Here is a 56,669-nt window from a genome sequence, read left to right as displayed (position 1 = left end):
GGCGCGGCGTCCTTGAGGCCGGTCATCCCCCTCGGTCATCGCCGGCGCCTGGCGCGTCCGGCCGGATCCCTTCGGCTCCGGAATCGGTGGATCTCCCGCGGGATTCCCGGCGGCATCCACAGCAGCCCCGCGAATCCGGGGGAGCGGGGGATGGGACGCACCCCGAGGGGTCCAGGATGAGCGGTACCGGACCGCCCGCGAGCACCGCGGGAGCCGGCACCAGCCCCTCCCGAAAGGACACGGCCATGACCGACCTGATCACCGTCCGCGGCTTCGTCGCCACCAAGCCCGACCCCCGGACCATGCCCGGCAACGGCACCGCCGTCGCCTCCTTCCGCCTGGCCTCCACCCCGCGGTGGTACGACGCCCAAGCCAAGGAGTGGAAGGACGGCCACACCAACTGGTACACCGTCACCGCCTTCCGCGCCCTGGCCGGCACCGTGACCGCCTCCGTGCAGGTGGGCCAGCCGGTGATCGTGCAGGGCAAGCTGCGCGTGAAGACCTGGGAATCCGGCGGCATCAAGCGCTCCACGGTGGAGATCGAGGCCCTCAGCGTGGGCCACGACCTCGCCTTCGGCACCGCCAGCTTCGCCCGCAGCAGCGGCCCCCAGCCCGGGGAGCGCCGCCAGGATCCCCGGGAGTCCGGCAGCGGCTGGGACACCGGTCCCGCCTCCGCCGGGTCTCTGCCCTCCGAGGTGGAGACGGGGACCGGGGAGTGGGTGGATGCCCGGACCGGGCAGATCCTCGAGGACCCGGCGGATCCCGCGGACCCGACCCCCGAGACCGGCCGCACCGCCACCGGAGACGCCGACGAGGACCCCGGCGCGGACAGCGCGGCGGGCCCCGAGCCGACCGGGATGTCCGAGGCCGACGAGGAGGACGGGGCCCTGGCGGCCATGAGCTGAGGCTCCGACCCGAGCGGATCATGCGGCCCATGCGGTCCGAGAGGACCGGGCGGGGCGGGAGGCCTCGGGGCGTGGCACAATGTCCGTGTCCCCGACGCCGCCCGCCCAGGAGCCCCGATGCCCGTCACCCGCCGCAGCGCCGCCGTGCTGACCGTCCTCACCGTGACGGCCCTGACGACGGCGCTGACCGGATGCTCCGACGCCGACACCGGGTCCTCGCAGACTGCGCAGACCCCCGCTCCAGCGGCGTCCTCGGATGACCCGCTCCAGCAGGATGCCCGGCATCTGCAGGAGGTGCTCACCGGTTCGCTGCAGGGCCAGGAGGTCACGGCCGAGCGGGTGCGCTCCGGCATCGCGCAGGCCGGCTGGTCCGGGCAGGACGTCGAGGTCGGACAGGACACCACCCCCACCGGGCTGGACGTGGACAGCGTGGACGCGGCCGTGAAGACCCGGGATCAGTGCCTCGTGGCCGACGTGCGACCGGACGGTGCCGTGAGCGTGAGCACCGGGCCCGCGCTGTCCGACGGCCGGTGCTTCGCCGGTCACCGCGCCGGCTAGGGCACCCGATTCGGCCCGCTGGCGCGCATAGTAGCCTGGACGGCATGGCTGAATTTATCTACACGATGTCCAAGGCCCGCAAGAAGGTGGGCGACAAGGTCATCCTGGACGATGTCACGATGTCCTTCTACCCCGGGGCGAAGATCGGCGTCGTCGGCCCCAACGGCGCCGGCAAGTCCACGATCCTGAAGATCATGGCCGGGCTGGACACCCCCTCCAACGGCGAGGCCCGGCTGAGCCCCGGCTACAGCGTCGGCATCCTCCTGCAGGAGCCCCCGCTGAACGAGGAGAAAACCGTCCTGGGCAACGTCCAGGAGGGCGTGGGCGAGATCAAGGCCAAGCTGGACCGGTACAACGAGATCTCCGAGGAGATGGCGAACCCGGACGCAGACTTCGACGCCCTGATGGAGGAGATGGGCAAGCTCCAGGAGGAGATCGACGCCGCGAACGCCTGGGACCTGGACAGCCAGCTGGAGCAGGCGATGGACGCCCTGCGCTGCCCGCCCGGGGACGCGGATGTGAAGGTCCTCTCCGGGGGCGAGCGACGCCGGGTCGCCCTGTGCAAGCTGCTGCTGCAGAAGCCGGACCTGCTGCTGCTGGATGAGCCCACCAACCACCTGGACGCCGAATCCGTGCTGTGGCTGGAGCAGCACCTGCAGTCCTACCCCGGTGCGGTGCTGGCCGTGACCCACGACCGCTACTTCCTGGACCACGTGGCCGAGTGGATCTGCGAGGTGGAGCGCGGCCGCCTGCACGGCTACGAGGGCAACTACTCCACCTACCTGGACACCAAGCAGAAGCGCCTGGAGGTGCAGGGCAAGAAGGACGCCAAGATGGCCAAGCGCCTGAAGGACGAGCTGGACTGGGTCCGCTCCAACTCCAAGGGGCGCCAGACCAAGTCCAAGGCCCGCCTGAACCGCTACGAGGAGATGGCCGCCGAGGCGGAGAAGACCCGCAAGCTGGACTTCGAGGAGATCCAGATCCCGCCGGGACCGCGCCTGGGCTCGCAGGTCATCGAAGCGGAGAACCTGCAGAAGGGCTTCGGCGAGCGCAGCCTGATCAGCGGCCTGTCCTTCTCCCTGCCGCGCAACGGCATCGTCGGGGTCATCGGCCCCAACGGCGTCGGCAAGTCCACCCTGTTCAAGACCATCGTGGGCCTGGAGCCGCTGGACGGCGGCGAGCTGAAGGTCGGGGAGTCCGTGAAGATCTCCTACGTGGATCAGAACCGGGAGAACATCGACCCGGAGAAGACCCTGTGGGAGGTGGTCTCCGACGGGCTGGACTTCATCAAGGTCGGCCAGGTGGAGATGCCCTCGCGCGCCTACGTCTCCGCGTTCGGCTTCAAGGGCCCGGACCAGCAGAAGAAGGCCGGGGTGCTCTCCGGCGGTGAGCGCAACCGCCTGAACCTGGCCCTGACCCTGAAGCAGGGGGGGAACCTGCTGCTGCTGGATGAGCCCACCAACGACCTGGACGTGGAGACCCTCTCCTCCCTGGAGGATGCGCTGCTGAAGTTCCCGGGCTGCGCCGTGGTCGTCTCCCACGACCGCTGGTTCCTGGACCGGGTCGCCACCCACATCCTCGCCTGGGAGGGCACCGAGGAGCACCCGGACCGGTGGTACTGGTTCGAGGGCAACTTCGAGTCCTACGAGGAGAACAAGGTCGAGCGCCTCGGCGCCGACGCCGCCCGCCCGCACCGGGTCACCCACCGCCGCCTGACCCGCGACTAGCGGCACCTGACCACGCCGATGGCGCCCGTCCCCGAGAACGCGGGGGCAGGCGCCATCGGCGTCTTCGGTGGATAAGGCCAGGCGGGGGCTCACTCCGGCAGTCGGATCATCGCCTCCTGCGTCGTCGTGGCGATCAGGCGCCCGGTGCGGTCGAAGATCCTCCCGCAGGCCAGCCCCCGGGAACCCGAGGCATTCGGGGAATGCTGGGTGTACAGCAGCCACTCATCGGCCCTGGCCTCCCGATGCCACCAGATCGCGTGATCCAGGGTGGCCGCGGCCAGGCCCGGTTCGGTCCAGGACTTCCCGTGCCGGCGCAGGATCGGCTCGATCGGCGTGTAGTCCGAGGCGTAGGCGATCGCGGCCCGGTGGATCACCGGATCATCCGGCAGCCGCCCGAAGGTCCGGAACCACACCGCGGTGGAGGCCTCCCGGGCCCCGGCGGGGGCCAGGAAGATCGGCTCGGAGACGTAGCGCAGGTCGAAGGGACGCCCGAAGGCGATGCGCCGGGCCCGCGGATCGTCGACGTCGGCCAGCAGCTGCCGCGGACTGGGCAGCTGTTCCGGGGCCGGCACGCCCTCGGGCATCCGCTCCTGATGCTCCAGCCCCGGCTGGGGGACCTGGAAGGAGGCCAGGCAGGACAGGATCACCCGCCCCTCCTGGTAGGCGTGGATCCGGCGGGCGGAGAAGGAGCGGCCATCGCGCATCCGCTCCACGCCGAAGGTGATGGGCTGGGTGACATCCCCGGGACGCAGGAAGTACCCGTGCAGGGAGTGGATCGGCCGGTCCTCGGCCACGGTGCGGCTGGCCGCGATCGCGGACTGGGCCAGCACCTGCCCGCCGTAGACCCGCGGGGTCTCCGGTCCCACGGTGCGTCCAACGAAGACGTCCTCCGTGGTGCGCAGCGGCTCCTCCGGAGCCAGGCGGAACATGCTCAGCAGCTTCGCGGTGGCCTCCGAGGGATCGGCGGGGGCACCCGAGTCATCGACTTCGCTCATCCGCCCATCGTAGCCGCGACGCCTCGTCACCCAGCCCCACCGCCCAGCTCCACCCGCGCGGCGGTCCGGACTAGGGTGGGGAGGATGAACGACGACGCCCCCGCCGCTGACCGGCCCACCCCCGAGCAGTCCACGGCCCCCGTCCTGCGGCTGGCCGATCCCCGGCAGGCCAGGGACCTGGCCACTCTGATCTCCCGGGCCCGCGCCCTGGACGAGGGTGCCGCGGTGCGCCTGCAGGCCGTGGGCTCGGTCCTGGCCGTGTGGGTGCCCGTGATGAGCGGGGAGACCCTCTTGGAGCAGGTGCCCACGGTCCTGGGCATGCGGGCCGTGCACCTGTCCGAACCCTCCCGAGCCGATGCCACGGTGCAGGCGGCGGCCGTGCTGGATCGGATGGCCCGCGTGGACCGGGCCGGGGCGGCGCTGGCCCTGCCCCCGATCACCGTGCGGGCCGCCTGGTCCGGGGCGATCCCCGGCACCTCGGGTTGGAAGGAGTGCGGCACGGTCTCTGCTCAGCGGCTCGAGGAGCTCGCCCGGCAGGGCAGCCGGGCCGTGGAGCAGGCCCTGCCGGCCCAGGCGGGGGCGGCGGTGCTGAGCACCGTGCGCTCGCGGATCTGGGGCACCGTGGAGCAGCCCGGCGGCTTCGTGGCCGGTGCGGCCTTCGGGGCCAAGGCGCTGGGCTTCCTCGGCGGCGGCGACGTCGTCGTGCACGCCCAGGGCCCGTGGCGGCGCCTGTCCAACCGGGCGGGGCACCTGCTGGCCCGCCCCGCCGCCTCCCTGTGACCGGCTATCCGGGGGTGTTCGTCATCGCGACGGCGGCCCGCTGGAAGTAGTCCCACATCAGCCCGTCCAGCATCTGCGGCAGCTCGAGGGTGTCCAGGGATTCGCGCATGAATCGCAGCCAGGTCTGCCGGGCCGCGGAGTCGATGCGGAAGGGGGCGTGGCGCATCCGCAGCCGCGGGTGTCCGCGCAGCTGCCCGTAGGTGGTGGGCCCGCCGAAGTACTGCTCCAGGAACATCTCCAGGCGCACCCGGGCCGGCTCCAGGTCCTCCTCCGGGTACATCGCGGCGAACTCCGGGTCCGCGGCCACCCGGGAGTAGAACTCCCGGGTGAGCCGCTGGAAGGCCGCGTGCCCGCCGATCTGCTCATATAGGCTCGGGGCGCTCACGATTCGTCAGCCGATGACGTCCGCGGCCTGCACCCGCAGGGCCCGCTCGATGCCGTCGCGCCCCTCGATCACCTGGCGGCGCAGGGAGTCCCGGCCCTCGCCGAGCTGGCTGAGGAACTGCTCCGAGGCCTCCAGCACGTCCCGGTCCACCACCTGGGGGAACAGCCCGGTGATGATCTGCTGGGAGATCTCGTGGGACAGCTCCTGCCAGACCCGCTCGATCGCGGCGAAGTAGCGGGGGATGAACGGGCGCAGCAGGGAGCTCTTGGTGGTCGCGTTGAACCCCATGATCGCGGAGCGCTGGATGACGTTGGGCAGGTCGTGGTGCTCCACCACCTGCTCCCACACCCGGTTCTTGGCCTCCGCGGTGGGGATCGCGGCCTTCGCCTGGGCGGCCTTCTGGGCGCCGGTGGAGGTGTTGTCCTCGGCCGCGGCGGCGTCGATCTCCGCCTCGTCGGCCCGCCCGGCCGCGGCCAGCGCGATCAGCAGACGCCAGGCCAGGTCCCGGTCGATCTCCAGGCCCTCCAGCCGCTGCTGACCCTCCAGCAGCGCGCGCACGGTGTCCTTCTGCTCCTCCGTGGTGGCGTGGGCGGCGAAGGCCTGCACGAACTGCAGCTGGCGGTCCGACCCGGCCGGGGCGGACTGGGCGATCTCCCACAGCCGCTGTGCGGCCTTCTCCCGGGTGGCCTCCTGGGCATCCGAGCGCACGTACATCTTCAGGGTCGTAGCCAGGTTGCGCAGCTGCGTCATGATCGAGGTGGAGTCCGTCTCCGCGTCGATGTTGTTCAGCACCAGGTCCACGAACTGCCGGGCCGGGATCTGCCCGTCCCGGGTGCCGTCCCAGGCCGCCCCCCACACGACGGCGCGCGGCAGGGACTCCTCGAAGTCGCGCAGGTGCGCCACGGCCGTATCGAAGGAGCGCTCATCCAGCCGGACCTTGGCGTAGGCGAGGTCCTCGTCGTTGAGCAGGATCAGATCCGGGCGGGCCCGCCCGGCGACGCCGGGGATCGCGGTGCGCTCGCCCTCGACGTCGAACTCCACCCGGTGGGTGCGCACCAGCTTCCCGTCCCGCAGGTCGTAGAACCCGGCGGTCATCCGGTGCGGACGCAGGGTCGGGTAGTCGTTCGGGGCGGTCTGGATGACCTCTACGGACTCCAGGGTGCCGTCCTCGGCGGCGGTGATGGAGGGGGTCAGGGTGTTGACCCCGGCCGTCTCCAGCCAGACCTTGGACCAGGAATCCAGCTCGCGCCCGCTGGTGGACTCCAGCTCCGCGAGCAGATCCGCCAGGGTCGCGTTGGACCAGGAGTGCTTCTCGAAGTAGGAGCGCAGCGCCGGCATGAACTCCTCCTGGCCCACCCAGGCCACCAGCTGGCGCAGCACGGAGGCGCCCTTGGCGTAGGTGATGCCGTCGAAGTTGACCTGCACATCCTGCAGGTCGTTGATCGGGGCGACGATCGGGTGGGTCGAGGGCAGCTGGTCCTGGCGGTAGGCCCAGGTCTTCTCCGAGGCGCCGAAGGTGGTCCAGGCGTGGGTGAACCGGGTGTTGGACACGGCCGCCAGGTGGGACATGAACTCGGCGAAGGACTCGTTGAGCCACAGGTCGTTCCACCACTTCATGGTCACCAGGTCCCCGAACCACATGTGCGCCAGCTCGTGCAGGACGGTGATGGTCCGGCGCTCCACCATGGCCTCGGTGGGCTTGGAGCGGAAGATGTAGTCCTCCAGGATGGTCACGCACCCGGCGTTCTCCATCGCCCCGGCGTTGAACTCGGGGACGAACAGCTGGTCGTACTTCTCGAAGGGGTAGGGGACCCCGAACTGCTCCTCGTAGAACGCGAAGCCCTGCTTGGTCAGGGTGAAGATGTCCTCCGCGTCCAGGTGCTCGATTAGGGAGCGCCGGGCGTAGAGGTCCAGGGGGATCTCCCGGCCCTCGGCGTTGGTCAGGGAATCCGAGACCTTGGCGTAGGGCCCGGCCACCAGGGCGGTGATGTAGGAGGAGATCCGGGGGGTGGGGCGGAAGCGCCACACCGCCTGCTCGCCCTGCTCCTCGCGGGAGTCCACCGGCTGGTTGGAGACCACCGTCCAGGCGGCCGGAGCGGTGACGGTGAAGGTGAACTCGGCCTTCAGGTCCGGCTGCTCGAAGACGGCGTACATGCGCCGGGAATCGGGCACCTCGAACTGGGTGTAGAGGTAGACCTCGTCGTCCACCGGGTCCACGAAGCGGTGCAGGCCCTCGCCGGTGTTGGTGTACAAGGCTTGGGCCTCGACGGTCAGCTCGTTGCTCTCGGCCAGCTCCGGCAGCTGGATGCGCACCCCGTCGGAGACCTCCGCGGGATCCAGGTCCCGCCCGTTCAGGCGCACCCGCTGCACCGAGTCGGTGACCGCGTCGATGAACGTGGAGGAACCCGGCACGGCGTCGAACACGACCGTGGTGGTCGAGGCGAAGGCCCGGGAGGACCCGGTCAGGTCCAGGCGGATGTCATAGGAGTGCACGCGGGTGACGACGTCGGCGCGCTCGGCCGCCTCCTGGCGCGTCAGATTCATTCCGGGCATGGGCGCGTGGCCTTTCATCGGGGACAGCGGTTTCAACCTGACTCTCAGGGTATTACACCCCACCGGGTAGTGTGGGCGGGGCCGGGCCCGAACGGCCCGCACCCCTAGCACCGCACAGGCCCCGCCGCTTCGCGGAGGCCGCGACCGAGGAAGCGAGCAGCGACGTTGCGCATCCACATCGCCACCGACCACGCCGGGCTGGAGCTCAGCCGCTACCTGGTGGACAGCCTCACCTCCGACGGCCACGAGCTGATCGACCACGGGCCGCAGACCTATGACCCGCAGGATGACTACCCGGCGTTCTGCATCGACGCCGCCATCGCGGTGCGCCGGGATCTCGACGCCGGGCGCGAGGCCCTCGGGATCGTGCTCGGGGGCTCCGGCAACGGCGAGCAGATGGCCGCGAACAAGGTGCCCGGCATCCGCGCGGCCCTGATCTGGAGCGAGACGACCGCGGCACTGGCCCGGGAGCACAACGACGCGCAGATCGCCGCGGTGGGTGGACGCCAGCACCAGAAGGAGGAGGCCCTGCAGATCATCCGCGTCTTCCTGTCCACCCCGTTCAGCGGCGACGAGCGGCACGTGCGCCGCATCGGCCAGATCGGCGAGTACGAGCGCACCGGGGGGATCGCCGGCAGCGTTCTGGACGCGGATGCCTGAGGGCCACTCGATCCACCGGGTCGCCCGCCGCTTCGCGGAGGGCTTCCTCGGCCAGACCCTGCGGGTCTCCAGCCCCCAGGGGCGCTTCGCCCAGGGAGCCGCCCTGCTGGACGGGGCGCGGGCGATCACCTCCCGGGCCCACGGCAAGCACTTCTTCCTCGGCTTCGACAACGACCTCACCCTCAACGTGCACCTGGGGATGTACGGGGCGTGGACCTTCGGCGGGGATGAGACCTTCGCCGCCGCCTCCTCGATCGGGGCGCCCCGACGGATGGCCGAGCGGGAGACCGCCGGCACCGAGGCAGACGACGCCCCGGCCGCCTACGCCGGGCCGCCGGCCCCGCGACCCACCACCCGGGTGCGCCTGGTGGGGGAGCACGGCTACGCGGACCTGGTGGGGGCCGCGATCTGCCGGGTCCTGGAACCCGCCGGGGTGGCGGCCCTGGACGCCCAGCTGGGCCCGGACCCCCTGGACCCGCAGGCCGACCCCGAGCCGTTCTACGCCGCGGCGGCTGCGACCTCCCGACCCATCGGCGCGGTGCTGATGGATCAGAAGGCGGTGGCCGGCATCGGGAACATCTTCCGCGCGGAGAGCCTGTTCCGGGCCGGTCAGCACCCGCACACCCCGGCAGCTCGGGTTCCGCGGGAGCGGCTGGAGCTGCTGTGGCGGGACAACGTCACCCTCATGGAGGCCGCCGTGCGGCTGGGTCGGATCGTGACCACCGCCCCGGAGCACCGGCCCGGGGTGCCCGCCGAGCGGGCCTGGCGCGAGCACGCCAACTACGTCTACCTGCGCCACGGACGCCCCTGCCGGGTCTGCGGACAGGACGCGATCGTCGTGGAGGACCTGGGCGGGCGCAAGCTCTACTGGTGCACCGTCTGCCAGGCCCCGCGCTGAGCGGCCCCGGAGGCGAGGACCCCGAGACCGCACACACGCCGAGACCGTACGAAGGTGCCGAGACCGGACCCGACGGGTGCGGTCTCGGCACGGTCGTACGGTCTGGGCCGCACCGTACGGTCTCGGCGGCGTCGCGACCGGCGTCAGGAGACGACGAAGCCCCGCCACCGGAGGGTGACGGGGCCGTGAGAGGGGATGACGGGAATCGAACCCGCGTCATCAGTTTGGAAGACTGAGGCTTTACCATTAAGCTACATCCCCGCGCTGCGCGAGGAACCGACCCCGGAACGGGGGGGGGGCCCTCGGCGGACCACCTCATCGAACACCACCGGCTCGCCGGGCGTCAAATCCGCTGGCGCGCTCCGGGCGGCACCAGCACCACCCACAGGAGACGGGGCGCGGGCCCTGCGGTGGCCGTTCCGGGTGGATGCGGTGAGGAGGCCGAGCGAGCATGATTCGCAATGCGAGGGCGAGACGCTAAACTGACCTGAGGCTGACGGGGTGTAGCGCAGTGGCTAGCGCGCCTGCTTTGGGAGCAGGAGATCGCAGGTTCGAGTCCTGTCACCCCGACGGTGGAGGGGCCGGATCTGCGACGTCGACGCGGCGTTCGCGCGGCCCTTCTCCGATCACACGTGCGCGGCGCATCCCGCCGTGTAGGCGAGCACGCCGCAACCCGCCCGCTCGGGCATCCGCGCGGGCTCCATCCAAGACGACCCGTAGGAGACCAACGGACGTGAAGACCACCGTCGAGAAGCAGAACCCCACCCTGGCCAAGATCCAGGTCGATGTGCCCTTCGAGGAGTTCAAACCGTTTCTCACCAAGACCTACAAGGACCTGGCCAACCAGATCCAGCTGCCCGGCTTCCGCAAGGGCAAGGTCCCCGCGGCGCTGATCGACCAGCGCGTCGGCTACGACTTCGTCGTGGAGAACGCCCTGAACGACGCCCTCAACGGCTTCTACCAGCAGGCCCTGGCCGAGAACGAGCTGACCCCGCTGTCCCAGCCCGAGGTCGACGTCGTAGCCAAGCCCGAGTCTGACGCGCGCGAGAAGGACATCCAGGTCTCCCTGGAGGTCACCGTGCGCCCCGAGATCGAACTTCCCGAGTACACCGGGCTGAAGGTCGAGGTCGCCGACGCCGAGGTCACCGCCGAGGACGAGCAGAAGGCCCTGGACGAGCTGCGCTCCCGCTTCGGCACCCTGAAGGTCGTGGACCGCCCGGCCGCCGAGGACGACTTCGTGACCCTGGACCTGCAGGCAACGATCGACGGCGAGGAGGTCGACGCCGCCAACGACCTGTCCTACCAGGTGGGTGCCGGGACCATGCTCGAGGGCCTGGATGAGGCCCTCACCGGCCTGTCCGCCGGGGAGGATGCGACCTTCGAGACCCAGCTGGCCGGCGGTGAGCACTCCGGCGAGGACGCCACCGTGAAGGTCAAGCTGAGCGCCGTCAAGGAGCGCGAGCTGCCTGAGGCCGACGACGACTTCGCCCAGATGGCCTCCGAGTTCGACACGATCGACGAGCTGAAGGAGGACCTGAAGAAGCAGGCCGCCCAGGCCAAGGTCGCCGAGCAGGGCGCCGAGGCCCGGGACAAGGCCCTGGACCGCCTGGTCGAGCTGGTCGAGGTCCCGGTGCCGGAGAAGGTCATCGACGAGCAGGTCGAGCAGCACTTCTCCAACCCCAACGCCGAGGCCGACCACGACTCCGAGGAGCACCGCGCCGAGGTCCGGGAGAACACCGAGCGGGCCTTCCGCAACGAGGTCATCCTCGACGCGATCGCCGAGAAGGAGGAGATCGGCGTCGAGCAGGCCGAGCTGATCGACTACATCATCACGATGTCCTCCCAGTACGGCATGGACCCCAACCAGTTCGCCCAGATGCTGGACTCCTCCGGGCAGGCCGGGATGATGGTCGGCGAGGTCCGCCGCTCCAAGGCCCTGGCCAAGGTGCTGGAGCAGGCCGAGGTCGTGGACGCCTCCGGCAACGCCGTGGACCTGAGCTCCTACCTCAACCCGCAGGGCGAGCAGGAGACCGCCGAGGAGACCGCCCAGCAGGACTGATCCCCTCCGCCCCTTCGCGCTCGCTGAGCGACGACGCCGCCCCGACCCCCTCCCGCCTTGAGGAGGGGCTCGGGGCGGCGTCGTTCTGCCGTCCAGCCCCCGGCAAGCCAACAGCGAACTGGCTCGGGCACCCGTGGGCGCGCGGGCGTCGGCCTACTACTGTCGTAGACAGACACCAGCGGAGAAGGCCCCCGCCGACGCCCCGTCCCGGGTGGACGGGGGCCTGCCGCTCAGCGACGAGAAGAGGACACACCACCGATGGCACAGCAGCTTTCCGCCCACGGTTCGGCCCCGCAGATGAGCCGCGAGCCCCGCGGTCAGGACGACCACGTCTACAACCGCCTGCTCAAGGAGCGCATCATCTGGCTCGGCTCGGATGTGCGCGATGACAACGCCAACCTGATCTGCTCCCAGATGCTCCTGCTCTCCGCGGAGGACCCGCAGGCGGACATCTACCTGTACATCAACTCCCCGGGCGGATCCATCACCGCCGGGATGGCCATCTACGACACGATGCAGCTGATCCCCAACGACGTCGTGACCATCGCCACCGGCATGGCCGCCTCGATGGGGCAGTTCCTGCTCTCCTCCGGGACCCCGGGCAAGCGCTACGCGACCCCCAACGCCCGGATCCTGATGCACCAGCCCTCCGGCGGCATCGGCGGCACCGCCTCGGACATTCGCACCCAGGCCGAGCTGATCCTGGACATGAAGAAGCGCATGGCCGAGCTGACCGCGCAGCAGACCGGCAAGTCCGTGGAGCAGATCCTCGAGGACAACGACCGGGACAACTGGTTCACCGCCCAGGAGGCCCTGGAGTACGGCTTCTTCGACCACATCGCCCAGTCCGCCGGCTCCGTCTCCGGCGGCGGCGGGACCCTGAAGGACTCCTGAACCTCCCCGGTCCGCCACGCACACCCCACCTCTTCCCAGGAGACACGAGACTTCCATGAACTTCACCTCCCCGCAGGCCCAGGCTTCCGGCCTGACCATGCCCACCGACCGGTACGTGCTGCCCTCCTTCGAGGAGCGCACCCCGTACGGCTACAAGCGCCAGGACCCCTACGCCAAGCTGTTCGAGGACCGCATCATCTTCCTCGGCGTGCAGGTCGACGACGCCTCGGCCGATGACATCATGGCCCAGCTGCTGGTCCTGGAGGCCCAGGACCCGGACCGGGACATCGTCATGTACATCAACTCCCCGGGTGGCTCCTTCACCGCGATGACCGCGATCTACGACACGATGCAGTACATCCGCCCGGAGATCCAGACCGTGTGCCTGGGGCAGGCGGCCTCCGCGGCGTCGGTCCTGCTGGCCGCCGGCACCCCCGGCAAGCGCCTGGCCCTGCCCAACGCCCGCGTGCTCATCCACCAGCCGGCCCTGGCCGGGCAGCAGGGCGGGCAGGCCTCGGACATCGAGATCCACGCCAACGAGGTCATGCGCATGCGCACCTGGCTGGAGGACACCCTGGCCCTGCACTCGAACAAGACCAGCCAGCAGGTCAACAAGGACATCGAGCGGGACAAGATCCTCACCGCCAAGGACGCCCAGGAGTATGGCCTGATCGACCAGGTCCTGGAGTCGCGCAAGATCAACAAGCCGCAGATCAACACCCAGGACTGATCCGTTCGGATCCGTCATCTCGCAGCGCCCCCGCGTCATATCCACACCCTGCGCAACAGGGCAGACGCGGGGGCGTCGTAGCCGGTAGCCTGGTATCCGATGCGCCCGCCCGACGGCGGCCCGGACCCTGCGCGCGAGCGGGCCCACCGCCCGCGCATCCCGCCCTCGTCGCCGCGTGAAGTGAGGAACCATGTCCCGTCTCGGTGAGACCGCCGACCTGCTCAAGTGCAACTTCTGCGGCAAATCCCAGAAGCAGGTCCGCAAGCTCATCGCCGGCCCCGGGGTGTACATCTGCGATGAGTGCATCGAGCTGTGCAACGAGATCATCGAGGAGGAGCTCAGCGAGGTCACGGAGCTGGCCTCCGCGGAGCTGCCCAAGCCGCGGGAGATCTACGAGTTCCTGCAGGAGTACGTGATCGGCCAGGACCCGGCCAAGCGGGCCCTCGCGGTGGCGGTGTACAACCACTACAAGCGGATCCGGGCCAAGGACTCCGCGACCCCCGTGAGCGGTCAGCAGCTGCTGGCCTCCGGCGGTGAGGACGTGGACATCGCCAAGTCCAACATCCTGCTGGTCGGGCCCACCGGCTCCGGGAAGACCTACCTCGCCCAGACGCTGGCGCAGAAGCTGAACGTGCCCTTCGCCGTCGCCGATGCCACGAGCCTGACGGAGGCCGGCTACGTCGGCGAGGACGTGGAGAACATCCTGCTCAAGCTGATCCAGGCCGCGGACGGGGACGTGAAGAAGGCCGAGACCGGGATCATCTACATCGATGAGATCGACAAGATCTCCCGCAAGTCCGAGAACCCCTCGATCACCCGCGACGTCTCCGGGGAGGGGGTGCAGCAGGCGCTGCTGAAGATCCTCGAGGGCACCGTCGCCGCCGTGCCGCCCCAGGGCGGGCGCAAGCACCCGCAGCAGGACTTCGTGCAGATCGACACCACCAACGTCCTGTTCATCGTCGCCGGTGCCTTCGCGGGCCTGGAGGAGATCGTGGGGGCGCGCGTCGGGAAGAAGGGCATCGGCTTCGGCGCTCCCATCGAGCAGGCAGCCCAGGAGACGGACATCCTGCAGAAGCTGCTGCCGGAGGATCTGCTGAAGTTCGGGCTGATCCCGGAGTTCATCGGGCGCCTGCCGGTGCTGGCCAGCCTGTCCGAGCTGGGGGAGGAGGACCTGGCTCGGGTGCTCACCGAGCCGCGCAACGCCCTGGCCAAGCAGTACCAGCGGATGTTCTCCTTCGACGACGTCCGCCTGCACTTCACGGACGACGCCGTGCGGGAGATCGCCCGCCTGGCCATCTCCCGCGGCACCGGGGCCCGCGGTCTGCGCGCCATCATGGAGGAGCTGCTGCAGCCGGTGATGTTCGAGATCCCCTCCCGCGAGGACGTCGCCGAGGTGGTGGTCACCGCCGAGGCCGTGCGCGGGCAGAGCGAGTCGGAGATCATCACTCGGGAGGAGCTCGAGGCGCAGCGCAAGAGCGCCTCCTGAGTTTCCCGTTCCGAGGGTACCGGGACACTGTTCCGGCCGATCCCGTCGTCAGACCTCATCCATGAACGCAAGGAGTCCGCAGCATCGTGCACAGCATCCCCAAGGTCCTGATCCGCGAATACGGGTCCCCGTTTCTCACGACGTCGGCGATCTTTCTCGGCGTCGTCCTGGGCATCCCGCAGGAGCGCTCCCAGAACTGGGCGCTGGTGCCGATCGTGATCGGCTTCGTGGCGGGTCTGGCGCTGCTGCCGCGGACGCTGGCCGATGCGAAGGACCCCGAGCTGGAGCGGGCCAAGTACTCCTCCCGCCGGATGATCCTCTGGCGGGCCCTCGTCCCGTTCCTGTTCGTCACCGCGTGGATCGCAGCGGCCTTCATCGTCAGCCGCACCGCGGCGACCTACCGCTTCAGCATCTTCGGCAACGCGACCCTGATGATCATCGTCCTCGCGGCCATGGCGGTGTTCTCCGCTGTGTCCTACCTCGCCGGGGTGCGCCGGATGGAGGAGATCGCGAGGGAGCGGGACGACGCGTCGCCCTCCCTCTAGCTGTACTGACCGGGGACGTTAGTTGACTTGCGTGGCATCGCCCGGGCTCTGTATCCTCGGCCGCATGTACTCAGGCATCGCCTCGATGAAGCTGCGTTCCGTCCGCTGACGGCGGCGGGACCCCTTCTGACCTCTCGTCTGCCGTCCTGGCCATCTGCCGGGCGGCCGCTTCGTGGTGCCCGGCTCCATGACGAGCTGAGAGTACGCAATGCCAACCACAGAACCTTTACGGTCATGTGCCTGGATCGGGACATCCCAAGGGCCCGCTGCACACATCCGCGCTGAATCACTCCACCTGACACTCGGCGACAGGCCGCTGCTGAGTGGGACTGACGTCACCGTCTCCACCGGGTCGCGACTGGCGATCGTCGGCGACAACGGCCGGGGCAAGACCACCTTGCTCCATATACTGGCGGGGATCTTGAAACCTGACTCGGGAGTGGTGACCCGGGTGGGTTCCCTTGTCCTGGTCAAGCAGGACATGGCCACCGAGGGCGATCGCACGGTCGGTGACCTCATTGCCGAGGCGACCGCCCTATCCAGGGCCGCTCTGCAGGCCCTCGACGTGGCTACCGCGGCGCTGGCCGCGGGCGATGACGCGGCCGACGCCTATTCCGCCGCACTCGAGGCGGCCACGCGGCTGGACGCCTGGGATGCAGACCGCCGTGTTGACATCGCCCTGGCGGGCCTGAACGCCTGTAGCGACCGCGATCGGGTCCTGTCGACCTTGTCGGTCGGCCAGCGATACCGGGTACGGCTGGCGGTCGCCCTCGGATCGACCCCTGACCTGTTGCTGCTGGACGAGCCCACCAACCACCTGGACGCTGCAGGGCTGTCCTTCCTGACTGAGCGCCTGCGGGACCACCCCGGTGGCCTGGCCTTAGTCAGCCACGACCGCGCCCTGCTGCGCGACGTGGCGACCAGCTTCCTGGACCTCGACCCGACCCGCGATGGTCTTCCGCGCACCTACGCGGGCGGTTACGAGGGCTGGATCGAAGGGCGGCAACGAGAACGGGCCGCCTGGGAGCAAGACCATGCCGCCCAGGTCGCCCGGCATCAGGAACTGACCCGCGCCGCCGCCGACGCACGCTCCCGCCTGTCGCAAGGCGGTTGGCGACCCGACAAGGGAACGGGCAAGCACCAACGGGCCACGCGCGCTGCCGGGGTGGTCCAGGCTTTCAACCGCCGCATCGTGGACCTGGAGCGTCATCAGATCGACGTGCCAGAGCCACCGCTGCGGTTGGCATGGCCCACATCGTCAGCGCGGACCGGTCAGAACATCGTCAACGCCTCCATGCTCACCGTGACTGACCAGTTGGCCACCCCGGTCTCGGTGGACATCAGCGGTGGAGACCGATTGGTGGTCACCGGGCCGAACGGTGCTGGGAAGTCCACACTGTTGGGGCTTCTCGGTCGGCGACTGGCCCCGAGTACAGGCCAGCTGCGGGTGAACCCGAGGGTGCGCGTCGCCCTGTTGTCTCAAGAGGTCCCTGACTGGGACGACGCCCTCCCCGCACACGTGGTCTACGAGACGTACCTGGCCACGCAGGGCCGCCGATCACAGGCACCCTCCCTCGGCTCACTCGGGCTGCTTGAGCCCGCGGCAACCCGCACACCCGTGGGGCACCTGTCGCAAGGGCAACAACGCCGCCTCCATCTGGCCATGTGCCTGGCGGTGGACCCGGACCTGTTGCTCCTGGACGAGCCCACCAACCATCTGTCATCGAGCCTCGTCGACGACATCACCACCGAGCTCCTGCGGACCTCCTGCGCCATGATCGTCGCCACGCACGACCGGCAGATGCTCGACGACCTCACCGACTGGCCCCACCTCAGCCTTGCCCCAAAGGACCTGCCATGAACCCCCTTCGCCCCTTGTCCGTCCCCGGCTACCGACCGCTGTATGCAGCGATGGTGCTCACCGTCTTCGCCCAGGGCGCCTGGGCCCTCTACTTAGCCATGCAGACCCTCGACCTGGGCGCCACGGCGGCCACCTTGTCGGGTGTCGTGGCGTGGAGCGGCATCGGCCTGCTCGCAGGATCCTTGCCCGCCGGGGTACTTGCGGACCGCGTCGCCAAGAAGTCCGTCATCGTCGGCGTCCTCACTGTCAACCTCGCCGCCTCGACGACGACCTCCACCGCCGCCATCTTCGACGCGGCCACTTTCTGGATGCTGGCAGTGTCCGCGTTCGTCATCGGCGTCTCGACCGCCTTCTTCTTCCCGGCCTACACCGCGCTCGTGCCCGTCCTCGTGGGAAGCGACGACCTGATGGCCGTCAACGGGCTCGAAGGGACCACCCGGCCGCTGGTAGGACAGACCCTCGCCCCCGGCGTCGTCGGTGCCGTCATCGGCGCGAGCGTGCCCGCCGCGGGCGGGTACCTCATCGCCGGCGCGCTCGGACTCGCCCTGATCGCCGCCCTGCGGCTTCCTGCCCCTTGCTCAGCCGAGACCGACGCCGAAGCTCCGGCCACCTCTGCGCTGCGGGACCTGCTCGACGGGTTCGGCTACGTCGCCCGCACGCGCTGGGTTCGCTCCAGCGTGCTGTTGGCGGCCGCCATGGGCCTGGCCGTGACCGGCCCGCTGGAAGTTCTCCTGCCCGCGCTCATACGCTCGACCCATGACAACGGTCCGGCTGTGTACGGAGTCGTCCTCGGAGCTCTGGGCGTCGGCGGCCTGGTGGGTTCCCTCGTCGCCGGCTCATGGCCCACCCCCTCACACTTCCTGCCCGTAATGGTCGGCGCATGGGCACTCGGCTGCCTTCCACTGGCCATCCCCGCACTCACCAACAATCCGTGGATCATCAGCGCCGGACTGGCGGTCTACGGTGCGTCGATCGGAGTCGGGATGGTCATCTGGGGCACGGTCCTGCAGGAACACGTACCGCTGGAGATGCTCGGCCGAGTCGCCAGCCTCGACTTCTTCATCTCCATCGCCTTCATGCCACTGTCCATCGCACTCACCGGACTCCTCAGCCGACACATCGCCGCTGCCAGCTTGTTCATCGCCGCCGGACTCGTGCCGCTCGCCACGACGATCCTCCTTGCAGTCCTGGGGCAACTCCGAACGCCGCGGACGACGCCCGTCGCAGCAGGTGAGGAGTGATGCACGCCAACGCCACCCTGACACCTCGCCACCGGCTCAAGGTGGCCCAGCTCGTCGTCGACGACGGTTGGCCCATCAGCGAAGTCGCCGCCCGCTTCCAGGTCTCCTGGCCGACCGTGAAGAGGTGGGTCGACCGCTATCGCGCCGGCGAGTCGATGCAGGATCGCTCGTCCCGGCCGAAGACCTCACCGAACAAGACGGACAAGGCGACGACGAAGCGGTGCGTCAGCCTGCGGATACGGTTGCGTGAGGGCCCCGTGCAGCTCGCCGCCCGACTCGGCATCGCGCCCTCGACCGTCCACCGCATCTTGGCCGGTGCCCGACTGAACCGGCTCTCCTACGTGGACCGCGCGACTGGCGAACCGATCCGCCGGTACGAACACCCCCACCCCGGCTCCCTGGTCCACGTGGACGTGAAGAAGCTCGGGAACATCCCCGACGGCGGCGGCTGGCGCTACGTCGGCCGCCGCCAGGGCGACCACAACCGAACGGCGACACCGGGTAAGCCGAAGAGCAAGTGGCACAACCCCAGGCTCGGGTACGCGTTCGTGCACACCGTCATTGACGACCACTCCCGCGTCGCGTACACCGAGGTCCACGACGACGAGACCGCCGTCACCGCGGTCGGGGTCCTGCATCGGGCTGTGGCGTGGTTTGCCGATCGCGGCGTCGCCGTGGAGCGGGTGCTGTCCGACAACGGTGGCGCCTATCGCTCGCACCTGTGGCGGGACACCTGCGAGGCCCTCTCGATCACCCCGAAGCGGACGCGTCCGTACCGGCCGCAGACCAACGGCAAGGTAGAGCGCTTCCACCGGACCATGGCCGACGGGTGGGCCTACGCCCGCTGCTACACCAGCGAGCAAGAACGACGCGACGCCCTGCCGGATTGGCTGCACCAGTACAACCAGCACCGCCCGCACACGGCCTGCGACAACCAGCCGCCGTTCTCACGATTGATCAACGTCCCCGAGCAGTACATCTAGCCGCGTGCCCGGGGCGGGACCGGCCTTGACTCTCCGGTTCCACCTCTGTTGTTCTGGAGATCACAGCACGCCGAGAGGAGACGGCCTGATGATGAGCCCGCCCTCCGCACCTGAGGCGCCGGCCCCCTGGAAGCTGGGGCTGCGCGGGCTCGCCCAGCCGCTCGGCGTGGTCGCGGCCGTGCTGGTGTGGACCGCGTTCCGCGGGGATGACCCGTGGATCGCGCCGTCCTCCCTGCTGGGCCTCGCCGTGGCCGTGGTCGTGGGCGTCCTCATCGAGTGAGCCATGAATCGATGGATCCCCGAGGTCACCTAAACCCGCTACCGCCGCACCAGCCCGCAAGCGATCGGCTGGCGGATCGGCTGCGGGCTGGGCGCCTGGCTGGCCTGCCTGGCGCTGTTCGGCCTCATCGTGCTTCTCGGCGGGGCGGTGACCGCGGTGGACGGGATCATCCTCGGGGTGGAGCTGGCCGTCGGGGTGATCGCGGCGGCGCTCTGCTTCCGCTGGGAGCTGCGCCAGCTGCGCAGTCGGAGCGCCGCCGGGGAATAATCGGGGTTCCTGCGCGGCTGTGCTGGACGGCAGCGGCCCCGGAAGGGGCCCGACGCGACCCGAGAAGGAGCACACGCCATGACCGAGAAGGTCGAGTACTGGTTCGATCCCATCTGCCCGTGGGCCTGGATGACCTCCCGCTGGATGACCGAGGTGGAGGGCATCCGCGACGTCGAGGTCACCTGGAATCCCTTCAGCCTGAGCCTCCTCAACGAGGACAAGGACATCCCCGCCGACTACCGCGCCCACCTGGACCGCTCCCGGGGACCGGCCCGCGTGGCCATGGCCGTGCGCGAGACCCAGGGGCAGGAGAAGGTCAAGGCCTTCTACGACGCCGTCGGCACCGCGATCCACCCGGAGAACACCGGGGAGCAGGACGAGACCAAGCGCCTCCGCGAGGCCATCGAGCGGGCCCTGGAGCAGACCGGGCTGCCGGCGGAGCTGGCCGAGGAGGCCGAGAAGGACACCTACGACGACGCCCTGCGCGCCTCCAACGCCCGCGCGCTGAAGCTGGTCGGAGACGACGTCGGCGTGCCCATCATCGCGTTGGAAGGTGCGGCGTTCTTCGGCCCCGTCATGTCCCCGGCGCCGACGGGCGAGGAGGCCGGAAAGGTCTGGGACGGGGCGCTCGCCCTGGCCTCCTACGAGGGGTTCTTCGAGCTGAAGCGCTCCCGCACCCGCGGACCGCAGTTCGACTGAGCCGCCCGACCCCGCCGCGAGCGAAGGCCCCGGCCGCCGATTCCCGATCCCGGGAAGGGCGGCCGGGGCCTGCGCGCATCGGGGCGGCTCCCGCGCCCTCGTGCCCGCCGGGGCTCACCCCCGGTCGGAGGATCCGCCGCGCGCCGCGCTCCGGGTCTCGCGCCGATCCTTCCGCTTCTGCGCCTTGCGCCGGCGCAGCGTCTGGCGGGCCGCCCACGTGTAGTTGATCGCGTCATCCGAGGTGTACTCGATCATCGCGAACACCTGGCTGGCCATCACCACGAACACCGCGTAGGTGATCGAGGAGTCCGCCGTCCCGTTGAACACCTCCACCGCGGTGGCCACGAAGCTGACCAGCAGCAGGGCCAGGCTGATCTGCCGGGCCCGGTACCGCCCGCGCACCACGTTGATCGCCAGCAGCACCTGCACCAGCGCGATCACGGCGATCGCCGCCGTCACCAGCGCAAGGGTCACATCCCACAGGTCGCTGCCCGTGTCCGCGGCGAAGGCCTCCGCCGCGTCGATCAGCCGCTGCTCGCGCACCGACCGGGTGAACTCCGGGGTGAACAGCCGGTACAGGCTGCGTCCCATCTGCAGCAGGGCCACCAGCGAGACCAGCGCCCCGGCCAGCCAGACCTGCGGCGGCGCCTTCTCGGCCAGCTGGGAGAGGTTCCGGTGTCCGCGCGGCCCGCGGGCCTGCTCCCCGGAATCCTCCTCATGGTCCCCGGGCACCACCTCGTCCAGGTCCACGATGGGCAGGTTCCCGTCCGTGCGGATCTGGTCCCCGCCGCCGTTGCGGGAGTTGTACCCGCTCATGAACCCCTCCAGCACCCGGACCGAAGCCTCGGGGCTGGTGTAGCCAAGCGTCTGGACCACGTAATCCCGCTCCAGGTCCGTGGCCGCATCCACCTTGTGGGTGACCTGCAGGGTGAACAGGGACAGCCCGACGGCGTTGTCGTAGGTCGCGGCCGCGACCCAGTCCGCCCGCTGCCCGCCCGGCAGCATCCAGTCCTCCGGGGTCTTCCAGAAGCGCACGTGATGGCGCTTGGACGGGTTGCCGTCCACCTCCTGCTGGTACGCGAAATCCTGGCGGCGCCCGAACAGCAGCAGCGGGGAGACCGGCGCGGACGGGTAGGAGCGCTTGGTCAGCGAGGAGATGATGATCTGCCACGAGCTCTTCAGCGTCACCGGCTCCGCCATCGTCCACCCGGCCCGGCGCATCGCCTCGTGGATGTCGTCCTCCTCCGCCAGGAACGCCAGGTTCACCGGATCCCCGAGCAGGCCGTCACCGGTCTGGGTGCGGCCGAAGAAGTAGTCCGGGACGTAGATGGTCGTCATGATCCGGTGGAAACGCGGCAGGGTCAGGTACGCCGCCAGCCCCCAGAAGATCAGGATGAACAGCACCGACCACCAGCTCATGTGCACGGCCTGGGTCAGGGCCACCACGGCCAGCCAGATCGAGGCGAGCCCGGCCAGGATGAAGTAGACCTTGTCCGGCCAGTCGTCGATCAGGCGCCGCTCGTCCTGCAGCTGCTGCTGCAAGCGGGTCTGCTGAGTCTGATCCGTATCCCCCTGGTACTCGGGGTAGTGCGGGTCCCGCCCGCGGCCCTCGGAGGTGGCGTAGCGGGACGGGCCGCGCCCGGCGGGCGAGGCTTCCGCCTCGACCGCCGGGCGCGGGTGCTCGGTCTCGAAGCGCTCAGCGGGCATCGGCGGCGTCCTCGGCGGCCAGGCGCACCGAGGCCACGGCCAGCTCCGCTCCGGTCTGCGCGAGCAGCCGCAGCTCGCGGACGTTGCCCGCGGCCTTCAGGTCCTCCGCGCCCTCGGCCAGCAGGTCCAGCACGGCCTGCTCGGCGCGCACGGTGGCCTCGAGGACCTCGGTGCGCTGCTTGACCTTCGCCTCGGACTTGGCCTTGCGCACCCCGGACAGGGCGCGGCCGACGACGTCGAGGACCTCCGCCTGCCCGGTCACGCCCGCGTAAGCCTGCGTGCTCGGCCACTCGGCCCGGTGCACCGAGGCGCCCTGCTCGACGCCGCCGCGCCACCAGGACCACACCTCCTCCGTCGCGAAGGGCAGGAACGGGGCGAACAGCCGCAGCAGCGCGTCCAGGGTCGTGGCCAGCGCCGCGTGCACCGAGGCCTGCTCGGCCGCACCGCGCCCGCCGTAGGCCCGGTCCTTGACCAGCTCCACGTAGTCATCCGTGAAGGTCCAGAAGAAGGTCTCGGTCAGCTGCAGGGCCTTGGCGTACTCGTAGTCCTCGAAGGCCTGCGTGGCCTCCCGCACCACCTGCTCCAGCCGGGCCAGCAGGGCCCGATCCAGCCCGTTGACCACCACCGTCGCGTCCGCGCCGCGGCCGATCACCGAATCCGCGGTGACCCCCTGCATGAGCACGAACTTGGAGGCGTTGAGCAGCTTGATCGCCAGGCGCCGGCCGATCTTCATCTGCCCCTCGTCGTAGGCGGTGTCCGCCCCGAGGCGGGCCGAGGCGGCCCAGTAGCGCACGGCGTCGGCCCCGTACTTGTCCAGCACCTCGTGGGGCACCACCACGTTGCCCTTGGACTTGGACATCTTCTTCCGGTCCGGATCCAGGATCCACCCGGACAGGGCCGTGTGCCGCCACGGCACGGAATCCTCCAGGGAATCCGCGCGCACCGCGGTGGAGAACAGCCAGGTGCGGATGATGTCGTGGCCCTGCGGACGCAGATCCATCGGGAACGTGCTGGCGTGCAGCCCGTCGTCCTCGCCCCACCCGGTCGCGATCTGCGGGGTCAGGGAGGAGGTGGCCCAGGTGTCCAGCACATCCGGGTCCGCGGTGAACCCGCCGGGCTGATCCCGCTGATCCTCGGCGTAGCCGGCCGGAGCCTGCGCGGCCGGATCCACCGGCAGCTGCTCCTCGGCGGGCAGGATGGGGGAGGAGTAGTCCGGCTCCCCGTGCTCATCCACCGGGTACCACACGGGGAAGGGCACGCCGAAGAACCGCTGGCGGGAGACCAGCCAGTCCCCGTTCAGGCCCTCCACCCAGTTCTCGTACCGGCTGCGCATGAACGCCGGGTGCCAGGAGATCTCCCGACCCCGCTCGATCATCGTCCTCCGCCGGTCCTCGTCCCGACCGCCGTTGCGCAGGTACCACTGCCGGGAGGTCACGATCTCCAGGGGCTTATCCCCCTTCTCGTAGAACTTCACCGGGTGGGTGATCCGCCGCGGCTCACCCTCCATCTCCCCGTTCTCCCCGAGCATCTCCACCACGGTCTTCTGCGCGGTGAACACGGTGGCCCCGGCGATCCGCTCGTAGCGGGCCCGGGCGTCCTTGTCGGTGATCCATTCCGGGACCTCCCGGGCGAAGCGCCCGTCCCGGCCGATCAGCGCGCGGGTCGGCAGATCCAGCTCCCGCCACCAGGTCACGTCCGTGGTGTCGCCGAAGGTGCAGATCATCGCGATCCCCGCGCCCTTGTCCGGCTGCGCCAGCTCGTGGGCCTTCACCGGAACCTCGACGCCGAACAGCGGCGAGGTCACGGTGGTGCCGAACAGCTCTCGGTACCGCTCATCCTCCGGGTGCGCCACCAGGGCCACACAGGAGGGCAGCAGCTCCGGGCGGGTGGTCTCGATCCACACCTTCTGCCCGTCGGGCCGGTGGAAGGAGATCCGGTGGTAGGCGCCCTCGCGCTCCTTGTCCTCCAGCTCCGCCTGGGCCACCGCGGTGCGGAAGGTGACGTCCCACATGGTCGGGGCCTCGGCCATGTAGGCGTTGCCGGCCGCCAGATCCCGCAGGAACGCCCGCTGGGAGACCCGGCGGGAATGGGCGTCGATGGTCCGATACGTGCGATCCCAGTCCACGGACAGGCCCAGGGTCATGAACAGGTGCTCGAAGACCTTCTCGTCTTCGACCGCCAGCTCCTCGCACAGCTCGATGAAGTTCTGCCGGGAGATCACATCCCAGTCCCGCTGGTTGCGCGCCGGCTTCTCCGGCGGGCGATACCCCTCCACGTACGGCTTCGACGGGTCGCAGCGCACCCCGTAGTAGTTCTGCACCCGCCGCTCGGTCGGCAGGCCGTTGTCGTCCCAGCCCAGCGGGTAGAACACGTTCTTCCCGCGCATCCGCTGGTAGCGGGCGATCACATCCGTCTGCGTGTAGGAGAACATGTGTCCCACGTGCAGGGAGCCCGACGCCGTGGGCGGGGGAGTGTCGATGGAGTAGACCTGCTCGCGGCTGGTCTGCGCGTCGAAGGCATACGTCCCGGCCTTCCGCCAGGCCTGCGAGTACTTCTCCTCCAGGCCCTCCAGTCCGGGCTTGTCGGGGACGGTGGTGCGTGCGGGCGCGTCTGTGCCCTGGTTGATCTCAGCCATGCCGCCCATTGTCTCACGCACGCCACCGTGAGCCGTCGACCCACCGGGCCCGGCTCCACCCGGTCCGGATCGGCTCCGGTCCGGTCAGTCCAGCTCGGTGAACTTCCGATCCCAGGAGGCCCGCACCGGATTCGCCCCGGCCAGCAGCGCGTCGAAGCGGTCGTTGGCGATCTCCACGATCTGTGTCAGCGCCACCCGGTGCTCCTGCGCGGCCGAGTTGGCCAGGCGCCGCACCCCCGAGCGCAGCACCCGATCCACCGAATCCGTGGTGGACAGGTACGCCACCCACGGCATCCCGAAGCGCTCGCGGTACTGGGCGGCCAGCTCCTGCAGGGCCGCCAGCTGCGCATCGTCCAGGTCCTCCAGCCCCAGGGAGCCGCGGTCCCGGGAGATCCGGGCGTGCTCCTCCTCGGGGGCGGTGATCAGCTGGGCCATGTCCGGGTAGTCGTGGATCAGGGCCTCGCGCCGCTGGCGGGGCGCGGTGAGCACGGCCACCTGGATCGCCTCGCGCAGCGCGGCGACGTCGGCGAAGGGTCGGGACTCCCAGGCCTGCTCCAGCGGCCAGGTCTCGCGGTTGAACAGCTCACCCAGGGCGCGCACGAAGCCCTCCCGGTCCAGGGCGTTGATCTGCTCCAGGGTCAGACCCTCGCCCTCCGGGGAGCGAGCGATGAGCCCGCCGCTCTGGCGACCCACGTGGAAGAACAGCAGGTTCAGCACGATGGCCGTGATGGACCCGGCGATCATCCCGGAGGAGAGCAGGATCTGCGCCCAGGAGGGCAGCACCTGGGCGATCTCCGGCTTGAAGGTCACCAGCATCGCCAGCGACAGGGCGGTCGTGACGATCACCGCGTTGCGGTTGTCGGACATGTCCGCCCGCCCGATGGTCTGCATCCCCACCCACGCGACGTTGGCGAACAGCGCCAGGGAGGCAGCACCCAGCACCGGCGAGGGGATCGAGGCGACGACGGCCCCGGCCTTGGGCAGCAGCCCGAGCACGATCATCAGGACCGCCGCGGCCGCGGCCACCCACCGGGATTTCACCCCGGTGATGCGCACCAGGCCCACGTTCTGGGCGAAGCAGGTGTACGGGAAGGAGTTCAGCACCCCGCCCAGGGTCGTGGAGACGCCGTCGGCCCGGATCGCCGCGGTCACGTCCTTCGCCCGGATCCGCTTCTTCACGATCTCCCCGGTGGCGAACACGTCCCCGGTGGTCTCCACCATGGTGATCATCATGACGATGACCATCATGAGGATCGCCGAGACGCTGAACTGCGGGATGCCGAAGTAGAAGGGGGTCGTGATGCCCAGGGCATCGGCCCGACCCACCTCGTCCAGGTGGGCATCGCCCAGCAGCAGGGCGACCGCGGTGCCGGCCACCAGCCCGATCAGCACCGCGAGGGTGCCCAGAAACCCGTGGAAGAAGCGCTGGACCAGCACGATCACCAGCAGGGTGCCCGCGGCGTAGGCGATGGCCCTGGCGTCCGGGACGTCCTGGGCGTGGTCCACGACGTCGTTCGCGGAGACCGCCAGCAGCGAGGTGCCCATGCACAGCAGCACCGAGCCGGTGACCACCGGCGGGAAGAAGCGCAGCAGCCGGGAGAAGACCGGGGCGGCGAAGAACGTGAACAGCCCGGAGACGATCACGGCCCCGTAGATCATCGGCAGGCCCTCGACGCCGCCGCGCCCGTCCGTGGCCCCCAGCCCGATCGCGATGATCGGGGCGACGGCGGTGGTGGTGACGCCCTGGATGATGGGCAGGCGCACCCCGACCCGGCGACCCAGACCCACCGACTGGATCAGGGTGGCCAGACCGCAGGTCAGCAGATCCGCGTTGATCAGGTGGATCGTCGTGGCCGCATCCAGGTGCAGGGACTGGGCGATCAGCAGCGGCACGATCACCGCGCCGGCGTAGAATGCCAGGACGTGCTGGACGCCCAGCGCCGCCAGGCGGGGGAACGGAGGGACGCGGTCGACCGGGTGGCGCACGGGCGCGGATGCAGGGAGGCTCACCCCATCGAGGGTACCGCCGCAGAAGGCCTCCCATCGTCCGGGTCACACGATCGTCATCCGGGCGTCGCTAGGGTGGGGGACATGAGCGAGACCACCGCATCGAGCACCACCCGCACCGCCGTCGTCACCGGAGCGTCTTCCGGGATCGGGCGGGAGACAGCCCGTCAGCTGCGCGCCGAGGGCTGGACCGTGTACGCCGCGGCCCGCCGCGCCGAGCGCCTGGAGGAGCTGGCCGAGCAAACCGGGGTGATCCCGCACCCCCTGGACGTCACCGATCCCGAGGCGGTGGCGGCCCTGGCCGAGCGGGTGCGGCGGGAGCACGCACCGCTGGACGCGCTGCTGAACATCTCCGGCGGCGCGATCGGCATGGACGCCGTCGCCGACGGCGATCCCGAGGACTGGCGGGCCATGTACGAGGTCAACGTCCTGGGCACCCTGAACACCGTCCGCGCCTTCCTGCCGGACCTGCGCGCCAACGGGCGCGGCACCGTGCTGAATCTGACCTCCACCGCCGCGGAGGCCGGCTACGAGGGCGGCGGCGGCTACAACGCCGCGAAGTTCGCCGAGCGCGGCCTGACCGAGGCGCTGCGCCTGGAGGAGGCCGAGCACAACGTGCGCGTGATCGAGATCCGCCCGGGGATGGTGCGCACCGAGGAGTTCTCCCTGAACCGGCTGGGCTCCCGGGAAGCCGCCGATGCCGTGTACCGCGGGGTCGAGCAGCCGCTGACCGCCGAGGACGTCGCCCGCGTCAACGTCCTGGCCGTGACCCTGCCGCACCACATCGCCCTGGACACCGTGACCCTGCGCCCGGTGGCTCAGGCCGCCCAGCACAAGGTCATCCGCCGGGACCCCTCGTGAGCGGGCACCGGCCGGCCCGGCCGGACACCCAGGACCCGCTGGACCCGGACGAGCGGCGGGCCCTGTCCGGGGTGCACCTGGTGGTGTGCGGGCATGGCACCCGCAGCGCGCTGGGCCAGCGGACCATGGCCGCCCTGGTGGATGCGATCCGCTCCCTCGCCCCCGGACCGGTGCACGCCGCCTCGGTGGACGTGCAGGAGCCCTCCGCCGACGCGGTGGTCGGCGCCCTGCCCCCTGATCGCCCGGGGGTCATCCAGCCGCTGCTGCTGTCCACCGGCTACCACACGCGGGTGGATCTGCAGAACGCTGCCCGGCGGCATCCCGGACTGCGCCGCGGACACGGCATGGTCGTGGCCCGGGCCCTGGGCCCGGACCCGGTTTTGGCGGCCCTGCAGGTGCGGCGGCTGCGAGAGGCCGGGTGGAGCCCCGAGGTGGAGCCGGGCGCCGTCGTCATGGGGGCGGCCGGCTCCTCGGTGACCGCCGGCCGGCGGGCCGCCGCCCGGCAGCGGGACCTGCTCGCCGATGCCCTGGGCCTGCCGGTGCACCTGGGCTACGGCGCCGGCCGGCCCAGCATCGCCGAGGTCGTGCGCGCCGCCGGCAGCGAGGCGGATGCGGTGGCCTGCTCCTCCTATCTGCTCACCCCGGGGACCTTCCAGGACCGGCTGGCCGCCGCCGGTCCGCAGCGCCTGGCCGGACCCCTGGTGGAGGCCGAGGACGAGGCGGGGCTGCGCGCCGTCGCCCTGCTGGCCCTGCGCCGGGCCGCGGCCGCCGCCGGGGGCGGCGAGGTCGAGGTCGAGACCCAATCCACCTGATCCCGGCACCGACGGCGCCCCGGGCGGCCCCCGCCTCGCCGGACGCGCGCCCCGGGGTGCTCGCGCGGCATCATGTTTCGCTCGGATCACCTCAGATGACGCCGCGCGTCCCCGCGTTGTTCCGTGTTGAGCCGATTTTTCCGCTCACCGCGGGGGTTCCCTAGGGTCGAACCATGTCAGGTACCGCACCGGCTGCGCAGCCCACCCCGAAGCGCAAGCGCGCCGCCAAACCGAACGGCCAGTGGAAGATCGACGGACGCGCCCCGCTGAACCACAACGAGGAGTTCAAGCTCGAGGACGACGGACTCAACGTGCGGGAGCGCATCGAGTCCGTCTACGCCCGCGAGGGATTCGACGCGATCGCCGATGACGACCTGCACGGCCGGTTCCGGTGGTGGGGGCTGTACACCCAGCGCCGCCCCGGCATCGACGGCGGGCGCACCGCCAAGCTGGAGACCTCCGAGCTGGAGGACCGGTACTTCATGATGCGGGTGCGCATCGACGGCGGTGCGCTGACCCTGGAGCAGCTGCGCGTGATCGCGGGGATCTCCGAGGAGTTCGGCCGCGGCACCGCGGACGTCACGGATCGGCAGAACATCCAGCTGCACTGGGTGCAGATCGAGGACGTCCCGGAGATCTGGCGGCGTCTGGAGTCCGTGGGCCTGTCCACGACCGAGGCCTGCGGGGACGTCTCCCGCGTGATCCTCGGCTCGCCCGTGGCCGGAGTGGCCGCCGAGGAGATCCTGGATCCCACCCCGACCATCCGGGAGATCAAGGAGCGCTTCATCGGGGACCCCGAGCTGTCCAACCTGCCGCGCAAGTTCAAGACCGCCGTGACCGGTCACCCCAGCCAGGACGTGGTGCACGAGATCAACGACATCTCGCTGGTCGGGGTGGTCCACCCCGAGCTGGGGGCCGGCTATGACCTGTGGGTCGGCGGCGGGCTGTCCACCAACGCCCATCTCGCCCAGCGCCTGGGCGCCTTCGTCGCCCCGGAGCACGCGGCCGAGGTCTGGCTCGGGGTCACCAGCATCTTCCGGGACTACGGCTACCGCCGCCTGCGCAACCGGGCCCGGCTGAAGTTCCTCATGGCCGACTGGGGTCCCGAGAGGTTCCGCGAGGTCCTGGAGGAGGAGTATCTCGGCTGGCGCCTGCCGGACGGGCCCGCCCCGCAGCGCCCGACCCGCACGGGCGATCACGTGGGGGTGCACCGGCAGAAGGACGGCCGATACTACGTCGGGCTGTCCCCGGTGGTCGGGCGCGTCGGCGGGCGGCTGCTGAACCGATTGGCCGACCTCATGCAGGACCACGGCGCGGGCCGGCTGCGGCTGACCCCCTACCAGAAGATCGTGGTCCTGGACGTTCCGGAGGACGACGTCGAGGCCTTCGTCGCGGGAGCCCGGGAGATCGGCCTGGAGGCCGAGCCGTCCCTGTTCCGCCGCACCACGATGGCCTGCACGGGCATCCAGTTCTGCAAGCTGGCGATCGTGGACACCAAGGACACCGCCGAGGGGGTCATCCGGGACCTGGATGAGCGCCTGGCCGACGTGGCCGATCGGCTGCCCGAGCAGCTGACCCTGCACATCAACGGCTGCCCCAACTCCTGCGCGCGCATCCAGACCGCGGACATCGGGCTGAAGGGCCAGATCATCACGGATGAGGTCGGGGAGCAGGTGCCCGGCTTCCAGGTGCACCTGGGTGGGGAGTTGTCCGGGTACGCCAACGACGGCGGGGTCACCGGGCGCACCGTGCGCGGGCTGAAGGTCCCGGCCACGGGCATCGCCGACTACGTGGAGCGCCTGGTGCGCTCCTACCTGCGCCACCGGCAGGACCCCGAGCAGGGCTTCGCGGACTGGGCGCGCACCGCCGATGAGGAGCTGGTGGCGTGAGCCTGCCCGTCGGCCTGCGGCTGGCGGGTCGGACGGTGCTCGTCGCCGGCGGCGGCCCGGTGGCCGAGCGGCGGGTCCGGGCCCTGCTGATCGAGCGGGCCCGGGTGCTGCTGGTGGCCCCGGAGGTCACCGAGGAGCTGGCGCGTCTGGCCGATCAGGACCCCCACCTGGTGTGGCACCGGCGCCGGGCCGCGGCCGCGGATCTGGACGGGGTGTGGCTCCTGTTCGCTCACACGAGCAGCCCGAGGGCCCAGCGGGAGCTGGCCGAGGCCGCCGAGAGCCGTCGGATCTTCGCCGTGATCGGCGGCGATCCCCAGGCCTCGACCGCGTGGTCCGCGGCCGCCGCCCGGGCGCACGGGGTGAGCGTGGGCGTCAACGCCGCCGCGGATCCCGCCCGAGCCAAGGCCGTGGCCGCCTGGATCCAGGCGCGCCTGGAGACGGGGGAAGCCCCGGTCCGGGCCCGTCGGGAGCAGGTGCTGGAATCCCCGGACGAGTCGCGGCTGCCTCCCGGCGGCGTGGCGCTGGTCGGCGGCGGCCCCGGAGATCCCGGCCTGCTCACCGTGCGCGGGCGGCACCTGCTGGCCGATGCCGACGTCGTGGTGGCGGATCGGCTCGGTCCGGTGGATCTGCTGCCGCGCCTGGCCGAGCACGCCCGGATCATCGACGTCGGCAAGCGCGCCGGGTACCACAAGGTCACCCAGGACCGGATCAATGCGACCCTCGTGGAGGAGGCCCGGAAGGGCCTGCGGGTCGTCCGCCTGAAGGGCGGGGACCCGTTCGTCTTCGGCCGCGGCGGCGAGGAGGAGGAATACTGCGCGGCCCACGGGGTGCCCGTGGAGGTCGTGCCCGGGATCACCTCGGCCGTGTCCGTGCCGGCAGCCGCCGGAATCCCGGTGACCCATCGGAACCTCTCCCACGGCTTCAGCGTGGTCACCGCGCACACCGAGCTCCCGGTGGTCCCGCACGACAGGGCGCATACTCTCATCCTGCTCATGGGGGTGCGCCGACTGGCCGACACCTCCCGGCACCTGATCGAGCTGGGCCACGACCCGCTCACCCCGGTCGCGATCGTCGAACGCGGCTGGACCCCCGAGCAGCGCACCACGGTGGGCACCCTGGAGACCATCGCGCAGCTGGCTCGGCGGCGCGGGGTGCGCGCTCCCGCGGTGATCGTCGTCGGGGACGTGGCCGCGATGGGCGCCTCGACCGACTGAACGCGGCCCACACCGGAAGGGGCCGGGCGGGTCGGGACGAGCCGGGCGGCTGCGGGGCGGGTGCCTCAGGCCTCGCGCGCGACCCGCAGGCCGGCGCGGATCATCGGGATCTGCAGCGGCAGGCGGGCCAGGGTGATGATCCGGCGCGCGGGGGAGTCGTGCCGGGCATCCCAGGCCATCTGGACGTTGCCGGGCCACACTGCCAGGTAGAGCCCGACGGCCGCCCGCCCGCCGATCCGGCGCGTGCGGTGCCGGGCCAGCAGGGCGGCCACGGTGAGCTCCGCAGCCCCCGAGCCGTAGGTCCAGGCGCGGGCCGAGCCGGGAAGGGCCGGGGGAATCAGGGGGTCGAAGGCACCCGGGCGGATGACGTGCAGCAGGCCCATCCCGGTCAGCGCCCCGGCCTGGAGGCGGGCGGAGCGTGCGGTGCGCCGCCGGGCGGACGGGGTCAGGGGCTGGGGGGAATCGGCCATGGGCCCCACGGTACGCCGCGGCGGGAGACCCCGGCGTTAGACACCCCGGAGCGGGCGGGCCTACACTGGGGTCGGTGCGATGACCCGGCCATCACCGGCGAGCAATCCGGAAGAACGGGCGGTACCTGCCGACCCCCACCGATGCGCTGCGGCGCGGGGGAAGGCGGAACAGATACAGCCTCATTAGACCCGGACGGGCAGGCCCGTCACAGCCGACGAATGAAGCGGTCGAGGACCGTCGAGAACCTCCCGCGGCGGCCCCTGTGCGCCGCCGCGGGCTCCTCGGCCCCCGGCAAGTGAGGTGGTACCGCGTGCGCGGTCCGGGACCCGAACGGTCCCGCGGCGGCGGGCGTCCTGACGAGCAAGCGACCCGACCAGCCCCAGGATGTCCTCGTGAGCAGCCAGTACCCCAAGTCCTCCGCCGCAGGCGACGCCGTCCCCGCCTCCCCCTCCTTCCCCGCGATCGAGGAGGCCGTGCTCTCCCAGTGGGAGCAGGACGGCACCTTCCAGGCCAGCATCGACCAGCGCGAGAACCCGGAGGGACCCACCGACGAGTTCGTGTTCTACGACGGGCCGCCCTTCGCCAACGGTCTGCCCCACTACGGGCACCTGCTCACCGGCTACGTCAAGGACCTCGTGGCCCGCTATCAGACCATGCGCGGGCACAAGGTGGATCGCCGCTTCGGGTGGGACACCCACGGGCTGCCGGCCGAGCTGGAGGCCATGAAGCAGCTGGGCATGACGGATAAGAAGCAGATCGAGCAGATGGGCATCGACCGCTTCAACGACGCCTGCCGCTCCTCCGTGCTCAGGTACACCGACGAGTGGCAGAAGTACGTCACCCGCCAGGCCCGCTGGGTGGACTTCGAGAACGACTACAAGACGCTCAACGTCGAGTACATGGAATCGGTCATCTGGGCCTTCAAGCGGCTGCACGAGAAGGGCCTGACCTACCAGGGCTTCCGCGTGCTGCCGTACTGCTGGAAGGACGAGACCCCGCTGTCCAACCACGAGCTGCGCATGGATGACGACGTCTACCAGGACCGGCAGGACCCCACGGTGACCGTGGCCTTCGAGGTCACCGAGGACACCTCCCTGGCCGCCGAGCCCGACGTCGCCCGCCAGCTGGCCGGTGCCCACCTGCTGGCCTGGACCACCACGCCCTGGACCCTGCCGACCAACGAGGCGATCGCCGTCGGCCCGGACATCCGCTACGTGCTGGTGGAGGGTGCCGGTGAGCGGGCCGGGGCCCGCTACGTGGTCGCCGAGGACCTGCTGGCCGAGTACGCGAAGGACCTCGGGTACGCCGACGCCGAGGATCCGGCCGCCGCGGCCCGGGCCGGCGTCGTGCGGACCTACGACGGCGCCCAGCTGGCCGGGGTGCGCTACGCGCCGCTGTGGGATCACTTCGTCGACGCCGAGACCTACGGCACTGGCAACGCCTGGCAGGTGCTGGTCGCGGACTACGTGACCACCACCGACGGCACCGGGCTGGTCCACCAGGCCCCCGCCTACGGTGAGGACGACCAGAAGGTCTGCGAGGCCCATGACATCCCCGTGGTGCTCTCCGTGGACGAGGGCGCGAAGTTCCTGCCGCTGTTCGCCGAGCCCACCGCCTCCGGGGACGACACCCTGACCGGGATCGCCGGGGTGCAGGTCTTCGAGGCCAACCGCACCGTCATCAACGCGCTGAAGGCCAAGGGCGCGCTGATCCGGGAGAAGTCCTATGTGCACTCGTATCCGCACTGCTGGCGCTGCCGCAACCCCCTGATCTACCGGGCCATCACCTCCTGGTACGTGTCGGTGACCGAGTTCAAGGACCGCATGGTCGAGCTCAACGAGCAGATCAACTGGATCCCCGGCAACGTCAAGCACGGCCAGTTCGGCAAGTGGCTGGAGAACGCCCGGGACTGGTCCATCTCCCGCAACCGCTACTGGGGCTCGCCGATCCCCGTGTGGGTCTCGGATGACCCGAACTACCCGCGAACCGAGGTCTACGGCTCGCTGGCGGAGCTTCAGGAAGCCTTCGGGCGCCTGCCGCTCAACCACGACGGAGAGCCGGATCTGCACCGGCCGTTCATCGACGAGCTGACCCGGCCCAACCCGGATGACCCGACGGGGAAGTCCACGATGCGCCGCGTCCCGGACGTGCTGGACGTGTGGTTCGACTCCGGGTCCATGCCCTACGCCCAGGTGCACTACCCCTTCGAGAACAAGGAGTGGTTCGAGCACCACTACCCGGCGGACTTCATCGTGGAGTACATCGGGCAGACCCGCGGCTGGTTCTACACCCTGCACATCCTGGCCACGGCCCTGTTCGACCGGCCCGCGTACAAGAACGTGGTCTCCCACGGCATCGTGCTGGGCTCGGACGGGCAGAAGATGTCCAAGTCCCTGCGCAACTACCCGGACGTCTCCGAGGTCCTGGACCGGGACGGCTCCGATGCGATGCGCTGGTTCCTGATGTCCAGCCCCATCCTGCGCGGGGGCAACCTCATCGTCACCGAGCGCGGCATCCGCGAGGGCGTGCGCCAGGTGATGCTGCCGCTGTGGAACGTGTACCACTTCTTCACCCTGTACACGAACGCGGCCTTCGACGGGGAGGGCTACGAGGCCCGGCCCCGCTACACCTCGGACCACGTGATGGACCGGTTCATCCTGGCCCGCACCCGCCAGCTGATCACGGACGTCACCGCGGCGATGGACGCCTACGACGTGTGGAGCGCCTGCGAGCACCTGCGTCACTACGCCGACGCCCTGACCAACTGGTACGTGCGCCGTTCCCGCCAGCGCTTCTTCGACGAGGACATCGTCGCCTTCGACGTGCTGTGGACCTGCCTGGAGACGGTGTGCCGGGTGGCGGCACCCCTGCTGCCGCTGACCGCGGAGGAGATGTGGCGCGGGCTGACCGGGCGCCGCTCGGTGCACCTGGCCGACTGGCCGGACGCCGGGGCCTTCGCCGAGGAGGCGGACCTGTCCGAGCTGATGGACACCACCCGGGCCGTGTGCTCGGCCGGCTCCGCGCTGCGCAAGGCCCACCGGCTGCGCGTGCGCCAGCCCCTGGCCTCCCTGACCGTCGCCGCGCCGCGCGGGGCGGACCTAGCGGGGACCTACGCGGACATCATCGCCTCCGAGCTGAACATCAAGACGGTGACCGTGCTGGACGCCGAGCAGACCTCCGCGGAGGACTACGGCATCTCCCGCAGCCTGAAGGTCAACGCCCGGGCCGCCGGCCCCCGGCTGGGCCGGCTCGTGCAGCAGGCGATCCGCGCCGCGAAGGCGGGGGACTGGCGGACCGATGGCGACGGGGTCGTGGTGGGCTCCGAGACCCTCGAGGAGCCCCTGGGCCTGCAGCCCGGTGAGTTCGAGCTGGAGACCGTGGTGGACGAGTCCGCCGGGGCCGAGCGGGCCGTCGCGGTGATCGACGGCGGCTTCCTCGTCCTGGACACGCACCTGACCCCGGAGCTTCAGGCTGAGGGCACCGCCCGGGACGTCATCCGCGCGATCCAGCAGGCTCGCAAGGACGAGGACCTCATGGTCTCGGACCGGATCCGCACCGTGGTGATCGCCGACGCCGCGACCCGCGCCGCCGTGGAGTCCCACGCCGAGCTGGTGGCCGCCGAGACCCTCACCGATGACCTCGTGCTGGAGCCGGGCGAGGACCTGCACGTGACCGTGACGACCGAGGACTGAGCCAGAGCATGACCGAGCAGCCCTTCCGCGAGGGGCAGGACCCCCGCGAGGACCACGACGGCGCCGGGCGGCAGCCCGCGCCCTTCCCGCCCGAGCTGGATCCGCTGGATCCGCACTTCGGCGGGGAGGAGGAGGTGGAGGATGAGGACGAGGCGATCGCCCGCGAGCTGACCGAGATGGAGCGCACCGGCTCCGCCTCCCCGGTGCCCCACGGCATCGGGGAGGACCTCGAGGCGGATCTGCCGCACCTGGCCCCGGACCCCCGCGAGGCCGCCTTCTCCGCGGAGTCGGTGGCCGCGGAGCTGCGCGGGCGCGCCCCGGAGACCCAGATGGCGCCTCGCCTGGACGCGATGCGCCTGGCCATGGACCTGCTGGGGGATCCGGCCCACGCCGCCCCGGTGATCCACCTGACCGGCACCAACGGCAAGACCTCCACGGCCCGGATGGTCGAGGCCCTGCTGATGGCCCACGATCTGCGGGTCGGGCGCTACACCTCCCCGCACCTGGAACGCGTCACCGAACGCATCGCCGTGGACGGCGCCCCGATCGAGGATGCCGCCTTCGTGCGCACCTGGGACGAGATCCGGCCCTTCCTGCTCCTGACCGACCAGCGGCTGGCCGAGCGCGGTGAGGTCCCGCTGACCGAGTTCGAGGTGATGACCGTGCTGGCCTTCGCCGTGTTCGCCGAGGCCCCCGTGGACGTGATGGTCCTGGAGGTGGGCCTGGGCGGGCGCTGGGATGCGACCAACGTCGCCGACGCCGCGGTCTCCGTGCTCACCCCGATCGACCTGGACCACACCCGCATGCTCGGGGACACCGTGGAGGAGATCGCCCGGGAGAAGGCCGGGATCATCAAGCCCGAGGGATTCCTGGTCTCCTCCGCCCAGTCTCCGGCCGTCGCCGAGATCCTGCTGGAGGCCGCCCGCGAGGCCGGGGTTCCGTTCCGCTTCGGCGGCGTGGAGTTCGGGGTGCGCTCCCGGGTCCCGGGAACCGGCGGTCAGGTGCTCGCGGTGCAGGGGCTGGCCGGGGTCTACGAGGACCTGGCGCTGCCCCTGGCGGGGGAGCACCAGGCGGACAACGCCGCACTGGCCATCGCCGCCGTCGAGGCCTTCCTGGGCGGGGGAGAACGCGAGCTGAACGTCGAGCTGGTGCGGGCGGGCCTGGCGGCCGTGCGCTCCCCGGGCCGCATGGAGACGGTGCGCACCGCCCCGACCGTCATCATCGACGCCGCGCACAACCCGCACGGGCTGCGTGCGCAGGTGCGCGCCGTCGAGGAGACCGTGCCCGCACGGGAGCTGGAGATCGTCCTGGGGATCCTGGCGGATAAGGATGCGGCGCAGATGCTGCGCATCCTGCGCGAGTCCTACGCCGAGTCCGAGCGCTTCGACGCCCGCCTGTACGTCAGCGCCTCCCACTCCCCGCGGGCCATCGACCCGGAGGAGCTGGCGCGCCTGGCCGTGGCGGAGGGCTTCGACGAGGACGCCGTGCAGGCCTTCGCCGGCCTGGACGAGGCGATCACCGCGGCCGTCTCCGATGCCGCCGTGCGCGAGGAGCTGGACGCCGCCGTGCTGATCACCGGGTCGGTGACCGTGGCCGGGGAGGCCCGGATGCTGCTGGGCCCGCTGCCGGAATCCGGTCTGACGGGAGCCGACGGGGAGCCGACCGGAGGGGAGGAGGGCCTGTGGCTCGGCTGACGCGCGCGCAGCGGGAATGGCGGCCCGGGCAGGTCAAGAAGCCCAGCTCCGTGCGGATGATGTTCGCCTCCACCGTGCTGGTCCTCGAGGCCCTCGTGGTGTTCTTCGCGACCCTGGCGTTCTTCGGCCTCTCGGTCTTCCACGCGGGGGCGGGCCTGAAGACGGCGGTGATGATCGGGGGCCTGATCTTCGCGGCGGCCTTCGTCGCCCTGTGCGCCCTGCTGCGCAGGCCCTGGGGGTACACCGCCGGCTGGGTGCTGCAGGTGCTGCTGGTGGCCACGGGGTTCCTGGTGCCGGCGATGTTCTTCATCGGCGCGTGCTTCCTGGCCTGCTGGTGGTATTCGATGGTCGTGGGCGCGCGCCTGGACCGGGAGAAGGCCGAGCGCTTCGAGGCCGAGCAGGAGTGGGAGCGCACCCACGGGCGCGCGTGAGCGCGACGGATGAGGGCCTGCGGGCCCTGGAATCCCGGACGGTCTTCGCCGGCTGGGCGGCTCGGCCCGCCGACGCCGTGCGCGACGTCGCCGGGGCCGGCCGGGTCCTGGAAGGCCTGCTGCGCGGCGGGGACCCCGCGCCGAGCGTGGTGGTGACCGGCTCCAAGGGCAAGGGGCAGACGGCCGCGGAGATCGCCTGGCGGCTGCAGGCCTGCGGGCTGCGGGTCGGGCTGGTCAGCTCCCCGGGGATCATCTCCAACCGGGACCGCTTCGTCCTGGACGGGCAGGTGCTGCCGGCCGCGGCCTACCGCGCGGGCCTGCACCGCCTGGCCGCCGTCCTGCCCGAGGCGGCCCCGGCCCCCGGCGCGTATCTGGCGCCCACGGATCTGTTCACGGTGCTGGGGCATGCGATGCTGCGCGCGGCCGGGGCGCAGGTCGTGGTCCACGAGGCCGGGATGGGCGGGGCCCACGACGCCGTGAGCCTGTTCGACCCGGTGGCCGTGGCCCTGACCCGGATTCTCCCGGAGCACCTGGACGTGTTCGGACCGAGCCTGATGCACGTGGCCCAGGAGAAGATCGGCCTGGTGCACGGGCCAGCCCCCGTGGCCAGCGTCCCGCAGGCGCCCGGCCCGGACCGGCTCCTGCGCCGGACCTGCGCCCGCCACGCAGCACCCCTGGTGGTGGTGCCCGCGGGTGACTTCCTCGTGGAGAACGAACGGGTCGCGCTGGCCGCGGCGCGCGCGGCGGCCCGCGCCCTGGGCGTGGACGAACCGCCGGAAGGCTTCGGGTCCAGCCCGGTGCGTCGGCCCGGGCGCGGCAGCGCCCACCGCCTTCCGGACGGCTGCCTGCTGGTCGTGGACGCGGGAATCGACGCGGCAGGGGCGGCCCACGCGCTGGAGGCCGCGCGGGCCGTCTCCGATGCGGGGCGGGTGCAGCGGGTGTGGTGGTCCGTGCCGATGACCAAGGACTGGCGGGCCATCGCCGATCTGCTGGATGACCGCGGCGTCGAGCACGCCTTCGTGGACCTGGGGCGGGACGGGCACCTGGACTACCGGCTGCCCGGTGAGCTGACGGAGAGGGTCCCGGTGATCGGGCTGGCGCAGCTGCTGGAGCGGATTCGGCCGGGCCGGGACGCCGCCTCCGATCCGACGCGGGTCGAGCTCGCGCTGGGCACGATCTCCTTCGGCACGGCCGTGCTGCGGCAGCTGGGGGTGCAGGTGCGGCGGCTGTGGAGCCTCGAGACCCCGCGCGGCTGACCCTCCGCCTCCGCCGTGGCGCGGGTGCGGCTGGCTAGGATGGACTCAGACCGTCCGCACGTCTTCCGGATCAGGAGGATCCCATGACCGAACGCTCCCTCGTCCTCGTCAAGCCCGACGGCGTGGAACGCAACCTCATCGGCGCGGTGCTCTCGCGCATCGAGACCAAGGGCTACCGCATCGCCGAGCTGCGGATGCTCACCCCCTCCCGGGAGATCCTGGAGCAGCACTACGCCGAGCACGCCGGCAAGCCGTTCTTCGAGCCGCTGGTGCGGTTCATGGGCTCCGGGCCCGTCGTGGCCGCGGTGATCGAGGGGGACCGCTGCATCGAGGGTCTGCGCACCATCATGGGCCCCTCCGAGCCGACCACCGCCCCGGCCGGCACGATCCGCGGGGACCTCGGCCGCGACTGGGGCGAGGACGTGCAGAAGAACCTCGTGCACGGCTCGGACTCCCCGGAATCCGCCCAGCGCGAGATCGGCATCTGGTTCGGCTGAACCGCCGCCTGTGCGCCGCCGCTGCGCCCCGCCCGGGGCAGCACCCCGCGGCTGGCTCGGTGTCGTGAACTACGACGGGGCCCGCCCCGACCACCGCGTGAAGCGGTGCGTCGGGACGGGCCCCGTCCGTGCCTGCGGGCGACCCGCGCGGGTCGCACCCGGCGCCTAGAACATGCCCATGATCACCGAGAAGAACCGGATGAAGATGATCCCGAACAGCACCAGCAGGATCATCACGGTGAGGAACCAGGCCCAGCCGGTCATCGCCGAGGCGACCCGCCGCGGCACGGGGATCACCCCGGTGCGCATGTTGTGCACCGTGACATGCACGAACAGCGTGGTCTGCATGATCCACACGATCATGCAGTACAGGCACAGCGCGTCGATGCGGAAGGTGGTCTGGTACCACAGCCAGCAGATGAACACGAAGCCCAGGGTCACCCCGATCTGCACGCACCACCAGTACCAGCGGGCCAGGCGCGCCCCGGCGAGCATCGCCGTCGCGATGGTCAGGATGATCGCGTAGGCGACGATGCCGATCAGCGGATTCGGGAAGCCGAAGGCCGCGGCCTGGCTGGTGCGCATGACGGTGCCGCAGTTGACCAGGGAGTTCAGGTCGCAGCTGGAGACATGGCCGGCATCCACGTAGATCTGCAGCCGCTCCCACACCAGCATCGCCGCGGCGAAGAAGCCGACGGCGCCGGTCACGACCATCAGCCAGGCCAGGCGCCGACGCTGGGGGAGCGTCTCGGTCCCCTCCGCCGCGGAATCCTCGGGGAGTTCGGTCACTGCTGCGCTCACGCGGGCACCTTCTTCATGGGTCGGGGATGATCCGGTGGCGCCGGGACGCCGCCGGTGGTCGTGCGTCGGTCATCTTAGCGGCGTCGACCGTGCGTCTCCTGGATGTGTCCTGCACGCGCCCGGGCCCCGCCCCTCCCTCCCTTTGCGGGGGTGTGCGATACTGGGGGAGGCCGAGGGCCGCGCCGCACGCGGCCTCCTCCGGTCCGATGTGCCGCCGACGGGTGCCGTGCACCGCCTGGCAGCGCTCCAGCGAGCGCCCGGGCGAAGACCACCCGGGCAAGACTCCCGTGAGACTGCGGAGCTCGGCGCGACCATCGGCCCACCCACCGCGGCCCGCGGGGAGATGATCCCCGGCGGGGCCTGATCGCCGGGCGATGCCACGGCTGGAGAGACGGTGCTGGGCAGCCAGACGACTTCCGGCTCGTCCCGCCCGCCTCAGGGCGGGGCGCCGACCGGCCACCATCCGCGGCGGCGGACCGGGTGCGGCACGGCTCCGCGGCCGCACCACAGGAGCATCCGCAGACGATGAGCACCCAGAACGACGGCGCCGCCCCCCGGGGCGAGGACGCCGAGACCGCACCCGCCGCCTCCTCCGTCCCGGAGGTCGCCGCCGACCCGTTCGGCGCGACCTCCGTGCTGTTCAAGGCCCCGGACATCGAGGAGCTGAAGGCCGCGGCCCTGGCGAAGAAGCAGCAGGAGAAGGCCGAGCTCGAGGCCGCCGAGGACGAGCCGCAGGACGACGGCGAGGTCGTGGCCCGCAAGCGCCGTCGGCGGCGCCGCGGAGACACGGACCTGGAGCTGGTGGACGAGGAGGAGGACCCCAACACCGTCACCAAGGTCCGCACCCCGCGCATCGTCGAGTCCACCTCGGCCGACGCCGTGACCTCCGTGAAGGGCTCCACGCGCCTGGAGGCCAAGCGCCAGCGCCGTCGGGAATCCCGCGCCTCCGGGCGCCGTCGGCACGGAATCACCGAGGCCGAGTTCCTGGCTCGTCGGGAGTCCGTGGACCGGCAGATGATCGTGCGCCAGAAGGACGAGCGCATCCAGATCGGCGTCCTGGAGGACGGGGTGCTGGCCGAGCACTTCGTGTCCCAGACCCAGCAGGACTCCCTGATCGGCAACGTCTACCTCGGGAAGGTGCAGAACGTGCTGCCCTCCATGGAGGCGGCGTTCATCGACATCGGCCGCGGGCGCAACGCGGTGCTCTACGCCGGTGAGGTCAACTGGGACGCCGCGGGCCTGGACGGCGCGCCCCGGCGCATCGAGCGGGCCCTGAAGTCCGGGGACTCCGTGCTGGTGCAGGTCACCAAGGATCCGATCGGGCACAAGGGCCCCCGGCTGACCTCGCAGATCTCCCTGCCCGGGCGCTTCCTCGTCTACGTCCCCGGCGGGTCCATGACCGGGATCTCCCGGAAGCTGCCGGACACGGAGCGGGCCCGGCTGAAGAAGATCCTCAAGGACCACCTGCCCGACGGCGCCGGCGTCATCGTGCGCACCGCCGCGGAGGGCGCCAGCGAGGAGGACCTCGCCCACGACATCAACCGACTGCGGGTGCAGTGGGAGGAGATCCAGAAGAAGGCGAACTCCCGCAAGACCACCGCCCCGGAGCTGCTGTCCCAGGAGCCGGACCTGTCCATCAAGACCGTGCGCGACGTGTTCAACGAGGACTTCTCCGCGATGGTCGTGCAGGGTCAGGAGGCCTGGGACTCCATCGAGGCGTACGTGACCTACATGGCCCCGGATCTGGTGGGGCGGCTGCGGCAGTGGACCGAGGAGGAGGACGTCTTCGACCACTACCGGATCGAGGAGGGCCTGGCCAAGGCCCTGGATCGCAAGGTGTTCCTGCCCTCCGGCGGCTCCCTGGTCATCGACCGCACCGAGGCGATGACCGTGATCGACGTGAACACCGGCAAGTTCACCGGCTCCGGGGGCAACCTGGAGGAGACCGTCACCAAGAACAACCTGGAGGCCGCCGAGGAGATCGTGCGCCAGCTGCGCCTGCGCGACATCGGCGGGATCATCGTCGTCGACTTCATCGACATGGTCCTGGAGTCCAACCGGGACCTGGTGCTGCGGCGTCTGGTGGAGTGCCTCGGGCGGGACCGCACCAAGCACCAGGTGGCCGAGGTGACCTCGCTGGGTCTGGTGCAGATGACCCGCAAGCGCATGGGCACGGGTCTGCTGGAGGTCTTCTCCGAGCCCTGCGAGGCCTGCGACGGCCGCGGCGTCGTCGTGCACGACGAGCCGCTGAAGGGCCGCTCGGGCGGTCACGGCTCCGAGACCCACCACCGCCATGACCGGCACGACCGCAAGCGGTCCCGCAACCGCCAGCAGCGCGAGGAGACCCCCCGCAACCCGCAGGACGACGCGCGCGCCGAGGCCGCCCGCACGGCCTTCGCGACCATCGCGGCGGCCTCCTCCAAGCACGAGGAGGCCGACGGCACCGAACAGTCGCAGCATCGTCCCGAGGCCCAGGACCACGCCGAGCACCACGGCGAGGGCGAGGAGTCCAAGGCCGCCAAGAAGCGCAAGCGCCGCCGGCGCGGCGGGCGCGCCCGGGCGGAGCAGACCGAGAACCAGCAGACCGAGTCCGCGCAGGGTGCGGCGGCCCAGGACGACGCCGAGCACGGCGCCGATCACGGCCGGGACCGCGGCCTGCCGGAGGACCCGGATATGGTCGTGACCATCCACGGCGAGGTCGTCACCCTGCCCCACGGCGAGCAGAAGCAGCCCGCCCAGGAGCAGGAGGGCTCCGAGCCGTCTCTGGACCTGGATTCGCTGAGCGAGGCCTTCGACCGCAAGGCGCCCCGTGAGGGGGCCGGGACCGAGTCCTCCGCCGCCGAGGATTCCCCGCGCGAGGATGCGCCCCGCGGCGAGTCCCGCCGGGGCCGGACCCGGGAGGACTCGGCGTCGTCGGTCGAGGATGAGACCGGGCTGCCGGCGCCGCGCCGGGCCGGGACCACCCGCTCCGCACGCGCCGGGCGCACGCGCCGGGAGGACAGCCGCCGGGCCGGACGCGAGGCCGCCGACGCCGCGCGCCAGGCCGCACTCGAGGCCCTCGAGGACATGAAGCCCGGCCGGCGCTCGCGCCGCTCGGAGCAGACCGAGCGCGGCGGACAGTCCGGCGCAGAGAACTCCGGCTCCGCGACGTCCGGCACCGGGAAGTCCGACGCCGGGCAGTCCGGTTCCGCTCAGGAGCGGGGTGGGCGCACCCGGGGCGAGGACCGGCAGGAGCAGGGCCGCCGGTCCGGGACCTCCCGCACCCCCCGGCGGGCCCAGTCCCCGGCGCGGACCGCGCAGGACCCGGCCGAGCAGCGGCCCACGGTCACCGGAGTCGCCACACCGGGCGCCTCGCGCCGCTCCGAGCAGCCGGATCAGGCCCAGGAGTCCGCCCAGGCCGCACTAGCTGCCCCGGCGCAGGAGGAGCGGGCCCGGCCGGCCTCCGCCTCCCGCCCCAAGCGCCGTTCTCGTCGGGCCAGCTCCGACGGCGGGCAGGGCGGGAGCATCGTCGCCGGTCAGCAGGGCGAGGCCTCGGGGGTCCGGGTCGCCACGGCCGCGGCCGCCCCCAGCACCGACGGCACCACCGCCGCGGCCGCACAGGCCGAGGAGGTCATGATGCTCGGCGTCGGCGTGAAGGCCGAGGACATCCGCCGGCCCGAGTGACCCGCGGCCGAGCGGCGTCGCGGCCGCCGTGCCCGGGCGAACACTTGCCCGGGCGCGGGGCTGTGCCGTATCCTTGACTGTCGGTGCTCATTGCGACCTTCCTCGACGGACCCGTCCTCCGGGTGCGTCCCACGTCCGGCGGCCACGTCCCCGGTGGTTGCGGTGCTCTGAGCAGAACCCCAGTACGTTGAATGTCGAGAGAAGTGAGTTCCCAAGTGGTGTACGCGATTGTCCGCGCTGGCGGCCGCCAGGAAAAGGTCTCCGTGGGAGACCTCGTTACCCTCGACCGCGTCGCCGGTGAGGCCGGCAGCACCATCGAGCTGCCCGTCCTGATGCTGGTGGACGGCGAGAAGGTCCAGGCGGACCCGAAGGCCCTCGCCTCCGCGAAGGTCACCGCCGAGAAGGTCGAGGACCTGCGCGGCCCGAAGATCGTCATCCAGAAGTACAAGAACAAGACGGGCTACAAGAAGCGCCAGGGCTTCCGCGCCGAGCTGACCCAGGTCAAGGTCACCGCGATCGACGCCTGATCGGCTCCGCTCACCCACCCGTCACCCCTACGAAGGCAGGCAGTAATGGCACACAAAAAAGGTGCAAGCTCCACCCGCAACGGCCGCGACTCCAACCCCCAGTACCTGGGCGTGAAGCGCTTCGGCGGCCAGTCCGTCAACGCCGGCGAGATCATCGTCCGCCAGCGCGGCACCCACTTCCACCCCGGTGAGAACGTCGGGCGCGGCGGGGACGACACCCTGTTCGCCCTGGCCGCCGGCCAGGTCGAGTTCGGTCGTCGCCGCGGCCGCAAGGTCGTCAACATCCTCGCCGCCGCGGAGTAGTTCTCCCCGCGAGGAGCACGGCTCGCACCGGGGGCCGCAACCAGCCGGTGACCATGCAGAAGAGGGCCTGCCTTCCCCTGACGGGAGAGCGGGCCCTCTTCTCGTCCATCACCTCCGCGGCCGATAGGATCGAAGGGCCCGCCGGAGTCCGGCGCCGCACCCCGCGGCGCCCCTCCCATCCGCTGACCGAAGGGGTTTTGCACGTGGCCGATTTCGTGGACCGGGTGGTCCTGCACGCCCGCGGAGGCGCCGGCGGCAACGGCTGCGTGTCCGTGCGCCGCGAGAAGTTCAAGCCCCTGGGCGGCCCCGACGGCGGCAACGGCGGCAACGGGGGAGACGTGATCCTGCGGGTGGACGGGCAGTCCACCACGCTGCTGGAATACCACCACTCGCCGCACCAGACCGCGCCCAAGGGCGACATCGGCCGCGGCGGGCTCTCCCACGGCACCCACGGGGCGGACCTGGTCCTGTCCGTGCCGCAGGGAACGGTCGTGAAGACCCGGGACGGGAAGGTGCTGGCGGACCTGGTGCGGATGGGCGATGAGTTCGTCGCCGCCCACGGCGGGCAGGGCGGGGCCGGCAACGCGGCCCTGGCCTCCCCGAAGCGCAAGGCCCCCGGCTTCGCCCTGCTGGGCATCGACGGCGAGGAGCGGGACCTCGTCCTGGAGCTGAAGTCCATCGCCGATGTCGCCCTGGTCGGGTACCCCTCGGCCGGCAAGTCCTCGCTGATCGCGGCGATGTCCGCGGCGCGCCCGAAGATCGCGGACTACCCGTTCACGACCCTGGTGCCCAACCTCGGGGTCGTGCAGGCCGGGGACACCCGCTTCACCGTGGCCGATGTGCCCGGGCTGATCGAGGGCGCCTCCGAGGGTCGGGGGCTGGGCCACCAGTTCCTGCGCCACGTGGAGCGCTGTGCGGCGATCGTGCACGTCATCGACTGCGCGACCCTGGAGCCGCGCCGGGACCCGATCTCGGACTTCGAGGTCATCGAGAAGGAGCTGGCCGGCTATTCCGTGGATCCCACGGCCGGCACCGCCACGCCCCTGGTGCAGCGCCCGCACCTGGTGGTCCTGAACAAGGTGGACGTCCCGGAGGCCAGAGAGCTGGCGGAGCTCGTGCGCCCCGAGCTGGAGGCCCGCGGGCTGCGGGTCTTCGAGGTTTCCACCGCCTCCCACGAGGGGTTGCGCGCCCTGGGCTTCGCGATGGCCGAGCTGGTGGCCGAGGCCCGGGCCGCGCAGGAGGATCAGGAGCAGGAGACGCAGGAGGCCCCGGCCGTGCTGCGCCCGCGGGCCGTGTCCCGCCGCCGCGGCGGGCGCGGGGAGTTCAGCATCCGCCGGGAGGAGCGCAACCTGGAGCCGCTGTTCCGGGTGCTCGGGGAGAAGCCCGAGCGGTGGATCAAGCAGACCGACTTCGCCAACGACGAGGCCGTGGGCTTCCTCGCGGACCGCCTGGCCAAGCTCGGCGTCGAGGACGAGCTGTTCGCCCAGGGCGCGACCCCCGGGGACGCCGTGGTGATCGGGGAGGAGGCCGACGCCGTGGTCTTCGACTGGGAGCCGACGATGGTCGGCGGCGCGGAGCTGCTGTCCAGCCCGCGCGGCACCGACTCCAGGCTCGAGGAGATCATCCGCCCCACCCGCGCCGAGAAGCGGGAGGACTACCAGCAGCGCAAGGACGCGAAGGCCGCCGCGCGCGAGGAGCTGGAGGCCGAGCGCCTGGCCGGCAAGTGGACGGAGTCCGTGGACGCCGCCCGCGACCGGCGCGCCCGCCGTCGCGCCGAGGGCACCGACTGACCCCCGGCGACGACCCCACCGGGGCCGCTTCGACACCGTCCGTCTGATACCGACCCGCGATCGCCGCCCACGCAGAAGAGGAGAACCCATGCTCACCCCGTCCGCGTCCCTGTCCCGCGCCGAGATCCAGCGTTCGGCCGAGTCCCGGGGGAAGAACAGGATCAGCCCCATCGAGCGGCGGGAGGATCTGCCCAAGGCCAAGCGCATCGTCGTGAAGGTCGGCTCCTCCTCCCTGACCTCGATCGCCCACTCCCTGGACGAGCTGGCCGTCGCGACGATCGCGGACGTGCTGGCGAAGACCCACGGGCGCGGGGTGGAGGTCGTGTTCGTCTCCTCCGGGGCGATCGCGGCCGGGCTGGCCCCGCTGGGGCTGACCAAGCGGCCCAAGGACCTGGCCACCCAGCAGGCGGCGGCCGCCGTCGGGCAGTCCCTGATCATGACCCGCTACACCGAGATCTTCTCCCGCTACGACGTCACGATCTCCCAGGTGCTGGTCACCGCGGAGGACCTGATGCACCGCAGCCGCTACCACAACGTCCACCGTCAGCTGGAGAGGCTGCTGGACCTGAACGTGCTGCCCATCGTCAACGAGAACGACGCCGTGGCCACCCACGAGATCAAGTTCGGGGACAACGACCGGATCGCCGCACTCGTCGCACACACGATCAAGGCGGACGCGCTACTGCTGCTGTCCGACGTGGATGCGCTGTACACCAAGCACCCGGCCGAGGGCGGGGAGCGGATCAGCACCGTGACGGACCCGGAGCGGGACCTGGAGGGCGTGGAGATCGGCACGATCGGACGCGCGGGGGTCGGCTCCGGGGGCATGGTCACCAAGGTGGAGGCCGCGAAGATCGCCTCCTCCTCCGGCATCCCCGCGCTGGTCACCTCCGCCGCCAACGCCGCCGCGGCCCTGGACGGGGCGGATGTGGGCACGTGGTTCCAGCCCACGGGTGGGCGCCGCTCGATCCGGCTGGTGTGGCTGTCCCAGCTGGCCAAGACCAAGGGCGCGGTGACCGTCGACGCCGGGGCGGAGCGGGCCGTGCGCCGGCGCACCTCCCTGCTGGCCGCCGGGATCACCGGGGTGGAGGGCATCTTCCGCCCGGGCGAGCCCATCGCGATCAAGGACCCGCAGGGGCGCACCTTCGCCCACGGGCTGGCCGCCTACTCCAGCCAGGACATCGAGCGGATCGCGGGGCTGGCCAGCGCGGCCGCGGAGGAGGAGCTGGGCGACGGGTTCGACGGCGTCGTCGTGCACGTGGACAACCTGGCCGTGCTGCGCCGCCGCTGAATCCGCCGCGCACCTTCGTTATCATCGGGTCCATGACCGACACCGATCGCAGCACTCCGTCCGTTCCGACCGTGCCCCGTGAGGTGCAGGAGGCCGTCGAGGCCATGGCCGATGACGCCCGCGCCGCCTCCCGGGTGCTGGCCACCGCGCACCGCTCCCACAAGGACACCGCCCTGCGCCGGATGGCCGAGGGGATCGACGCCGGGCGATCCGTGATCCTGGAGGCCAACGCCCGGGACCTGGCCCGCGGACGCGAGAAGGGCATGGCGGAGAACCTGCTGGACCGGCTCGCCCTGGATGATGCGCGCATCGACGCGCTGATCACGGCTCTGCACGAGCTGGCCGGGCAGACCGACCCGGTCGGGCAGATCATCGACGGGCAGACCCTGCCCAACGGGCTGCGGGTCTCCCGGATCCGGGTGCCGATGGGCGTGGTCGGCGCGATCTACGAGGCCCGCCCCAACGTCACCGTGGACATCGCGGGGCTGGCCGTGAAATCCGGCAACGCCGCGATGCTGCGCGGCGGCTCGGCCGCCCAGGAGACCAACACCGCCCTGGTCGGGATCCTGCGCGACGCCCTGGATGCCGCCGGGTTCCCGATGGATGCCGTGCAGTCCGTGGACGAGTACGGCCGAGACGGGGCCACCGCCCTGATGCTGGCCCGCGGCCGCGTGGACGTGCTGGTCCCGCGCGGCGGGCGCGGGCTGATCCAGTCCGTCGTGGCGAACGCCCGGGTGCCGGTGATCGAGACCGGGGAGGGCAACGTGCACATCTACCTGGGCGCCTCGGCCCCGGAGCAGATGGCCGTGGACCTGGTGGTGGACTCCAAGACCGACAAGCCCTCGGCCTGCAACTCCGCGGAGACCCTGCTGATCCAGGAGGGCGCCCCGGCCGCCGAGGCCGTGCTGCGCGGGCTGCTGGAGGCCGGGGTGCGCCTGCACGCCGACGAGGCCGCGGCCCGGCTGGCCGGCGGGCTCTCGGAGCAGGTGCTGGCAGCGCAGGACGGGGACTGGGCGGATGAGTCCCTGGCCCTGGAGATGTCCGTGCGGGTGGTCCCGGACATGGAGGAGGCGCTGCGCCACATCCAGCGGCACTCCACCGGGCACACCGAGCTGATCATCACCAATGACCTCGCCGAGGCCGACGAGTTCGTCTCCCGGGTGGATGCCGCCACGGTCATGGTCAACTCCTCCACCCGCTTCACCGACGGCGGCCAGCTGGGGCTGGGCGCCGAGGTGGGGATCTCCACGCAGAAGCTGCACGCCCGCGGGCCCATGGGCATGACGGAGCTGACCACGAGCAAGTGGGTCGTGCGGGGTCAGGGGCAGACCAGGGGCTAGACTGGCCTTCAGCATCCATCGCACACCGAACGCCGCGGCCGCGCCGGCCGCCGGAGAGGAGCAAGCGCCCATGAGCATCGCAGTCCTGGCCTCCACCGTGGCCGAGGAGCACGTGGTCAACGAGCTGCCCTTGGCGCCGCACTGGTTCGCCATCCTGTTCATGGTCGGCTTCATCGCGCTGGCCCTGATCTGCCACTCCTACAGCGGCCGCGGCGTCGTGCGCCCGGATTCCGCGCCGTCCGAGCTCAGCGAGGTTGAGCGGGAGTCCGTCGAGAAGTACGACGCCGAGTACCACCGGCACTGAGTCATGATCGACGGCGTCCCGCCCGCGCGGGGCGCCGTCGCGGGCAGGAGCGCATGAACCCCCAGCTGGAGACCTCCGGGCACACCACCCTGACCGTCCCGCCGCGCCGCCCCCGGCGGACCCGGCTGGGCGTGATGGGCGGGACCTTCGACCCGATCCACCACGGGCACCTGGTCGCGGCCAGCGAGGTCGCGGCGGTCTTCGACCTCGACGAGGTGGTCTTCGTGCCCACCGGCACGCCGTGGCAGAAGGCCGACCAGCGGGTGACCGAGGCGGAGCACCGGTACCTGATGACCGTGATCGCCACGGCGTCGAACCCCCGGTTCACGGTCTCCCGGGTGGACATCGACCGGCCCGGCCCCACCTACACCGTGGACACGCTGCGGGACCTGCACCAGCTGCGCCCGAACGCGGACCTGTTCTTCATCACCGGGGCGGATGCGATGGCGCAGATCCTGTCCTGGAAGGACGCCGCCCAGATGTGGGACCTGGCGTACTTCGTCGGGGTCACCCGACCCGGCCACGAGCTGGCCCCCCCGGAGCGTGCGGCCGGGGTGGGTCTGCTGGAGGTGCCGGCGATGGCGATCTCCTCGACCGACGTCCGGCGCCGCTCCGCGGACGGCAAGCCCGTATGGTACCTGGTCCCGGACGGCGTGGTGCAGTACATCAACAAGTACGAGCTCTACCACCGCGAGGACGTCACGGTGCCCGAGCGGGCCGGGCAGGGCCCCGATGAGCTGCCGGGATGCCGGGCGGATCCGGCGGCCCGGCCGGTAGAATCGCAGCCGAACGACGCCGTCCCCGCACGGGCGGGGAGAACCGGAGCCCCCGAGGCCCCGGAGGGCAGCATCTCGTCAAGGAGTCAGCACTGAACGCGCAGCGCACCACCACGGACATCACCGCGGACCCGCAGAAGACGTTCGTGGCCGAGGACGGCCTGCAGGTCCCGCCCGCCCCGGAGGATCTGGGACCCCGGAGGCTGCGACGCTACCGCGAGCAGTACCTGGACCGCCTGCGCGGCAACGCCCCGGACCCCGAGACCCAGGGTGTTCCGGTGGTGCCGGTCATGGAGCCGGATGATCGGCTGCTGGAGTTCCAGCGGCGGTTCCAGGCGATCAGCGAGCAGGGCGAGTTCGTCCGGCTCAGCGCGGATGAGGAGTTCGCGGCGATCGTCGGGGACCGCACCGCCACCACCTACCGGGACCGGGCCCTGCTGGAGGACGTGCAGCGCCAGATCCTCGGGGCCGGCCCGGGGATGGTCTCCGGCGGGATCGTCTCGGTGAATCCGGCGCACCTGTCGGGGCTGGGCAACACCGACTTCGCCGGCACCGTCTACGACGAGCGCCTGCTGGGCCCGCAGACCATGGGGATCCCGGTGATCACCGGGAGCACCCCGAGAGTGCAGGGTTCCCATGCGGGGGCCGGGGCGCCGGCGTCGGCGGATGCCGACGACGCCGTGGCCGCCTCGGAACCGCAGACCGACCCGTCCGAACCGGTCGGCCTGAATCCGGAGGAGGCGGGCGCCCCGGAGGAGATCTCGCCGGGGGAGACCTCCCCGGCGGAGGCCGCCCAGGATGAGACCGCGGAGGGCGCCGCGCAGCCCGAGGATGCCCGCCCCGTTCGGGCGGTGGATGCCCACGGACTGGACCTGTCCGGGCTGGATGCGAAGGCCCCGGGCGGCACCGGCCGGGCCTGGCTGATCACCCTGATCCTGCTGGTGCTGGTGGCCGCCGTCGTGCTCGGCGTAATCTTCCTGATCCCGTAACCCCGGTGCTCACCGCGACCGACCCGGCCCGCACCCACTGAACCGTCAGCGGACGGCCACCCGCCGCCGTCCCCACCGAAAGGACCTCCCATGACCGCAGCACCCGAGTCCGTGCAGGCCCTGCGCATCGCCGCGCGGGCCGCCGCCGACAAGCACGCCACCCAGCTCAACGCCTACGACGTCTCCGAGGCGATGGGCCTGATCGACGGCTTCCTGCTCGCCTCGGCTGCCAACGAGCGGCTGGTGGACGCGATCGTGGACGAGGTGGAGGATCAGCTGCGCGAGCAGGCCGGGATCAAGCCGGTGCGCCGGGAGGGCAAGGCCGAGGGCCGCTGGGTGCTCCTGGACTTCGGGGACATCGTGGTGCACGTGCAGCACGAGCAGGAACGGGTCTTCTACGCCCTCGACCGGCTGTGGAGCGACGCCCCGCGGATCCCCCTGGGCGTGGAGGAGGAGCTGGCCGATCCCGAGCAGATGCCCGACAGCCCCGAACTGGCCCAGGATCCGGCTTCCTGAGCCGCGACGCCGGGCCCGCGGTGCGGGGTCCGCGGCATGGGGCGGCGCGGGTGTGACAGATCACCCTTCGCGGATTTGGCGCGGGGGAGACGGTCTGAGTACAGTAGATGAGTCGCCGCGAGGTGACACGGGATCGTGAGAGTGATCTTGGGGCTGTGGCGCAGCTGGTAGCGCATCTGCATGGCATGCAGAGGGTCAGGGGTTCGAGTCCCCTCAGCTCCACCAGTGAGGACGAGGGCCCTGCCGGAGGAATCCGGTGGGGCCCTCGTCGTGTGTCCGGGCGTCCTCGGCGTTCACCGCCGAAACCGCACCGATGTGCCGAGACCGCACAGACGCGCCGAGACCGCACCCGACGGGTACGGTCTCGGCAGTTTTGTGCGGTTTCGGCGACCGCGTGCGGTCTCGGCGCCGGACGATGGCGGCGCCCCGACCCGCGTCAGGCGTCGACGGCGGCGCGGCGCGGGTCGATCTGGTCCTCGGCCCCGGGCACCGGCTGCGCCGGGTCCGCACCGAGGGCGACCACCCGGTTCTCCCCGTCCACGTGCACCACCTGCGGCTCGTGCTCGGTCAGCTCCCGGGCATCGACCATCACGTAGGACATGATGATGACCAGATCCCCGGGATGCACCAGGTGTGCGGCCGCCCCGTTGATGCCGATCACCCCGGAGCCGGCGGGTCCCGCGATCGCGTAGGTCTGCAGGCGGGAGCCGTTGGTCACGTCCACCACCTGCACCTGCTCACCCTCCACGATCCCGGAGGCCTGCAGCAGGTCGGCGTCGATGGTGATGGATCCGACGTAGTGCAGATCCGCCTGCGTGACGGTGGCGCGGTGGATCTTCGCGCCCAGCACGGTGCGCAGCATGGTTCCTCCTGGAGAAGTGTGTGGGTACGGGGGCAGGAGACGGTCGGCGTTCGGCACGACGTCGCCCCCGGCGATGGCGCCCTCCCGAAGAAGCCGGGGCGGGGCGCGCCCGAATACTCTACTCCCCGCGGCCCAGGCTCAGGAGCCGGTCTCCAGCAGCAGCACCCCACCCACGATCAGGGCGATGCCCGCGGCCATCACTGCGTCCAGCGGCTCCTTGAACGCCACGCGGCTGACCACCGCGGTCAGGGCCACGCCGAGGGCCGCCCAGATCCCGTAGGCCATGCCCAGGGGCATACCCAGGTGCAGGGTCGCGCTCAGTGCGGTGAACGCCGCGATGTAGAGCAGGGCGGTGAGCGCGTACCAGGCCCGGCCCCGATCCACGGCCAGGCGCAGGCTCGAGGTGCCCGCGACCTCGCACACCACCGCCAGGATGAGCACGGTCCACGCCACCTACCTCACCCTCCCGTCCCGAGCGTCCCCGGCCGGGCCGACGTCGGCCCGCCCGACGTCGACCGAGCGCAGGGCCCGGCGGCGCACCCGCTGGGAGCCCAGCTCCACGCACAGCACACCGGCGATCACCAGCACGAGTCCCAGACCCATCCGCGGGGAGAGGGCCTCGCCGAAGATCGCCGCGGACGCCAGGGCCGTGAGCGCGACGCCGCCGGCGCCCCACAATCCGTAGGCCACGCCCAGCGCCATGCCGGCCCACAGCAGCAGCCCCAGCAGCACGAAGGCCAGCGTGTATCCCGCGACCGTCCAGGCGTACAGCCACGGAGCGCTCATCGCGGCCTTCAGGCTCAGCGAGGCCGAGACCTCCGCGAGGATCGCGGCGACCAGCAGCAGCGCGCGCTTCATCCGGGGCCCTCCTCTCGTGGGTCAGTTGGTGAAGACCATGTACAGGTTCAGGGTGGTCGCGTACGCGATCCACAGCAGGTACGGCACCAGCAGCCAGGCCGCAAGCCTCTGGACTGGCCGGAACGCGGCGAAGGTGCCCAGGGCGCAGGCCAGCAGCAGGAGGATGTCCAGGGCGGCCAGGATCAGCCCGGTGGTGCCCCAGTGGGTGTAGCCGTTGAAGAACAGCGGGGTCCAGAGGCTGTTGAGCACCAGCTGGACGACGTACAGGGTCAGGGCACGGCGTCGTCCGGGGCGCCCGTGCTCGCGCCACACCAGCCATGCGGCCACCCCGATGATCACGTACAGCACGGTCCACACCGGGCCGAATACGGAGTTCGGGGGAGTCCAGGGGGCTTTGTCGGCGTCGGCGTACCAGCCGTCCACGGCGGAGGCGCTGGCCAGGGAGCCGACCATGCCGACGGCCAGCGGGATGATGATCATCAGCGCCAGCACGATGACGGACGTGGCCTTCGCGGGCTGCTGTGCGGGGGTCTCGTGGTTCATGTCTTCCAGCATGTCAGAGGCGGGTCGCGCCGCAGGACGCGGAGGCGGCCCGTCGACGTCGCCCGGTCCCGGAGGGCGGACGCGGAGGGTAGACGCGGCGCGGATCTCCCGGAGGCTCGGCCGGCGCGCACCACCCTGGATCCGCCGAGTTGGACAGGCGGCCCGCAGCTGGTACAGTCTTCATCCGTTGGGGCTGTGGCGCAGCTGGTAGCGCATCTGCATGGCATGCAGAGGGTCAGGGGTTCGAGTCCCCTCAGCTCCACGATCGAAGATCCCGGATCATCCGCACGGATGGCCCGGGATCTTCTGCGTTGTACGGGGTCTACCGTGGGGGCATGAGCCAGCCGCAATCCTCCGATCCCGTCCTGTACCGCACCCGCGTGACCAACCGGGGCGGCATCCAGGGCACCGTCACCGCGGACGACGGCCTCAGCCTGCGCACCGGGCCGCCTGAGCGGACCTCGTCCGGCGCCAATCCCGAGCAGCTGCTGGGCATGGCCTGGTCCACCTGTCTCGCCGCGACCCTTGAAGCCGTCCTCTCTGATCAGGGACTCGATCCCGCGCAGCATCGGCCCGAGGTCTGCGTCGAGGTCGAGCTGCACCGGAATCCCGACGGCTCCTACCGCTTCGAACCCACCGCCGTCGTGGCCATTCCCGGGCTGCCCAATCAGGAGGTGCGGGAGCTGACCGCGCGGGCCCACCAGCGATGCCCGGTCTCCCGGCTGCTCACCGCCCAGGACGCGGTGCGGGTACCCGCGGTGGAGTCGGGTACCTGAGGGGCCCCGATCGCCAGGGGATCGACGGCGCGTGGGCAGCCTCTCCTCCGCGCGCACCCCTGCTGAGACCGTACAGATCGGCCGAGACCGTACAGACGTGCCGAGACCGGACCCGACGGGTGCGGTTTCGGCACGTCTGTACGGTCTGGGCGCCGATGTGCGGTCTCGCGGGAGTCCGGATCAGGACGGGGGCAGGTCCCCGGTCCGGTCTGCCGCGCCGCGCAGCTCATTCCACCGGAAGACCGACACCGCGGTCTGGGAGGCCCCCGCGGTGGTCTCCCCGGGCCCGGCCCAGCGGTAGGTCACCTGGATCGCGGCGTCGTCGATGCGCTGGACCCGCGGGGCGAAGCCGTAGGCCCGCTCGGTGGCCGGCCCGATGAACTCGCCCCGGTGGAACAGCAGGATCTGATACGGGGAGGACCCGGTGGGCCCCTGGATGCCCACCGTGATCCAGGACAGCTGCGCGCAGTCGCTGAAGCCGCCGGTGTCCGCCGTGGACGCATCCCACGCCCACCGCTCGCCATCGTCGAACTGCGGGACCTGGGGCAGGGCCGACTCCTGCGCCTGCTGCGCGGTCACCGAGGCGCAGGAGGCCTCGGCCGCGGTCGGATCATCCGTGGGCAGGGTGTCCCCGGTGTGGCCCGGTCCCGGGGCCAGGGTGGCCAGGGTGCTCGGCGCCGGCGCAGGCTCGGAAGGGGATGCCACCGGGGGAGAGGGGGCGGCGACCGACGACGACGCCGTCGACGACGTCACGGGGCTGCTCGTCGATGGATCGGCGTCGCTCCCGGGGGAGGTGCCGCAGCCGCTGAGCAGCAGCAGTCCGGCCAGGGCCAGGGGCGAGAGTCTCGAGGGGCGCATCTGCGGCACCTTCCTGGAGGAGGGGTTCTTCACCCCTGAAGTTAGCAGAGGTGAAGGACATCACACCATGGGTGACCTGCCGAGAATGCCATCCCACCGCATCCGAGCTTCGGCTCCTGTGATGGAATAGGGTGATGAGCACCACCACACCCGATCCCCGTGACCGGTCACCGCAGCCTGGGAAGGAGCTGGGGGAGCCCGCGGGCTTCCGCGTCCCCGCCGGGGACCCGTCGCTGCCGCTGGAGCGGGTGTGGCCCCCGTTCGGGCTGCGCCTGGAATCCCCGCGGCTGGTGCTGCGGCTGCTGCGCGACGCGGACCTGCCGGCCTACCTCGCCGCGACCACCGAGCCCATCGCCCACACCCGCAGCAATCCCTTCAGCAGCCCGTGGAACGAAGGGACCCCGGAGCAGAAGGCGCACGCCAGCTTCGCGTGGCTCTGGGAATGCCGATCCCGGATGGACCAGGCCGACCTGATGCTGCTGTTCGGCGTGTTCCTGAAGACCGACGCCGGTGAGGTGCTGATCGGGATGCAGGACGTGGGAGCCCGGGACTTCACCCTCCTGCACCAGGTGAGCACGGCGAGCTGGCTGGTCCGGGCCCACCAGGGCAAGGGCCTGGGACGGGAGATGCGCGAGGCCGTGCTGCTGTGGGCCTTCGACCACCTCGGCGCCCGGGCCGCATCCAGCGGCGCCTACGCCTGGAACGACGCCTCCCGGGCGGTCTCCGAGAAGCTCGGGTACCGACCCAACGGCACCCACCTGGTGCCCGACGCCCACGGGCGGCAGGCCGAGGAGGAGGTG

50 protein-coding genes and 4 tRNA genes (1 of these 54 cut by a window edge) are annotated in these 56,669 nt (G+C 71.3%); 40 read left to right on the top strand and 14 right to left on the bottom strand.

Going from position 1 to position 56,669, the window contains the following annotated elements; all coding sequences use genetic code 11:
- Nucleotides 1-245: 245 nt before the first annotated feature.
- The 3 genes from NQ707_RS02370 (at nt 246) to ettA (ending at nt 3,190) form a co-directional block, all read left to right on the top strand.
- The gene (locus tag NQ707_RS02370) at nt 246-905 is read left to right on the top strand and encodes a single-stranded DNA-binding protein (protein WP_058730321.1); all 660 of its coding nucleotides are present in this window, start codon (nt 246-248) and stop codon (nt 903-905) included.
- A 117-nt stretch (nt 906-1,022) separates the two neighbouring features.
- Nucleotides 1,023-1,463: a DUF6993 domain-containing protein gene (locus NQ707_RS02365; RefSeq protein ID WP_404434562.1), complete on the top strand. Its 441-nt coding sequence runs from the start codon at nt 1,023-1,025 to the stop codon at nt 1,461-1,463.
- Nucleotides 1,464-1,507: 44 nt separating this feature from the next.
- Nucleotides 1,508-3,190, top strand: coding sequence for an energy-dependent translational throttle protein EttA (ettA, locus tag NQ707_RS02360; protein WP_058730319.1), 1,683 nt, complete (start codon nt 1,508-1,510; stop codon nt 3,188-3,190).
- 89 nt (nt 3,191-3,279) lie between these two features.
- Here the strand turns inward: ettA and NQ707_RS02355 are convergent, their stop codons facing one another.
- On the bottom strand, nt 3,280-4,185 hold the full coding sequence (locus NQ707_RS02355) for an acyl-CoA thioesterase II (protein ID WP_058730318.1): 906 nt from the start codon (nt 4,183-4,185) through the stop codon (nt 3,280-3,282).
- An 84-nt stretch (nt 4,186-4,269) separates the two neighbouring features.
- Here NQ707_RS02355 and NQ707_RS02350 point away from each other — a divergent pair, with 84 nt between their 5' ends.
- The gene (locus NQ707_RS02350) at nt 4,270-4,965 is read left to right on the top strand and encodes a hypothetical protein (protein ID WP_061225923.1); all 696 of its coding nucleotides are present in this window, start codon (nt 4,270-4,272) and stop codon (nt 4,963-4,965) included.
- A gap of 4 nt (nt 4,966-4,969) precedes the next feature.
- On the opposite strand, the gene NQ707_RS02345 is transcribed toward NQ707_RS02350, so the two are convergent.
- Together NQ707_RS02345 and pepN are read right to left on the bottom strand one after the other, a co-directional pair.
- Entirely contained in the window at nt 4,970-5,350 is a 381-nt protein-coding gene (locus NQ707_RS02345) for a globin (protein ID WP_129357474.1), read from the bottom strand.
- 6 nt (nt 5,351-5,356) lie between these two features.
- Entirely contained in the window at nt 5,357-7,903 is a 2,547-nt protein-coding gene (gene pepN, locus NQ707_RS02340; RefSeq protein WP_058730246.1) for an aminopeptidase N, read from the bottom strand.
- A gap of 165 nt (nt 7,904-8,068) precedes the next feature.
- Here pepN and NQ707_RS02335 point away from each other — a divergent pair, with 165 nt between their 5' ends.
- Nucleotides 8,069-8,563, top strand: coding sequence for a ribose-5-phosphate isomerase (locus tag NQ707_RS02335; protein WP_058730247.1), 495 nt, complete (start codon nt 8,069-8,071; stop codon nt 8,561-8,563).
- Nucleotides 8,556-9,461, top strand: a complete 906-nt coding sequence (locus tag NQ707_RS02330) for an Fpg/Nei family DNA glycosylase (protein ID WP_058730248.1) — start codon at nt 8,556-8,558, stop codon at nt 9,459-9,461. Before NQ707_RS02335 ends, NQ707_RS02330 begins: the two co-directional genes overlap by 8 nt.
- A 190-nt stretch (nt 9,462-9,651) precedes the next feature.
- Here NQ707_RS02330 and NQ707_RS02325 read toward each other — a convergent pair.
- Nucleotides 9,652-9,722 (bottom strand) — tRNA-Gly (locus NQ707_RS02325).
- 236 nt (nt 9,723-9,958) lie between these two features.
- Between NQ707_RS02325 and NQ707_RS02320 the strand changes: the two genes are divergently transcribed.
- The 11 genes from NQ707_RS02320 (at nt 9,959) to NQ707_RS02270 (ending at nt 20,506) form a co-directional block, all read left to right on the top strand.
- A tRNA-Pro gene (locus tag NQ707_RS02320) sits at nt 9,959-10,031 on the top strand.
- A 163-nt stretch (nt 10,032-10,194) separates the two neighbouring features.
- Nucleotides 10,195-11,520 carry a trigger factor gene (tig, locus tag NQ707_RS02315; RefSeq protein ID WP_058730249.1) on the top strand — a complete coding sequence of 442 codons (1,326 nt, stop codon included), beginning with the start codon at nt 10,195-10,197 and terminating at the stop codon, nt 11,518-11,520.
- Between the two features lie 258 nt (nt 11,521-11,778).
- Nucleotides 11,779-12,414, top strand: a complete 636-nt coding sequence (locus tag NQ707_RS02310; protein ID WP_058730250.1) for an ATP-dependent Clp protease proteolytic subunit — start codon at nt 11,779-11,781, stop codon at nt 12,412-12,414.
- A gap of 55 nt (nt 12,415-12,469) precedes the next feature.
- Nucleotides 12,470-13,144 (top strand): ATP-dependent Clp protease proteolytic subunit, encoded by a 675-nt coding sequence (locus tag NQ707_RS02305; protein WP_058730251.1) that lies wholly within the window; start codon nt 12,470-12,472, stop codon nt 13,142-13,144.
- Nucleotides 13,145-13,334: 190 nt separating this feature from the next.
- Complete coding sequence (gene clpX / locus NQ707_RS02300) at nt 13,335-14,630, top strand: ATP-dependent Clp protease ATP-binding subunit ClpX (RefSeq protein WP_404434553.1); 1,296 nt, start codon at nt 13,335-13,337, stop codon at nt 14,628-14,630.
- Between the two features lie 86 nt (nt 14,631-14,716).
- On the top strand, nt 14,717-15,175 hold the full coding sequence (locus tag NQ707_RS02295) for a hypothetical protein (protein ID WP_058730253.1): 459 nt from the start codon (nt 14,717-14,719) through the stop codon (nt 15,173-15,175).
- 208 nt (nt 15,176-15,383) lie between these two features.
- Entirely contained in the window at nt 15,384-17,036 is a 1,653-nt protein-coding gene (locus NQ707_RS02290) for an ABC-F family ATP-binding cassette domain-containing protein (RefSeq protein ID WP_404434550.1), read from the top strand.
- Entirely contained in the window at nt 17,033-18,277 is a 1,245-nt protein-coding gene (locus tag NQ707_RS02285) for an MFS transporter (protein WP_024291003.1), read from the top strand. The genes NQ707_RS02290 and NQ707_RS02285 overlap by 4 nt, the downstream gene beginning before the upstream one ends.
- Nucleotides 18,274-19,260 (top strand): IS481 family transposase, encoded by a 987-nt coding sequence (locus NQ707_RS02280; protein ID WP_404434548.1) that lies wholly within the window; start codon nt 18,274-18,276, stop codon nt 19,258-19,260. Before NQ707_RS02285 ends, NQ707_RS02280 begins: the two co-directional genes overlap by 4 nt.
- Nucleotides 19,261-19,348: 88 nt before the next feature.
- On the top strand, nt 19,349-19,540 hold the full coding sequence (locus NQ707_RS02275) for a hypothetical protein (RefSeq protein WP_058730254.1): 192 nt from the start codon (nt 19,349-19,351) through the stop codon (nt 19,538-19,540).
- Between the two features lie 345 nt (nt 19,541-19,885).
- Nucleotides 19,886-20,506 carry a DsbA family protein gene (locus NQ707_RS02270; protein ID WP_404434545.1) on the top strand — a complete coding sequence of 207 codons (621 nt, stop codon included), beginning with the start codon at nt 19,886-19,888 and terminating at the stop codon, nt 20,504-20,506.
- 114 nt (nt 20,507-20,620) lie between these two features.
- Here the strand turns inward: NQ707_RS02270 and NQ707_RS02265 are convergent, their stop codons facing one another.
- The 3 genes from NQ707_RS02265 to NQ707_RS02255 form a co-directional block, all read right to left on the bottom strand.
- A complete protein-coding gene (locus NQ707_RS02265) occupies nt 20,621-22,213 on the bottom strand; it encodes an LssY C-terminal domain-containing protein (RefSeq protein WP_404434543.1) in 1,593 nt (530 codons plus the stop codon).
- A complete protein-coding gene (valS, locus tag NQ707_RS02260) occupies nt 22,203-24,848 on the bottom strand; it encodes a valine--tRNA ligase (protein ID WP_404434541.1) in 2,646 nt (881 codons plus the stop codon). Before valS ends, NQ707_RS02265 begins: the two co-directional genes overlap by 11 nt.
- 84 nt (nt 24,849-24,932) lie before the next feature.
- On the bottom strand, nt 24,933-26,858 hold the full coding sequence (locus NQ707_RS02255) for a solute carrier family 23 protein (protein ID WP_404434537.1): 1,926 nt from the start codon (nt 26,856-26,858) through the stop codon (nt 24,933-24,935).
- 81 nt (nt 26,859-26,939) lie between these two features.
- Between NQ707_RS02255 and NQ707_RS02250 the strand changes: the two genes are divergently transcribed.
- The 4 genes from NQ707_RS02250 (at nt 26,940) to cobA (ending at nt 31,631) form a co-directional block, all read left to right on the top strand.
- Nucleotides 26,940-27,716, top strand: coding sequence for an SDR family oxidoreductase (locus NQ707_RS02250; RefSeq protein ID WP_404434534.1), 777 nt, complete (start codon nt 26,940-26,942; stop codon nt 27,714-27,716).
- Complete coding sequence (locus tag NQ707_RS02245) at nt 27,713-28,528, top strand: sirohydrochlorin chelatase (RefSeq protein ID WP_058730258.1); 816 nt, start codon at nt 27,713-27,715, stop codon at nt 28,526-28,528. The genes NQ707_RS02250 and NQ707_RS02245 overlap by 4 nt, the downstream gene beginning before the upstream one ends.
- Nucleotides 28,529-28,701: 173 nt before the next feature.
- The gene (locus tag NQ707_RS02240) at nt 28,702-30,417 is read left to right on the top strand and encodes a nitrite/sulfite reductase (protein ID WP_279752527.1); all 1,716 of its coding nucleotides are present in this window, start codon (nt 28,702-28,704) and stop codon (nt 30,415-30,417) included.
- Nucleotides 30,414-31,631: a uroporphyrinogen-III C-methyltransferase gene (gene cobA, locus NQ707_RS02235; RefSeq protein WP_061225661.1), complete on the top strand. Its 1,218-nt coding sequence runs from the start codon at nt 30,414-30,416 to the stop codon at nt 31,629-31,631. Before NQ707_RS02240 ends, cobA begins: the two co-directional genes overlap by 4 nt.
- Nucleotides 31,632-31,696: 65 nt before the next feature.
- On the opposite strand, the gene NQ707_RS02230 is transcribed toward cobA, so the two are convergent.
- Nucleotides 31,697-32,101, bottom strand: a complete 405-nt coding sequence (locus NQ707_RS02230; protein ID WP_174520377.1) for a hypothetical protein — start codon at nt 32,099-32,101, stop codon at nt 31,697-31,699.
- Nucleotides 32,102-32,494: 393 nt separating this feature from the next.
- Here NQ707_RS02230 and ileS point away from each other — a divergent pair, with 393 nt between their 5' ends.
- From ileS to ndk, 5 genes are all read left to right on the top strand, one after another.
- Nucleotides 32,495-35,794, top strand: coding sequence for an isoleucine--tRNA ligase (gene ileS, locus NQ707_RS02225; protein ID WP_404434530.1), 3,300 nt, complete (start codon nt 32,495-32,497; stop codon nt 35,792-35,794).
- An 8-nt stretch (nt 35,795-35,802) separates the two neighbouring features.
- Nucleotides 35,803-37,488, top strand: coding sequence for a bifunctional folylpolyglutamate synthase/dihydrofolate synthase (locus tag NQ707_RS02220; RefSeq protein ID WP_404434528.1), 1,686 nt, complete (start codon nt 35,803-35,805; stop codon nt 37,486-37,488).
- Entirely contained in the window at nt 37,476-37,919 is a 444-nt protein-coding gene (locus tag NQ707_RS02215; protein ID WP_058730715.1) for a DUF4233 domain-containing protein, read from the top strand. Before NQ707_RS02220 ends, NQ707_RS02215 begins: the two co-directional genes overlap by 13 nt.
- Nucleotides 37,916-39,175, top strand: a complete 1,260-nt coding sequence (locus NQ707_RS02210) for a hypothetical protein (protein ID WP_058730714.1) — start codon at nt 37,916-37,918, stop codon at nt 39,173-39,175. The genes NQ707_RS02215 and NQ707_RS02210 overlap by 4 nt, the downstream gene beginning before the upstream one ends.
- Before the next feature lie 83 nt (nt 39,176-39,258).
- On the top strand, nt 39,259-39,672 hold the full coding sequence (gene ndk / locus NQ707_RS02205; protein WP_058730713.1) for a nucleoside-diphosphate kinase: 414 nt from the start codon (nt 39,259-39,261) through the stop codon (nt 39,670-39,672).
- Nucleotides 39,673-39,837: 165 nt separating this feature from the next.
- Here ndk and NQ707_RS02200 read toward each other — a convergent pair whose 3' ends face one another.
- Nucleotides 39,838-40,473 (bottom strand): vitamin K epoxide reductase family protein, encoded by a 636-nt coding sequence (locus NQ707_RS02200; RefSeq protein WP_224799522.1) that lies wholly within the window; start codon nt 40,471-40,473, stop codon nt 39,838-39,840.
- 525 nt (nt 40,474-40,998) lie between these two features.
- Between NQ707_RS02200 and NQ707_RS02195 the strand changes: the two genes are divergently transcribed.
- The 11 genes from NQ707_RS02195 (at nt 40,999) to NQ707_RS02145 (ending at nt 52,197) form a co-directional block, all read left to right on the top strand.
- Complete coding sequence (locus NQ707_RS02195) at nt 40,999-44,136, top strand: Rne/Rng family ribonuclease (protein WP_328798533.1); 3,138 nt, start codon at nt 40,999-41,001, stop codon at nt 44,134-44,136.
- A 215-nt stretch (nt 44,137-44,351) separates the two neighbouring features.
- Nucleotides 44,352-44,663 carry a 50S ribosomal protein L21 gene (rplU, locus tag NQ707_RS02190; protein WP_058730711.1) on the top strand — a complete coding sequence of 104 codons (312 nt, stop codon included), beginning with the start codon at nt 44,352-44,354 and terminating at the stop codon, nt 44,661-44,663.
- A gap of 45 nt (nt 44,664-44,708) precedes the next feature.
- A complete protein-coding gene (gene rpmA / locus NQ707_RS02185; RefSeq protein ID WP_058730710.1) occupies nt 44,709-44,966 on the top strand; it encodes a 50S ribosomal protein L27 in 258 nt (85 codons plus the stop codon).
- Nucleotides 44,967-45,169: 203 nt separating this feature from the next.
- Nucleotides 45,170-46,756, top strand: coding sequence for a GTPase ObgE (gene obgE / locus NQ707_RS02180; RefSeq protein WP_064725472.1), 1,587 nt, complete (start codon nt 45,170-45,172; stop codon nt 46,754-46,756).
- Nucleotides 46,757-46,844: 88 nt separating this feature from the next.
- Nucleotides 46,845-48,047, top strand: coding sequence for a glutamate 5-kinase (proB, locus tag NQ707_RS02175; RefSeq protein ID WP_058730708.1), 1,203 nt, complete (start codon nt 46,845-46,847; stop codon nt 48,045-48,047).
- A gap of 32 nt (nt 48,048-48,079) precedes the next feature.
- Entirely contained in the window at nt 48,080-49,387 is a 1,308-nt protein-coding gene (locus tag NQ707_RS02170) for a glutamate-5-semialdehyde dehydrogenase (RefSeq protein ID WP_058730707.1), read from the top strand.
- A 70-nt stretch (nt 49,388-49,457) separates the two neighbouring features.
- Nucleotides 49,458-49,691 (top strand): hypothetical protein, encoded by a 234-nt coding sequence (locus tag NQ707_RS02165; RefSeq protein WP_058730706.1) that lies wholly within the window; start codon nt 49,458-49,460, stop codon nt 49,689-49,691.
- Between the two features lie 53 nt (nt 49,692-49,744).
- Nucleotides 49,745-50,563: a nicotinate-nucleotide adenylyltransferase gene (gene nadD, locus NQ707_RS02160; RefSeq protein ID WP_081275514.1), complete on the top strand. Its 819-nt coding sequence runs from the start codon at nt 49,745-49,747 to the stop codon at nt 50,561-50,563.
- A gap of 50 nt (nt 50,564-50,613) precedes the next feature.
- Nucleotides 50,614-51,456 carry a hypothetical protein gene (locus NQ707_RS02155; RefSeq protein WP_404434522.1) on the top strand — a complete coding sequence of 281 codons (843 nt, stop codon included), beginning with the start codon at nt 50,614-50,616 and terminating at the stop codon, nt 51,454-51,456.
- 90 nt (nt 51,457-51,546) lie between these two features.
- The gene (gene rsfS, locus NQ707_RS02150; protein ID WP_058730704.1) at nt 51,547-51,972 is read left to right on the top strand and encodes a ribosome silencing factor; all 426 of its coding nucleotides are present in this window, start codon (nt 51,547-51,549) and stop codon (nt 51,970-51,972) included.
- A gap of 149 nt (nt 51,973-52,121) precedes the next feature.
- Nucleotides 52,122-52,197: transfer RNA gene (locus NQ707_RS02145), tRNA-Ala, on the top strand.
- A gap of 211 nt (nt 52,198-52,408) precedes the next feature.
- On the opposite strand, the gene panD is transcribed toward NQ707_RS02145, so the two are convergent.
- The 4 genes from panD to NQ707_RS02125 form a co-directional block, all read right to left on the bottom strand.
- Nucleotides 52,409-52,834: an aspartate 1-decarboxylase gene (gene panD, locus NQ707_RS02140; RefSeq protein WP_058730703.1), complete on the bottom strand. Its 426-nt coding sequence runs from the start codon at nt 52,832-52,834 to the stop codon at nt 52,409-52,411.
- A 138-nt stretch (nt 52,835-52,972) separates the two neighbouring features.
- Nucleotides 52,973-53,287, bottom strand: a complete 315-nt coding sequence (locus tag NQ707_RS02135; RefSeq protein ID WP_061225657.1) for a multidrug efflux SMR transporter — start codon at nt 53,285-53,287, stop codon at nt 52,973-52,975.
- A complete protein-coding gene (locus tag NQ707_RS02130; protein WP_061225656.1) occupies nt 53,288-53,692 on the bottom strand; it encodes a multidrug efflux SMR transporter in 405 nt (134 codons plus the stop codon). It abuts the gene before it with no gap.
- A 21-nt stretch (nt 53,693-53,713) separates the two neighbouring features.
- Nucleotides 53,714-54,235, bottom strand: coding sequence for a TspO/MBR family protein (locus tag NQ707_RS02125; RefSeq protein WP_224799518.1), 522 nt, complete (start codon nt 54,233-54,235; stop codon nt 53,714-53,716).
- Between the two features lie 189 nt (nt 54,236-54,424).
- Between NQ707_RS02125 and NQ707_RS02120 the strand changes: the two genes are divergently transcribed.
- Together NQ707_RS02120 and NQ707_RS02115 are read left to right on the top strand one after the other, a co-directional pair.
- Nucleotides 54,425-54,497 (top strand) — tRNA-Ala (locus NQ707_RS02120).
- Between the two features lie 73 nt (nt 54,498-54,570).
- Nucleotides 54,571-55,011: an OsmC family protein gene (locus tag NQ707_RS02115; RefSeq protein ID WP_058730952.1), complete on the top strand. Its 441-nt coding sequence runs from the start codon at nt 54,571-54,573 to the stop codon at nt 55,009-55,011.
- Nucleotides 55,012-55,191: 180 nt separating this feature from the next.
- Here NQ707_RS02115 and NQ707_RS02110 read toward each other — a convergent pair whose 3' ends face one another.
- Nucleotides 55,192-55,869 carry an LppP/LprE family lipoprotein gene (locus NQ707_RS02110; protein ID WP_404434518.1) on the bottom strand — a complete coding sequence of 226 codons (678 nt, stop codon included), beginning with the start codon at nt 55,867-55,869 and terminating at the stop codon, nt 55,192-55,194.
- A 134-nt stretch (nt 55,870-56,003) separates the two neighbouring features.
- Between NQ707_RS02110 and NQ707_RS02105 the strand changes: the two genes are divergently transcribed.
- On the top strand, nt 56,004-56,669 hold the 5' portion of the coding sequence (locus NQ707_RS02105) for a GNAT family N-acetyltransferase (protein WP_404434516.1). 96 nt of this gene lie beyond the right edge of the window; 666 of the gene's 762 nt are visible here — the first part of the coding sequence; the start codon lies at nt 56,004-56,006; its stop codon lies beyond the right edge, outside the window.

It is taken from the genome of Rothia sp. BD8, from assembly GCF_044878465.1.
In the GTDB taxonomy this organism is placed as follows: Bacteria; Actinomycetota; Actinomycetes; order Actinomycetales; family Micrococcaceae; genus Rothia; species Rothia kristinae.
This window is presented reverse-complemented; position numbering and strand designations above follow the sequence as displayed.

What these genes read in the sequence shown, in the direction of transcription:
- NQ707_RS02130 (WP_061225656.1), bottom strand. Translation starts at nt 53,692, where the DNA reads ATGAAGCGCGCGCTGCTGCTGGTCGCCGCGATCCTCGCGGAGGTCTCG.
- NQ707_RS02355 (WP_058730318.1), bottom strand. Translation starts at nt 4,185, where the DNA reads ATGAGCGAAGTCGATGACTCGGGTGCCCCCGCCGATCCCTCGGAGGCC.
- NQ707_RS02125 (WP_224799518.1), bottom strand. Translation starts at nt 54,235, where the DNA reads ATGAACCACGAGACCCCCGCACAGCAGCCCGCGAAGGCCACGTCCGTC.
- rpmA (WP_058730710.1), top strand. Translation starts at nt 44,709, where the DNA reads ATGGCACACAAAAAAGGTGCAAGCTCCACCCGCAACGGCCGCGACTCC.
- pepN (WP_058730246.1), bottom strand. Translation starts at nt 7,903, where the DNA reads ATGCCCGGAATGAATCTGACGCGCCAGGAGGCGGCCGAGCGCGCCGAC.
- NQ707_RS02270 (WP_404434545.1), top strand. Translation starts at nt 19,886, where the DNA reads ATGACCGAGAAGGTCGAGTACTGGTTCGATCCCATCTGCCCGTGGGCC.
- NQ707_RS02230 (WP_174520377.1), bottom strand. Translation starts at nt 32,101, where the DNA reads ATGGCCGATTCCCCCCAGCCCCTGACCCCGTCCGCCCGGCGGCGCACC.
- ettA (WP_058730319.1), top strand. Translation starts at nt 1,508, where the DNA reads ATGGCTGAATTTATCTACACGATGTCCAAGGCCCGCAAGAAGGTGGGC.
- NQ707_RS02305 (WP_058730251.1), top strand. Translation starts at nt 12,470, where the DNA reads ATGAACTTCACCTCCCCGCAGGCCCAGGCTTCCGGCCTGACCATGCCC.
- NQ707_RS02110 (WP_404434518.1), bottom strand. Translation starts at nt 55,869, where the DNA reads ATGCGCCCCTCGAGACTCTCGCCCCTGGCCCTGGCCGGACTGCTGCTG.
- NQ707_RS02115 (WP_058730952.1), top strand. Translation starts at nt 54,571, where the DNA reads ATGAGCCAGCCGCAATCCTCCGATCCCGTCCTGTACCGCACCCGCGTG.
- proB (WP_058730708.1), top strand. Translation starts at nt 46,845, where the DNA reads ATGCTCACCCCGTCCGCGTCCCTGTCCCGCGCCGAGATCCAGCGTTCG.
- NQ707_RS02275 (WP_058730254.1), top strand. Translation starts at nt 19,349, where the DNA reads ATGATGAGCCCGCCCTCCGCACCTGAGGCGCCGGCCCCCTGGAAGCTG.
- NQ707_RS02310 (WP_058730250.1), top strand. Translation starts at nt 11,779, where the DNA reads ATGGCACAGCAGCTTTCCGCCCACGGTTCGGCCCCGCAGATGAGCCGC.
- NQ707_RS02285 (WP_024291003.1), top strand. Translation starts at nt 17,033, where the DNA reads ATGAACCCCCTTCGCCCCTTGTCCGTCCCCGGCTACCGACCGCTGTAT.
- NQ707_RS02170 (WP_058730707.1), top strand. Translation starts at nt 48,080, where the DNA reads ATGACCGACACCGATCGCAGCACTCCGTCCGTTCCGACCGTGCCCCGT.
- NQ707_RS02370 (WP_058730321.1), top strand. Translation starts at nt 246, where the DNA reads ATGACCGACCTGATCACCGTCCGCGGCTTCGTCGCCACCAAGCCCGAC.
- NQ707_RS02240 (WP_279752527.1), top strand. Translation starts at nt 28,702, where the DNA reads ATGTCAGGTACCGCACCGGCTGCGCAGCCCACCCCGAAGCGCAAGCGC.
- NQ707_RS02290 (WP_404434550.1), top strand. Translation starts at nt 15,384, where the DNA reads ATGCCAACCACAGAACCTTTACGGTCATGTGCCTGGATCGGGACATCC.
- panD (WP_058730703.1), bottom strand. Translation starts at nt 52,834, where the DNA reads ATGCTGCGCACCGTGCTGGGCGCGAAGATCCACCGCGCCACCGTCACG.
- NQ707_RS02195 (WP_328798533.1), top strand. Translation starts at nt 40,999, where the DNA reads ATGAGCACCCAGAACGACGGCGCCGCCCCCCGGGGCGAGGACGCCGAG.
- valS (WP_404434541.1), bottom strand. Translation starts at nt 24,848, where the DNA reads ATGGCTGAGATCAACCAGGGCACAGACGCGCCCGCACGCACCACCGTC.
- NQ707_RS02165 (WP_058730706.1), top strand. Translation starts at nt 49,458, where the DNA reads ATGAGCATCGCAGTCCTGGCCTCCACCGTGGCCGAGGAGCACGTGGTC.
- NQ707_RS02220 (WP_404434528.1), top strand. Translation starts at nt 35,803, where the DNA reads ATGACCGAGCAGCCCTTCCGCGAGGGGCAGGACCCCCGCGAGGACCAC.
- NQ707_RS02365 (WP_404434562.1), top strand. Translation starts at nt 1,023, where the DNA reads ATGCCCGTCACCCGCCGCAGCGCCGCCGTGCTGACCGTCCTCACCGTG.
- nadD (WP_081275514.1), top strand. Translation starts at nt 49,745, where the DNA reads ATGAACCCCCAGCTGGAGACCTCCGGGCACACCACCCTGACCGTCCCG.
- rsfS (WP_058730704.1), top strand. Translation starts at nt 51,547, where the DNA reads ATGACCGCAGCACCCGAGTCCGTGCAGGCCCTGCGCATCGCCGCGCGG.
- NQ707_RS02250 (WP_404434534.1), top strand. Translation starts at nt 26,940, where the DNA reads ATGAGCGAGACCACCGCATCGAGCACCACCCGCACCGCCGTCGTCACC.
- NQ707_RS02265 (WP_404434543.1), bottom strand. Translation starts at nt 22,213, where the DNA reads ATGCCCGCTGAGCGCTTCGAGACCGAGCACCCGCGCCCGGCGGTCGAG.
- NQ707_RS02350 (WP_061225923.1), top strand. Translation starts at nt 4,270, where the DNA reads ATGAACGACGACGCCCCCGCCGCTGACCGGCCCACCCCCGAGCAGTCC.
- clpX (WP_404434553.1), top strand. Translation starts at nt 13,335, where the DNA reads ATGTCCCGTCTCGGTGAGACCGCCGACCTGCTCAAGTGCAACTTCTGC.
- ndk (WP_058730713.1), top strand. Translation starts at nt 39,259, where the DNA reads ATGACCGAACGCTCCCTCGTCCTCGTCAAGCCCGACGGCGTGGAACGC.
- NQ707_RS02330 (WP_058730248.1), top strand. Translation starts at nt 8,556, where the DNA reads ATGCCTGAGGGCCACTCGATCCACCGGGTCGCCCGCCGCTTCGCGGAG.